General features: G+C 51.9%; 52 protein-coding genes and 1 pseudogene (1 of these 53 running past the window's edge). 20 read left to right on the forward strand and 33 right to left on the reverse strand.

Going from position 1 to position 57,671, the window contains the following annotated elements; translation table 11 throughout:
* Window positions 1-770: 770 nt before the first annotated feature.
* Together FPZ49_RS04210 and FPZ49_RS04215 are read right to left on the reverse strand one after the other, a co-directional pair.
* Window positions 771-1,505, reverse strand: a complete 735-nt coding sequence (locus FPZ49_RS04210; protein ID WP_222429864.1) for an SDR family NAD(P)-dependent oxidoreductase — start codon at window positions 1,503-1,505, stop codon at window positions 771-773.
* A 185-nt stretch (window positions 1,506-1,690) separates the two neighbouring features.
* Entirely contained in the window at window positions 1,691-2,521 is an 831-nt protein-coding gene (locus FPZ49_RS04215; RefSeq protein WP_186445605.1) for an aminoglycoside adenylyltransferase domain-containing protein, read from the reverse strand.
* A 180-nt stretch (window positions 2,522-2,701) separates the two neighbouring features.
* Between FPZ49_RS04215 and FPZ49_RS04220 the strand changes: the two genes are divergently transcribed.
* On the forward strand, window positions 2,702-4,513 hold the full coding sequence (locus FPZ49_RS04220; RefSeq protein ID WP_144843681.1) for a stalk domain-containing protein: 1,812 nt from the start codon (window positions 2,702-2,704) through the stop codon (window positions 4,511-4,513).
* Window positions 4,514-4,964: 451 nt separating this feature from the next.
* Here FPZ49_RS04220 and FPZ49_RS04225 read toward each other — a convergent pair whose 3' ends face one another.
* The gene (locus FPZ49_RS04225) at window positions 4,965-5,891 is read right to left on the reverse strand and encodes an alpha/beta hydrolase family protein (RefSeq protein ID WP_144843684.1); all 927 of its coding nucleotides are present in this window, start codon (window positions 5,889-5,891) and stop codon (window positions 4,965-4,967) included.
* A 139-nt stretch (window positions 5,892-6,030) separates the two neighbouring features.
* On the opposite strand from FPZ49_RS04225, the gene FPZ49_RS04230 reads away from it, so the two are divergent.
* Window positions 6,031-7,395 (forward strand): MFS transporter, encoded by a 1,365-nt coding sequence (locus FPZ49_RS04230; protein WP_144843687.1) that lies wholly within the window; start codon window positions 6,031-6,033, stop codon window positions 7,393-7,395.
* A gap of 122 nt (window positions 7,396-7,517) precedes the next feature.
* On the opposite strand, the gene FPZ49_RS04235 is transcribed toward FPZ49_RS04230, so the two are convergent.
* Window positions 7,518-7,943 (reverse strand): shikimate kinase, encoded by a 426-nt coding sequence (locus FPZ49_RS04235; RefSeq protein ID WP_186445625.1) that lies wholly within the window; start codon window positions 7,941-7,943, stop codon window positions 7,518-7,520.
* Between the two features lie 108 nt (window positions 7,944-8,051).
* Between FPZ49_RS04235 and FPZ49_RS36635 the strand changes: the two are divergent.
* Both FPZ49_RS36635 and FPZ49_RS04245 read left to right on the forward strand, forming a co-directional pair.
* Window positions 8,052-8,340, forward strand: a pseudogene (locus FPZ49_RS36635) (DUF3626 domain-containing protein); the annotation flags it as partial.
* Window positions 8,341-8,511: 171 nt separating this feature from the next.
* Entirely contained in the window at window positions 8,512-8,958 is a 447-nt protein-coding gene (locus FPZ49_RS04245; protein ID WP_144843690.1) for a GNAT family N-acetyltransferase, read from the forward strand.
* A gap of 62 nt (window positions 8,959-9,020) precedes the next feature.
* On the opposite strand, the gene FPZ49_RS04250 is transcribed toward FPZ49_RS04245, so the two are convergent.
* Window positions 9,021-9,503 carry a GNAT family N-acetyltransferase gene (locus FPZ49_RS04250; protein WP_144843693.1) on the reverse strand — a complete coding sequence of 161 codons (483 nt, stop codon included), beginning with the start codon at window positions 9,501-9,503 and terminating at the stop codon, window positions 9,021-9,023.
* Window positions 9,504-9,663: 160 nt separating this feature from the next.
* Window positions 9,664-10,425 (reverse strand): SDR family oxidoreductase, encoded by a 762-nt coding sequence (locus tag FPZ49_RS04255; protein ID WP_144843696.1) that lies wholly within the window; start codon window positions 10,423-10,425, stop codon window positions 9,664-9,666.
* Between the two features lie 333 nt (window positions 10,426-10,758).
* On the opposite strand from FPZ49_RS04255, the gene FPZ49_RS04260 reads away from it, so the two are divergent.
* From FPZ49_RS04260 to FPZ49_RS04280, 5 genes are all read left to right on the forward strand, one after another.
* Window positions 10,759-12,144, forward strand: a complete 1,386-nt coding sequence (locus FPZ49_RS04260) for an MATE family efflux transporter (protein WP_144843699.1) — start codon at window positions 10,759-10,761, stop codon at window positions 12,142-12,144.
* 233 nt (window positions 12,145-12,377) lie between these two features.
* Window positions 12,378-13,655 carry a PAS domain S-box protein gene (locus tag FPZ49_RS04265; protein WP_144843703.1) on the forward strand — a complete coding sequence of 426 codons (1,278 nt, stop codon included), beginning with the start codon at window positions 12,378-12,380 and terminating at the stop codon, window positions 13,653-13,655.
* Window positions 13,568-14,614 carry an ATP-binding protein gene (locus FPZ49_RS04270; RefSeq protein WP_186445606.1) on the forward strand — a complete coding sequence of 349 codons (1,047 nt, stop codon included), beginning with the start codon at window positions 13,568-13,570 and terminating at the stop codon, window positions 14,612-14,614. The genes FPZ49_RS04265 and FPZ49_RS04270 overlap by 88 nt, the downstream gene beginning before the upstream one ends.
* A gap of 388 nt (window positions 14,615-15,002) precedes the next feature.
* The gene (locus FPZ49_RS04275) at window positions 15,003-16,094 is read left to right on the forward strand and encodes a M24 family metallopeptidase (RefSeq protein WP_144843709.1); all 1,092 of its coding nucleotides are present in this window, start codon (window positions 15,003-15,005) and stop codon (window positions 16,092-16,094) included.
* Window positions 16,095-16,150: 56 nt separating this feature from the next.
* Window positions 16,151-16,840 carry a hypothetical protein gene (locus FPZ49_RS04280; protein WP_144843712.1) on the forward strand — a complete coding sequence of 230 codons (690 nt, stop codon included), beginning with the start codon at window positions 16,151-16,153 and terminating at the stop codon, window positions 16,838-16,840.
* Between the two features lie 185 nt (window positions 16,841-17,025).
* On the opposite strand, the gene FPZ49_RS04285 is transcribed toward FPZ49_RS04280, so the two are convergent.
* Both FPZ49_RS04285 and FPZ49_RS04290 read right to left on the reverse strand, forming a co-directional pair.
* A complete protein-coding gene (locus FPZ49_RS04285; protein WP_144843715.1) occupies window positions 17,026-18,012 on the reverse strand; it encodes a hypothetical protein in 987 nt (328 codons plus the stop codon).
* A gap of 66 nt (window positions 18,013-18,078) precedes the next feature.
* Window positions 18,079-19,539, reverse strand: coding sequence for an MATE family efflux transporter (locus tag FPZ49_RS04290; protein WP_144843718.1), 1,461 nt, complete (start codon window positions 19,537-19,539; stop codon window positions 18,079-18,081).
* A 134-nt stretch (window positions 19,540-19,673) separates the two neighbouring features.
* On the opposite strand from FPZ49_RS04290, the gene FPZ49_RS04295 reads away from it, so the two are divergent.
* Window positions 19,674-20,078: a CBS domain-containing protein gene (locus FPZ49_RS04295; RefSeq protein ID WP_144843721.1), complete on the forward strand. Its 405-nt coding sequence runs from the start codon at window positions 19,674-19,676 to the stop codon at window positions 20,076-20,078.
* Window positions 20,079-20,126: 48 nt separating this feature from the next.
* Here the strand turns inward: FPZ49_RS04295 and FPZ49_RS04300 are convergent, their stop codons facing one another.
* The gene (locus FPZ49_RS04300; protein ID WP_144843724.1) at window positions 20,127-20,834 is read right to left on the reverse strand and encodes a class I SAM-dependent methyltransferase; all 708 of its coding nucleotides are present in this window, start codon (window positions 20,832-20,834) and stop codon (window positions 20,127-20,129) included.
* 94 nt (window positions 20,835-20,928) lie between these two features.
* The gene (locus FPZ49_RS04305; RefSeq protein WP_144843727.1) at window positions 20,929-22,131 is read right to left on the reverse strand and encodes a macrolide family glycosyltransferase; all 1,203 of its coding nucleotides are present in this window, start codon (window positions 22,129-22,131) and stop codon (window positions 20,929-20,931) included.
* A gap of 78 nt (window positions 22,132-22,209) precedes the next feature.
* Here FPZ49_RS04305 and FPZ49_RS04310 point away from each other — a divergent pair, with 78 nt between their 5' ends.
* Window positions 22,210-23,595 (forward strand): hypothetical protein, encoded by a 1,386-nt coding sequence (locus FPZ49_RS04310; RefSeq protein ID WP_144843730.1) that lies wholly within the window; start codon window positions 22,210-22,212, stop codon window positions 23,593-23,595.
* Window positions 23,596-23,857: 262 nt separating this feature from the next.
* Entirely contained in the window at window positions 23,858-24,499 is a 642-nt protein-coding gene (gene trhA / locus FPZ49_RS04315; protein ID WP_144844118.1) for a PAQR family membrane homeostasis protein TrhA, read from the forward strand.
* A gap of 376 nt (window positions 24,500-24,875) precedes the next feature.
* Here the strand turns inward: trhA and FPZ49_RS04320 are convergent, their stop codons facing one another.
* Both FPZ49_RS04320 and FPZ49_RS04325 read right to left on the reverse strand, forming a co-directional pair.
* On the reverse strand, window positions 24,876-25,637 hold the full coding sequence (locus tag FPZ49_RS04320) for a DeoR/GlpR family DNA-binding transcription regulator (RefSeq protein WP_144843733.1): 762 nt from the start codon (window positions 25,635-25,637) through the stop codon (window positions 24,876-24,878).
* 73 nt (window positions 25,638-25,710) lie between these two features.
* Complete coding sequence (locus FPZ49_RS04325) at window positions 25,711-26,349, reverse strand: DUF817 domain-containing protein (RefSeq protein WP_186445607.1); 639 nt, start codon at window positions 26,347-26,349, stop codon at window positions 25,711-25,713.
* A gap of 229 nt (window positions 26,350-26,578) precedes the next feature.
* Here FPZ49_RS04325 and FPZ49_RS04330 point away from each other — a divergent pair, with 229 nt between their 5' ends.
* The 4 genes from FPZ49_RS04330 (at window position 26,579) to FPZ49_RS04340 (ending at window position 29,597) form a co-directional block, all read left to right on the forward strand.
* On the forward strand, window positions 26,579-27,082 hold the full coding sequence (locus FPZ49_RS04330; RefSeq protein WP_144843735.1) for a hypothetical protein: 504 nt from the start codon (window positions 26,579-26,581) through the stop codon (window positions 27,080-27,082).
* Window positions 27,083-27,248: 166 nt separating this feature from the next.
* Window positions 27,249-27,671: an AAA family ATPase gene (locus tag FPZ49_RS36640; protein ID WP_261381237.1), complete on the forward strand. Its 423-nt coding sequence runs from the start codon at window positions 27,249-27,251 to the stop codon at window positions 27,669-27,671.
* A 47-nt stretch (window positions 27,672-27,718) separates the two neighbouring features.
* The gene (locus FPZ49_RS36645; RefSeq protein ID WP_261381238.1) at window positions 27,719-28,324 is read left to right on the forward strand and encodes a hypothetical protein; all 606 of its coding nucleotides are present in this window, start codon (window positions 27,719-27,721) and stop codon (window positions 28,322-28,324) included.
* Window positions 28,325-28,460: 136 nt separating this feature from the next.
* Window positions 28,461-29,597: a DUF5667 domain-containing protein gene (locus FPZ49_RS04340; protein WP_144843738.1), complete on the forward strand. Its 1,137-nt coding sequence runs from the start codon at window positions 28,461-28,463 to the stop codon at window positions 29,595-29,597.
* Between the two features lie 54 nt (window positions 29,598-29,651).
* Here the strand turns inward: FPZ49_RS04340 and FPZ49_RS04345 are convergent, their stop codons facing one another.
* Window positions 29,652-30,563 (reverse strand): nucleoside hydrolase, encoded by a 912-nt coding sequence (locus tag FPZ49_RS04345; protein ID WP_261381239.1) that lies wholly within the window; start codon window positions 30,561-30,563, stop codon window positions 29,652-29,654.
* A 114-nt stretch (window positions 30,564-30,677) separates the two neighbouring features.
* On the opposite strand from FPZ49_RS04345, the gene FPZ49_RS37250 reads away from it, so the two are divergent.
* The gene (locus FPZ49_RS37250) at window positions 30,678-30,767 is read left to right on the forward strand and encodes a LacI family DNA-binding transcriptional regulator (RefSeq protein ID WP_315899159.1); all 90 of its coding nucleotides are present in this window, start codon (window positions 30,678-30,680) and stop codon (window positions 30,765-30,767) included.
* Window positions 30,768-30,777: 10 nt separating this feature from the next.
* Window positions 30,778-31,452, forward strand: coding sequence for a substrate-binding domain-containing protein (locus tag FPZ49_RS04350; RefSeq protein WP_315899160.1), 675 nt, complete (start codon window positions 30,778-30,780; stop codon window positions 31,450-31,452).
* Window positions 31,453-31,505: 53 nt separating this feature from the next.
* Here the strand turns inward: FPZ49_RS04350 and FPZ49_RS04355 are convergent, their stop codons facing one another.
* The 19 genes from FPZ49_RS04355 to FPZ49_RS04445 all read right to left on the reverse strand — a co-directional run bounded on the left by FPZ49_RS04355 (window position 31,506) and on the right by FPZ49_RS04445 (window position 55,241).
* On the reverse strand, window positions 31,506-31,952 hold the full coding sequence (locus FPZ49_RS04355; RefSeq protein WP_144843741.1) for a DUF1761 domain-containing protein: 447 nt from the start codon (window positions 31,950-31,952) through the stop codon (window positions 31,506-31,508).
* A 148-nt stretch (window positions 31,953-32,100) separates the two neighbouring features.
* Window positions 32,101-33,264: an iron-containing alcohol dehydrogenase gene (locus FPZ49_RS04360; RefSeq protein ID WP_144843744.1), complete on the reverse strand. Its 1,164-nt coding sequence runs from the start codon at window positions 33,262-33,264 to the stop codon at window positions 32,101-32,103.
* Window positions 33,251-33,622, reverse strand: coding sequence for a hypothetical protein (locus FPZ49_RS04365; protein WP_144843747.1), 372 nt, complete (start codon window positions 33,620-33,622; stop codon window positions 33,251-33,253). The genes FPZ49_RS04360 and FPZ49_RS04365 overlap by 14 nt, the downstream gene beginning before the upstream one ends.
* A gap of 228 nt (window positions 33,623-33,850) precedes the next feature.
* Window positions 33,851-34,537, reverse strand: a complete 687-nt coding sequence (locus FPZ49_RS04370) for a hypothetical protein (RefSeq protein WP_144843750.1) — start codon at window positions 34,535-34,537, stop codon at window positions 33,851-33,853.
* A gap of 37 nt (window positions 34,538-34,574) precedes the next feature.
* The gene (locus tag FPZ49_RS04375) at window positions 34,575-35,543 is read right to left on the reverse strand and encodes a phosphotransferase enzyme family protein (protein WP_186445608.1); all 969 of its coding nucleotides are present in this window, start codon (window positions 35,541-35,543) and stop codon (window positions 34,575-34,577) included.
* Window positions 35,544-35,577: 34 nt separating this feature from the next.
* Window positions 35,578-36,354, reverse strand: a complete 777-nt coding sequence (locus tag FPZ49_RS04380; protein WP_144843755.1) for an ABC transporter ATP-binding protein — start codon at window positions 36,352-36,354, stop codon at window positions 35,578-35,580.
* Between the two features lie 112 nt (window positions 36,355-36,466).
* The gene (locus FPZ49_RS04385; protein ID WP_144843759.1) at window positions 36,467-37,291 is read right to left on the reverse strand and encodes an alpha/beta hydrolase; all 825 of its coding nucleotides are present in this window, start codon (window positions 37,289-37,291) and stop codon (window positions 36,467-36,469) included.
* Between the two features lie 151 nt (window positions 37,292-37,442).
* The gene (locus FPZ49_RS04390; RefSeq protein ID WP_144843761.1) at window positions 37,443-38,933 is read right to left on the reverse strand and encodes a sulfatase-like hydrolase/transferase; all 1,491 of its coding nucleotides are present in this window, start codon (window positions 38,931-38,933) and stop codon (window positions 37,443-37,445) included.
* Window positions 38,934-38,954: 21 nt separating this feature from the next.
* Window positions 38,955-40,403 carry a sulfatase family protein gene (locus FPZ49_RS04395; RefSeq protein WP_144843764.1) on the reverse strand — a complete coding sequence of 483 codons (1,449 nt, stop codon included), beginning with the start codon at window positions 40,401-40,403 and terminating at the stop codon, window positions 38,955-38,957.
* On the reverse strand, window positions 40,400-42,406 hold the full coding sequence (locus FPZ49_RS04400; protein ID WP_144843766.1) for a glutaminase family protein: 2,007 nt from the start codon (window positions 42,404-42,406) through the stop codon (window positions 40,400-40,402). The genes FPZ49_RS04395 and FPZ49_RS04400 overlap by 4 nt, the downstream gene beginning before the upstream one ends.
* Window positions 42,403-43,908, reverse strand: a complete 1,506-nt coding sequence (locus tag FPZ49_RS04405) for a sulfatase family protein (RefSeq protein WP_144843768.1) — start codon at window positions 43,906-43,908, stop codon at window positions 42,403-42,405. The genes FPZ49_RS04400 and FPZ49_RS04405 overlap by 4 nt, the downstream gene beginning before the upstream one ends.
* 44 nt (window positions 43,909-43,952) lie before the next feature.
* A complete protein-coding gene (locus FPZ49_RS04410) occupies window positions 43,953-45,443 on the reverse strand; it encodes a sulfatase-like hydrolase/transferase (protein ID WP_144843770.1) in 1,491 nt (496 codons plus the stop codon).
* Between the two features lie 25 nt (window positions 45,444-45,468).
* On the reverse strand, window positions 45,469-47,052 hold the full coding sequence (locus FPZ49_RS04415; RefSeq protein ID WP_144843772.1) for an arylsulfatase: 1,584 nt from the start codon (window positions 47,050-47,052) through the stop codon (window positions 45,469-45,471).
* Between the two features lie 76 nt (window positions 47,053-47,128).
* Window positions 47,129-48,742: an extracellular solute-binding protein gene (locus tag FPZ49_RS04420; protein WP_186445610.1), complete on the reverse strand. Its 1,614-nt coding sequence runs from the start codon at window positions 48,740-48,742 to the stop codon at window positions 47,129-47,131.
* Between the two features lie 49 nt (window positions 48,743-48,791).
* Window positions 48,792-49,682, reverse strand: a complete 891-nt coding sequence (locus tag FPZ49_RS04425; protein ID WP_144843776.1) for a carbohydrate ABC transporter permease — start codon at window positions 49,680-49,682, stop codon at window positions 48,792-48,794.
* 12 nt (window positions 49,683-49,694) lie between these two features.
* Window positions 49,695-50,597: an ABC transporter permease gene (locus FPZ49_RS04430; RefSeq protein WP_144844127.1), complete on the reverse strand. Its 903-nt coding sequence runs from the start codon at window positions 50,595-50,597 to the stop codon at window positions 49,695-49,697.
* 229 nt (window positions 50,598-50,826) lie between these two features.
* Complete coding sequence (locus FPZ49_RS04435) at window positions 50,827-52,620, reverse strand: glycoside hydrolase family 2 protein (RefSeq protein ID WP_144843779.1); 1,794 nt, start codon at window positions 52,618-52,620, stop codon at window positions 50,827-50,829.
* A gap of 35 nt (window positions 52,621-52,655) precedes the next feature.
* Window positions 52,656-53,801: an enolase C-terminal domain-like protein gene (locus FPZ49_RS04440; protein WP_261381241.1), complete on the reverse strand. Its 1,146-nt coding sequence runs from the start codon at window positions 53,799-53,801 to the stop codon at window positions 52,656-52,658.
* Window positions 53,802-53,831: 30 nt separating this feature from the next.
* Window positions 53,832-55,241, reverse strand: coding sequence for a sulfatase family protein (locus FPZ49_RS04445; RefSeq protein ID WP_144843782.1), 1,410 nt, complete (start codon window positions 55,239-55,241; stop codon window positions 53,832-53,834).
* Window positions 55,242-55,410: 169 nt separating this feature from the next.
* Between FPZ49_RS04445 and FPZ49_RS04450 the strand changes: the two genes are divergently transcribed.
* Together FPZ49_RS04450 and FPZ49_RS04455 are read left to right on the forward strand one after the other, a co-directional pair.
* The gene (locus FPZ49_RS04450; protein WP_144843785.1) at window positions 55,411-56,229 is read left to right on the forward strand and encodes an AraC family transcriptional regulator; all 819 of its coding nucleotides are present in this window, start codon (window positions 55,411-55,413) and stop codon (window positions 56,227-56,229) included.
* A gap of 18 nt (window positions 56,230-56,247) precedes the next feature.
* A complete protein-coding gene (locus FPZ49_RS04455) occupies window positions 56,248-57,159 on the forward strand; it encodes an ArsR/SmtB family transcription factor (RefSeq protein ID WP_144843788.1) in 912 nt (303 codons plus the stop codon).
* A gap of 2 nt (window positions 57,160-57,161) precedes the next feature.
* On the opposite strand, the gene FPZ49_RS04460 is transcribed toward FPZ49_RS04455, so the two are convergent.
* On the reverse strand, window positions 57,162-57,671 hold the end of the coding sequence (locus tag FPZ49_RS04460; RefSeq protein WP_222429866.1) for an arylsulfatase. The gene runs 1,119 nt beyond the window's last position; only the last 510 of its 1,629 coding nucleotides appear in the window; its start codon lies beyond the right edge, outside the window; its stop codon occupies window positions 57,162-57,164.

The following is a 57,671-nucleotide window of genomic DNA, read 5'->3' on the forward strand; positions in this document are numbered from 1 at the left end:
ACTTACGAAAACTCACAGACTTTGACAAAGCACATTCCCTTTGCCTCTGTCTTCCCTCTTTTGAAGTGGAAGCAGGTTATGCGACTTGACTTTTACGAAACATATTTGCTTCATAAAAAAAAAATCCGCGCATACTCATCCGAGTTTTCTCCTCCGGTCTGTTACCAGCCTTCATTGGCTCGGATTTACTCACTACTACGGAATGATCCGCCATCTCACAGCCCATCGATTCGGCTTTCCCTCTTCAGGTTATACTTCCTCTACCTTGCCCGCGTTTGCGCCAAGGAGTCTATGAGACTTCCCTCGGTTATCTGCACATTCTTTTCCATCCATCCTGACCCTAATCACGTCGATGAGCTTTGCAAGTCGTATCCCTTTCGCGTTTCCTTGCAAGGTATGCCTATAGGCATAGGTTTCCCCGTTTATTGGGCGGGTCACCCAACATCGCCGCCACCTCTGGTTCACTGTATTCCGGGCTGGACTTTGCCTGCAGGCCCTTCGGATTCACCCTCACGGGAGACACCCTGCCAGTCCCTCTCCATATGAAGATTGGACCTCTACTTCGGCTACGGCACTTTAAAGGGTAAAGTTACCGAGTGGATTTGAACCACCTAGACTGTGCGACTGCGAGGCGCACCAACAAACCCAGCACCTTCGCGGCACTGGGCTGTTTTTTTGTATCAGAAACTATACGTTTTTATTGGGGACGATTCTTCATTGTAGGTAATCCAATAAGACACTCCCAGATGGAAGTGTCTTATTGGTTTGGCTTAAATAAACATCCCGCCGTCCACCCGAATCGTCTCTCCCGTCATGAAGGGCGAATGGGCTATGACGGAGTAGACCGTTTCGGCCACATCCTCTGGTGTGGCGACACGTCCGAGCGGCGTCCCTTCCGCCAGTCGCTTGGTATGCGCTTCTTGCCCGGCAACCCAGCGTGTGTCCACGATGCCCGGCGCCACGCTGTTTACCCGCACCTCGGGGGCAAACACGCGGGCGAGCGACTTTGTCACGCTGATGGCTGCCGCTTTGGATGCCGCGTACGCAATCGAACTGCCAAGGCCGGTCAAGCCTGCGACGGAGGTGATGTTGACGATGCATCCTCCCCACTTCTTCAGCTCCGTCTCCGCTGCTCTACAGCAGAAGAACGTTCCCTTCACGTTGACGTCCATGACACGGTCCCAGTACTCCTCCTTTAAGCCTTCCAGATCGGAGTGCGTTACGAAATCGGTGACGCCCGCATTGTTCACCAACACATCTAACCGCCCCAGTTTGGCCACCACTTCACCGATCATTTCTCTCACCCGGCTGTCGTCGGCCACGCTCCCCTGAAGCATAAGGCACCGCACGCCTAATGCTTCGATTTCCCTCTGAGTCTCGAGCGCTTCCTGCTCAGACCTCGTGTAATTGATCGCGATATCGGCTCCTTCCTGGGCTAGCCGGAGGGCGATCGCCCTGCCGATGCCTGTCGCCGAACCGGTAATGAATGCTGCTTTTCCCTTCATGATGGATTCTCCTTTGGCGGTTATGATTTTACATACTCCCGTTAGTGTAACAGCTTCTTTTGAAAAGTTATATCCTCTTTTTGGGCATTCAGTTTACTCCGCAACTTATTAATTAAGTCCAGATGTACTCGTTTCTTAATCTTATCTTCCAATTGATCAGCTTGTGCCTCAAGTTGATCTGGGAATTATATGAAGTCTTTTAACTGCACACGAGCATAATCCCTAAAGGCGAGAAGGGCAGCCTTATCCCATTCCTTCCCACCTGTTCTTCTTTGCTCCGCATGGACATTCTCTGAAGAACGATAAATATCCAACGCCCGCTGAATCAATGGATGAAACTCGTGCGGCAAATGTTCGAGCCCCCATTCCCCTCCCTCATCTTTGCTGTGAACCTGTTGATTGTTTTCCCTAACCAGTTGAAATACGCGGCAAATGTTCAAAACGCTATAAAAAGGCGTCTCTACAATATGCTCGTCCTGTACAATCCATTTTAAATCGTCCATAACGGATGCTAAAAAACACTCCCATTTTACATGGCCAAAAATATCTGCTATAGGCTCACCGTATAAACAAATGCCTCTCTGGGTCACGTAGGTTAAATGTGTGGGCAAGTCTGCATCGATTTTCTCTTGGCTATAGAATATCTCATCTTGTAGGATCTTCTCGTGCCATTCCGAGCTGTAATGTACTTCAAAAGGGGTTGGTGCGGGGACCGTCCTTGCTACCTCACCCGTGATCACACTTAGTTCAACGTTTCCCGTCGTAGGTCTATCAGCTGCCTGGTTAGCGATGGAGACTCCAACCGTTTTAGCTCGTTCGGCATCTAATTTGCCGGCAACCACCACGATCAGATCAATATCACTTTTGGGGCAATAGTAACTGCCCATCGCTAAGGAACCGTGGAGGTAGACACCTTTCAATTGATCTCCCAAAATCGTTTTTAACTGCTGTACGAGTTGTTCAACATATTGCTTTATATCTTCATCACAGGAAACCCAACCTTGTCCTTTTCCCATCGGCAACACTCCTTTGGCATATTCCCAATCCCTTCCTAAATTCATTCCTACATTTTTCCCGATGCAATTCCCGGCGATGTCTCATGTAAACGGAATATCCCCTATTGTAAGATTAATCCAGGAAATGAATTCATTTCATCCGATTGGACCCAACAAAAGGAGTAAAGGAGACTAAAATCAATGGTTAATTGGATTAAATCTAAGAAAAGTGCGGCGTTATCCCTCATCTTGGCTGGATGTCTTTCGCTTAGTGGTATAGCGGGCGCGTTTGGCGAGACAGCACCGGCAGGCGTGCAAATCAAGGAGTTCAGTTTGCTGGATACGGGGTCAGATGTCGTCGGTCCGGCGGATTTTACACCGGAGGGCAATAAAGATGGTCATTTCAAGCTGTACCTGAGCCTGGCTCAGAAGACGGTCATCAAGAGTGTTGTTCTGCGATCAACCGATGCCTACGGCAAGGATAACTACCAGGGGGTATGGAGAACGAACCGAGTGACCACCGGCTGGCTGCTTGGCATTGTTCAGGATAAAACGATCATCGTGAACCCGGGCTTCCAAAAAGATGTTAAAGCGCCGGTAGGTGAGTTCGAAGGTGAGGTTTCTTTTGACTTGTATGCCAGCGACAACGGCACGATCAAAGAGACGCAGTATTATGTCTTGGAAATCGAGACGCCACAAGGAACGCTAGTATCTAATCCCATTATGTATAAAAAACCCATGACCTCTGGGGGGACCTCGACAACACCAACGAGCCCGGTGCCTGCACCGACACCTGTACCTGTACCTACGCCTGTACCTGTACCTGCACCTATTCCTGCACCTATTCCTGCTCCTACACCAACTCCCGTACCTGCACCAACGCCTGCTCCGGCGGAGGGTCCTACGATCCACGTGTTTTTCAAAGGCCAAGAGCTAATCTTTAGCAATGCGAAACCGATCATCAAGGATGGTTCCACATTAGTTCCGTTCCGCAAGCTATTCGAAACTCTTGGTTTCACGGTCAAATGGGTCGATACAGGTGCGGCTCAACAAGCGATCGGGACGAAAGACGGACTTACTATTGAATTAACAATAAACAGCACCACGGCAAAAGTGAACGGAAATCCTGTCAACATGGATGTCCCTGCACAGATCATTAACGGAAATACCCTGGTTCCTTTGCGCTTTGTGGCGGAGAACACAGGCTACAAAGTCTCTTACTCCAGCGATGGAAGCATGGCAAAAATCCAAATTGACGATGCAGAGGTAGTCACAACCCCTACACCAACGCCGACTCCAACTCCAACCCCTGCGCCTACTCCAGCACCGACTCCTGCACCACCGGCAGAGGAAATTGAGCCATTCGTAGTCAAAGGCTATTTGCTTAACGAACAGGGCAGCCCCATACCTGGTGTTACGATCTATGCGGATAATCAATTGTTTTATGATAGCAGTATTGGCGGAGTGACCGATGAGAATGGACATTATCAGATAGAATTGTCTCAATTGCCAACAAGTTGGATTATGTCTACCACTTTCACCCGTAAATATAACGGCAAGGAGCTGAAATTTTATTTAAGGTCTGATGTCGATCAACCATTCGCCGGGAGCACTGGTGCTATTCGCAATTTTACATTGAAAAATATCGTTGGACATATTGAACTCCATCCCGATTTTTGGTCGTTTAGCGATAGTATGCCAGAGCTCCAAATGAACGATTTGGAAGTTACTCTAACACCTGTTGGACCATTATTTGACGGCAGCGCTGGAAATACGATAACAACACGTGCAGATGCGCTCTCAACAGGCGGTCACGGAGTGGATAATATCCCGCTTGGCCGATACAAAATATCCGTCTCATGGAAGCCGGTTGGTAGCCCTCCAATACCTATGCTGTTACAACTTAAAGGTACCAAAAAATTTGTTTCGTCAATCGATTTCGATTTCTATAACCCATTCGGAACATCTTCCATCTTTGTCAATGAGTTTGATATCAAGCCCGACAGTCAGTAATTAAACAATCTATAAACTGCAAAATCGTATCATTCACAAAAACCGGATTTTCTCTTACCATAAGAGGTCTGTGGCTGAACCCTGGAACGATAACGTACCGGGAACCAGAAATTGGGGGTACGTTCGCCAATCTTTTAGCTTCGTTTCTTCAAGTTAATAAATGCCTGGGAATGGCCTCTAGAGCGGACTTTCCGCTCTGCACCGGCTCCCCAGAGCTAGGCATGGCCTCTAGAGCGGAAAACCCGCTTTGCATCAGCCCCCCGGGCTTGAGGATGGCCCCTAGAGCGGCTTTTCCGCTTTACACTAGCCGCACGGACCTAGGAGCAGCCTCTAGAGCGGAAAACCCGCTTTGCATAAGCCCCCCGGGCCTGGGTTTGGCTTCTGCCATTTGCCCTTATGGATCAACTTAAAACGGCAACCGATCTTCCTATCGGCTGCCGTCTTGTTGTTTTTACACCGCCCGAATCCACTGGGCGATATCTTCTACAACCGTGCTGACCACGGTCTGCGGGATATTGTACTCTTCCCAAATGTCTTTCAGCGTACCATACACAGCCTTCATAAACAAATGGTTCAACCCGGGGTAGAGCTTGAATGTAGCATTCGGATGGTCTTTTAATTTCTCACGGTAGCGGTTAAAGTCTTTTTCGATGGAAACCTGCACATCTTTATCGCCCTGTATGACAAGGATCGGTTTAGTGGTTTGCACTAAATATTTTTCGACCGGGTGCTGCTTCATTTCTTTCAAATACCAAGCATAGACGTTGCCGATCAAAATAGTCTGCTGCGCGATCTCCTCCGTCATGCCGGCGATGGCATCAAACTTGTCTTGCAGCTCTTTTACCTGCGTTCTGGCGACCTCTTGTTGTGATGGTTCAAGCTGTTTGATGGCATCTTCATTTTGGTCCAAAATGACTTCTTCAAGCGTTCGAGGTGTACCGGCTAGTAACACTAGCCCTGCCAAGTCGCCGCCTTCCGCATCAATTCTAGGAGCCAGCGTCCCGCCTAGACTGTGTCCAAGCAAAAATACGCGGCCTGCGTCCACGCGCGGGTCTTTTTTTAGCATTTGGACCGCCAGCATCGCATCCTGAATGACTTCTTCTTCTACTGTAAGTCTTCCGCCAAACTCTTGAACGATCTGCTTACCATACGTAAACGTGCGTTTATCGTACCGCAGCGTTGCAATCCCCTCTTTGGCCAGTCCGTCCGCAAGGTCTCGGAACAGCTTCGTTGCACGGATGGTTTCGTCTTTATCCAGGGGTCCGGAGCCATGCACCAGGACAACGGCAGGGACTTTGTCTGCAAGGGAATCCGGCAGCGTCAAAATCCCCTCCAACGGATAGGCGGCATCGGCCACAACTGTAACTTGTTCTATCATGCGTTATCCTCCTGTCTACTGGTCACTATTTACTCTCCATTTTATGATTATAAAAAGCCCTTTAACAAATGGATTGAAAGGTTGTGTCCTCGAGCGCAGGATGATACATTGGAGGGAATAGCTGGAGGTGGAACTATCAATGCTCAATGCGTCCCAGATCAAAAGAAAAGAGCTGCTGTTGATTACGGCCGTAGCGCTTGGAACACTTCTAAACCCTTTGAATACCACGATGATCTCGGTTGCTCTAGCCAGACTTCAAGCCGACTTTCAGCTCTCCTTCGCCGACGTGTCATGGCTGATCTCCACGTATTACTTGGCCAGTGCGATTGGGCAGCCGGTCATGGGCAAATGGAGCGATTTATTCGGCCGCAAGTCGGTGTTTATGCTTGGCTTATTGCTGGTCACCTTATCGTCCGCGCTGGCGCCGATGTCGCCCAGCTTCGGCTGGCTGATCGGCTTCCGCATCATTCAGGCCTTGGGCAGCTCGGCCATGTTTCCGTCCGGCATGGCGATGATTCGCAGCCAAATTACCTCCAACCAAGCCAGGGCACTGGGGCTTTTGTCGATTTTTTCCAGCACCTCGGCAGCCTTTGGCCCCTCCTTAGGCGGAATGCTGCTGCATTACGGGGATTGGCCGCTGATTTTCCTTTGTAATTTCCCCTTTATTATCGCTTCGTTTGTGCTGGCTTGGAAGGTATTCCCGAGCGATCCGAAAAGGACCGGCTCAATATCCGATATGGATTGGAAGGGCGTGGCCCTTTTTTCCGTCACGATCTTCATGTGGCTGCTCTTCTTTCTATCTTTCTCGCAAGGCGTCAGCTTATGGAAGCTAGCGGTTAGCGCAGGCTTGTCCGTGTGGCTCTATCGGTACGAGATGGGACAAAGCAGGCCGTTCATCGATGTCCGTTTTTTACGAAACAATAAAAATGTCACGTTCATTTATGCTCAGTTTATTTTAACGAACATTGCCTTTTACTCGATCATGTTCGGCATACCGTCCTACCTTCAGCGCGTCCAGCAGATGGATCCGCAGAAGACCGGGCTGGTCATGCTGTCCATTGCGGGCTTCAGCGTGCTCGTGACACCGCTGGTTGGCCGTTGGATCGACCGAAGCGGCTCCAAGCCGTCACTTTTAGTAGGGACCTTCACCGTCTGCGCGGGCGCGCTTCTGATGCTGCTTATTCGTGACCAGTCCAGTGCGTTGACCATTTCGCTCGTGCTATGCATCCTGGGTATTGCGAACGGTTTTAATAATTTGGGCATGCAGACGTCGTTGTACGATTTTGTCAAGAAAGAAGAAACGGGGATTGCCTCCGGGTTGTTTATGACCTCCCGGTTTATCGGGACGATCCTGTCCTCCTCCCTGCTGGCGACACTGTTTGGCAAAAATATTACGACCCCCCAGCTGCACAGCATGGCATGGACGTGTGCGGTTATAGGTGCCGCAATGCTGTTGCTCACGTTACGATTGCCTGGGCAGAGCAAGCGTTTGGCCAAAGACTAACCATTACTGAAATAGCGGCAGCCTTGGACTAGAAAATAAAACCAGGATTGCCGCTGTTTTCATTTAGTAGGGCCGCGCACCTCCACAACCTTTAATCCAATAACTTCACCAGTTGATCCCCTTTATTGATCCTCTTGAATTCTAGCTATAAGCTCACTAACACAATGCTCGATATCCTTCCTGGTGCAATCAAGCGTGATATCACTATGCCTCATGTAAAGAGGAACTCGTTCCTCGTATACATCCCTGAGACTATGTCCGTTCTTTATTACAATACCTCTGGTTGTGATGTTGGTTAATCTCCGTTGAATTTCATCAAAAGCAACATGCAAATAAATCACCAGCCCATCCTGTTTAAGCATATTCATAGCTTTTTCTGAATAGACAACACTGCCGCCTGTAGAAATAATGCACTGTTTTAGCTGCAATTGAGAGACGATAATTTCTTCGACTTCCATAAACTTTTCGATCCCATCTTTATCCAGCAGTTCTTGTAGTGACCTGCCTTCACGCTGTTGTATAACTATATCTGTATCTATGAAATCCATGCTTAAGCTTTGGCCAGCAGCACACCTAAAGTACTTTTACCGGCCCCAGACATACCTATAAGTACGATATTCTTATTCTGTATCACTTCTGTATACCTCCGTATTTCCTCTGCCAAACGAATTATCGAAGTCTTAATTACTAGTTTCAAGAAATTAAGGGATGCCATAACAGGTCATACCTTAGAACATCTATGGCATAAACACTCTATTAATCTCTATTGGCACATGGGCTTTGTGCTTTCGGTAGATGAGGTTCCTGCGGATTTCAGAGGGCCAACCATGCCATCTCAAGCCCAAAGAATCGCGCACAATGGTTTGAATTCATGCCGATGCGATTGGATGTGCAGCGATGGATCTGAAACGCAATCCAAGCCGGTGGAGCGACAGAGGAACCTACTAAGAAGTTTTGCAGGAACTAAAGTTATTATGGCACGTTTTGGTTAGATATGGAAAGTCGGTTTAGATCATTGATTTACACCAAATAGAGCGTAAATTCCCCCAATATATTATTGTATTTTAATTCATATTATTGTATATTTATTCGATAAATCATTTGGAGGGCTGCACAATGTCCCTTGTTATAAGATATGCTGAACTTGATGATTTGAATGGTTTGACCGAGTTAATGTATGAATACATCGTTGGTTTTTATAAGAAGCCCCGACCAGACAGTGAAAAACTTCATCAGTTGATTCAAACCCTTTTAAAAAAACAAGAAGGTGTACAGTTTGTGGCCTTACTGGATGGGAAGCTCGTTGGTTTTGCGACGTTATACTTTACATACAGCACGATGAAAGCAGATCGATACACTGTCATGAACGACCTTTTTGTCATTGAGCAACTACGGGACACCGAAGTGGAGTCACAACTGTTTTTAAAATGTCACAAGTACACCAAGGAGCATCAATTTACTCACATGTCCTGGATAACGGCTGCTGATAATACGCGAGCTCAACGGTTTTTTGATCAGGTGGGAGGCATTCGAGGGGACTGGGTTAATTATTCCATTCTCTAAGCTAAGAGTTGCAAAAAGGAGTTGAGAAAAGGCAACCGGTCGCTAGACGGCTGCCTTCATGCTTATTCATTGAACTCACGGATGTACCAAGCGTCGCATGCAAAATGGTCCGAACCAGCAAGCGGTGCATCCAGCAGCTGAAAGCCATGTTTGACATAAAAGCGGTTTGCAGCTTGCATATTTTGCAGGGTTTCCAGATAGCAAGCTTTGTAATGCTGCTTGGCAAAAAGTAACGCGGTCTGCAGCAGCTCCGCAGCAGTTCCTGTTCCTCTTGCTTCCGTAATCAGATACATTTTCTGCAGCTCGCATATTTTATCTTCAGGGAAACCGAATTCAGCGATCCCGCAGCCACCCAGCATCTTCCCGCTTTCATCGAACGCAACCCAATATGCCCTACCCTCGTGATTATAATAATCGGACAGACGGCTTAAGCTTTCGTCTTCCCAAGCTAGTCCTGCGCGATTTCCGCCAAACTCGATCAAGCAATTCCGGATGATCGCTTCTATCGTGCTGTTATCTTCTGATCGAATTTTTCTAATGATCATTAGGCTGCCTCCATCATTAAGCTATAAGTTTACGACACTCTAAGTTTACCACATCCTAGTATACTAGGTCAGCGAAATGCATGCATTACAAAAAGCCCCCGCATGTTCAACCATCCATCGGTTGTCCAAGCGAAGGCTTTTGTTCGTTAGAGAAAGTCTGTCAACGCCCCAGCCATCCGCCGTCGACCGCTAGAACATGGCCGTTGACATAGTTGGAAGCCTCCGATGCCAAATAGACTACCGTGCCCTTAAAATCATCGGGAATCCCCCATCGTCCGGAAGGAATCCGTTCGAGAATTTGTCTACTGCGGGAAGGATCGTTGATAAGAGCGGTGTTCATCTCTGTGGAGATGTAGCCTGGAGCAATAGCATTCACATTGACGTTATGCCGGGCCCATTCATTGGATAACGCTTTGGTCAGCTGCGCTACTCCGCCTTTAGAAGCCGCATAGGCTGGAACCGTAAAGCCTCCTTGGAACGAAAGCAGCGACGCCACATTGATGATCTTGCCCTTTTGCCGCGGTACCATATACCTTCCGGCTTGCTGGCTGAGCAGCCATACCGCTTTCAAATTCACATTCAGCACATCATCCCAGTCTTCCTCCGAAAAATCCACTGAAGGTGAACGCCGCTGGATGCCGGCATTATTAACCAGGATATCCAGCCCTCCGAATCGCTCCACGACGGTTGGTACCGCCGCCTTCATTTGGTCCGGATTCTCCAGATCACAGGGAATGATCTCGCACTTTCTTCCCAGCCGTTCAATCTCTTCTTTCACCTCGAGTTGATTCACCTGGCGCTGCAGCAGCGCAATATCGGCTCCCGCCTCCGCCAGAGCGAAGGCCATGGCCCGGCCGATTCCTCGAGTAGCGCCAGTAATAGCCGCGGTTTTACCGGATAAATCAAACATGGACAAGGTCATAAGGTGGGTCTCCTTTATCAGATAAGGATAGCTTGATAATCCCATTGTACAACACTTGCGGCCGATTGCTAATGTTAATCAAACTGCTTGGAATACAGGTGTGCATAGGTTCCTTCAAATGCAAGTATGGTCAACGCTTCCATGGACTCCTTGATGATACTTTCACTATCCGAATTCACACAAGCCTTGATTCATAAAATAAAAAGGAATTAGTTCTCCCATTCCCATCCTTACTAAAAATAAAAAAAGCACTTTAATTGCACAGGCAGGATTGACTGGAATCGCTCTCATATACTAAAATTTCAACATTTGAATACGGGGAGCGATACCATTGTGAGTACAGAAGAATCCGTATTGCCATTATGGAAAAAGCTTAGTCTGATCGCGGTCACCTGGCCGATTTTTATCGATATCGTGCTGCGCATGCTGCTTGGCACAGCCGACGTCTTTATGCTCAGCCGCATCTCGGACCAAGTGACGGGAGCCGTCGGGCTCGCCAACGAGATTATCGCCTTTTGCATTATGATGTTTGGCTTTGTCGGCCTCGGCACCAGTGTCGTCGTCACCCAATATCTGGGTGCGGGGCGGGCGCAGGAAGCGAGCCGCATCTCCGCTTTGGCGGTCACGATCAATGGCATGTTAGGGCTTGTCATGAGCCTTATCTTGTATGTCTTCGGCGAACCGATTATGCGCCTGTTGAATCTTCCTTCGGAGCAGGTCGTCATTGCCACGAAGTATTTGAGTTTGATCGGCGCCTTCATCTGGGTTGAAGCGCTGTCCAACGCCATCTCGTCCGTTATCCGCTCAAACGGGTACACCCGGGATGTTATGTATGTTACGCTCGGTGTCAACCTCATTCATGTCGTCGGCAATTTCCTGCTGATCTTTGGCCATTTGGGATTTCCCGAGCTAGGCGTAACGGGTGCTGCGATCTCCACCATCGTCAGCCGGCTGCTGGGACTGGCGGTGCTGTTCGTATTCCTGAACCGGCGCATTTCAGTTCCGATTCAATGGAGGGACTACGTTTCTCTCGACGGCCAGTCAGTCAAGCAAATCCTTAACATCGGGCTTCCGTCTGCGGGAGAGCACCTCTCCTGGCAGTCCCATCACATGATGATCGTAAGCTTCATCAACCTGCTCGGGCAGGCTGCATTAAGCACCCACATCTATGTCATGAACATCTCCAATTACTTCATGGCGCTTGGCGTGGCGATCGGTGCCGGGACGGAAATCATCATCGGCCATATGGTCGGCGCCGGGGAGCATAAGATTGCTTACCGAAAGCTGCTGAAGAGCCTCCGCTTCTGCTTTCTGTTGACCTTCGGGGTTGTCGGGATCGCTTCGCTCTTCCGCAAAGATTTGCTCGGACTGTTCACGTCCAATCCGGAGATCATCGGCATCGGCTCCTCCATCCTGCTGCTCTCCATCATCCTCGAGCCGGGCCGCACGTTCAATCTGGTCGTCATCAACTCACTGCGAGCTGCGGGAGATGCCAAATTCCCTGTGCTTATGGGTGTCTGGTCGATGTGGGGCGTTGCCGTGCCGTTAGCCTATTGGTTAGGCATTCGGATGGACATGGGGCTGCTTGGCGTATGGATCGCGTTTACGGCCGACGAATGGATTCGGGGGCTGTTGATGCTGTTTCGATGGAAGAGCCGTGCATGGGAGCGCAAATCGCTGGTGAAGCCGCACGCAGCTACGGCGGTCGACGCAAGCTGAACGCGTGCTCTGATCCCTGATGCTTTAGATCCACCTACTAGCGGCAGTCTAGGCTTGATAATAAAATCTGGCCGGCTGCGGCTTGTCTTTATTTCGCTATCGTACCCAGCATCTAGAACTGAAAGTTGTCATCTCCGTTGGTATTGCAAAAAAAGTCCCTCCAAAAAAAGGAATTCACGCCTTCTACGCATAAATCCTTAATATGGTAAATCACGAACAGATTAGGAGACCATATGCCAACGACATTACAGTTATCACAGCAAAAACTGTTCTCCCATGCTTTTCATCATGCTCCTATTGGTATGGCCATATTATCAACGGAAGGCGAGTGGCTGGAGGTCAATTCCGCTCTATGCCAGATGATCGGGTATTCGGAATCCGATTTGCTTCACATGACCTTTCGAGATATAACGCATCCCGATGATTTAGCCACGTCAATTGAGCTCGGAAACCAAATTGTAGACGGTAAGCTGGATTGCAGCCAAATGGAGAAACGCTATATTCACAAAGACGGTTTTGTGGTATGGATTTTAATATACCTTTCGATCCTGAGGGACGAACGCAGGCAGCCCTTGGGTTTGATCGCTCAAATCAAAGACATTACGGAGAGCAAGCTAGCTGAACAGGATCTGAAAGCGAAAACCACGCAGCTCGAGTCTTTTATCCAACATAATGCGGATGCCATCTGGATGATTAATGAAACGGATATCATATTAGAAGTGAACCCGGCGTTTGAAACCTTATTCGGCTGGTCCGCTGCTGAAATTAAAGGCAAAACCTTGCCCATGATCCCTGATTTCCTTCAAGCTTCCATGGAGCAAGTCCATCGTCGGATTAAGGCTGGAGAAACGGTTGTAGGCCTTGAAACCATCCGCCAGCGCAAAGAAGGTCAGTTATTGGATGTGGAGGCCACGCTTTCCCCCCTCCGTGACCATAACGGAGACATCATCGGGATCACAGGCATTTGCCGTGACGTTACCGCCAGGAAACGCGCGGAGCAGGAGCTTAAGGCGAAAACGACGCAATTGGAGTCTTTTATCGAAAATAATGCAGATGCCATTTGGATGATCAATCAGGAGGATCGCATTCTAGCGGTGAATCCGGCGTTTGAAAAGCTGTTTGGCTGGTCCGCGGATGAAATTCACGATCAACGATTGCCTCTGATTCCGGATTTCCTCCAAGAGGCCATGGAGCAAGTCCATCGTCGCATTAAGGCAGGAGAAACGGTCGTCGGCTTAGAAACCATTCGTCAGCGTAAAGACGGCCAGCTATTGGATGTAGAGGCAACGCTCTCCCCCCTTCGTGATCACAGTGGAACCATCATCGGGATCACAGTGGAACCATCATCGGGATCACAGGCATTTGCCGTGATGTTACAGCCAGGAAGCATGCGGAGGAGGAGCTTAAAGCCAGAACCACACAATTGGAGTCTTTTATCGAGAACCATGGGGATAGCATTCTCATCTTCAACAATGACTGTCTGGTTCAGAGAGTTAACGAAGCCTTTGTAAACGTGTTTGGCTGGTCTAAGGAAGAGATCCAGGGTATGAACCTGTACAGCCTCCCCTTCATTCCTGCTGAGTATTTTAATGAAATGACTACCAGTTATGAGATGATGAGAAAAGGACAGTCGGTCAATGGTTCCGAAGTGATCCGCCAGCGCAAAAATGGAGAACGGATGAACATGATCTTAACCGCTTCTCCTATTTATGATGGTAGAGGAAATCCAAACGGCTGGTCGGCTATCTTTAAGGATATTACCGAGTGGAAGCTGGCCCAAGAGCATATGAAAAATTCCGAGAAGCTGTCGGTAGCCGGACAATTGGCCGCCGGAATCGCCCATGAGATCCGAAACCCCATTACGTCCATTAAGGGCTTTGTTCAATTGATGAAAGCCGGACTTGGAGACAGACAACAATACTTCGACATCATGATCTCCGAGATCGAACGGATTGAGTTGATTCTGAGCGAGCTGTTAATCCTTGCCAAACCGCAAACGATTAAGTATGAGCGAAAAGATATTCGTGTGTTATTAAGTCAAGTGATGACGCTACTGGACTCCCAGGCCATCCTTAACAATGTGCAATTTATTACTCAATTTATGCCTGGGGCCACCCACCTTTACTGCGATGAAAATCAACTGAAGCAAGTGTTTATTAATTTTATCAAAAATTCCATTGAGTCCATGACGGCAGGCGGCAAGCTAACGGTTCAAGTAGACAGTGGACATGTTCAAGAGATGAGGATTCGGATCATAGACGAGGGCTGCGGGATTCCGAAGGAGGTTATGGCCAAAATCGGACAGCCTTTTTATACCACGAAAGCCAATGGAACCGGTTTAGGCTTTATGGTGAGTAAAAAAATCATCGAGAATCACTCGGGTAACATCAAAATTGAAAGTGAAGTCAACAAAGGAACGTTGATTGAAATGACACTGCCGATTTCTTTTAACCCTGCCCTAGAAAGCTAGACAAAAAACGAAAGGCACCCTCTGAGGTGCCATTCGTTTTTTGTGCTTTACCTGAAAAGAGAAATTAACCATATTGCAGGCGATACTCATTCAACATTTCATTCCATTAAGGACACCATTTTAATTACGAAATTATCCGGGAAATAGGTATTCATCTTTTTCATTGTTTTTTGCACTAAATATTAGGATGTCCCAAAAATAGAAAGATATACATTAGAAAAATAAAATTTTTATTCTCCAGACTTGCCCGTCATACAGCCAGATGTCTTTACCTAATCTCCAATGCACCAATCCACTTATAATCACCTTGTCTGCTTGGTTCACTTGAAAAATGCTGTTATACTTTTTTAAGCACCTTGCCAATGACGAAAGGACGGAATTTAAAGCTATGAAAACTCGTATTGAACAACTGACTAATTATATGGATCAACGGGCGATCGATGCCGTACTCATTACAATGCCGAAGCATGTGTATTATTTGACCGATTATGCGAGCGACCCACATGAGCGCTTTCTCGGTCTGCTGATGGTGCGCGGGGCCGAGCCTCAGCTCATCGTACCGGCTCTAGACTTTGAAGCGGCTCAAGCCGCATCGTCCGTGAAATCGATCCATACCCATACGGACACCGAAAACCCATACGAAGTTCTCAGCAAGCTGATGCCGACTGGCATACGGACGCTGGGGCTGGAGAAGGAGTATATGACGGTTAGCCGGTTCGAAGCCATTAGCCAAGCCGTAGGTGCAGCCGTTTATACAGAGATCGACGAGCCGCTGCGCGAGATGCGGGTCATTAAGACGCCCGACGAAGTGGTGCGTATGAAGCATGCGGTGCGGATCATCGAGGATGTGCTGCGGGCCGGCATCGCGCAGGTGAAGCCGGGTGTCACAGAGATTGAGCTGGTAGCGGAGCTGGAGTATCAGATGAAGAAGCTCGGTGCGAGCGGGCCTTCCTTTTCGACCATGGTGCTGGCTGGTGAGAAATCCGCGCTTCCGCACGGCGTTCCGGGCTCGCGAGCTATTCGCGAAGGAGAGCTGCTTTTGTTCGACCTCGGGGTCTATGCAGACGGATATGCATCGGATATTACTCGCACATTCGCGGTTGGCGATATTTCGGTGGAGCAAGCGAAGATCTATCAGACGGTGCTGCAGGCGAACCAGCTGGCGATTGAAGCGACCAGCCCTAACGCTACGCTGGCCAGCCTAGACCAGGCGGCCCGGGAGCACATTACAGCTGCCGGCTACGGGCCGTACTTCATGCACCGGCTGGGACACGGCCTTGGCATGGATGTGCACGAATATCCGTCTGTGCATAGCCAGAACCAGGACCTGCTGCGCAGCGGCATGGTCTTCACGATTGAGCCGGGCATTTATGTCCCAAGCGTTGGCGGCGTCCGGATCGAGGACGATGTGCTCGTCACGGACCACGGCGTTGAGGTGCTTACGTCGTTCCCGAAGGAGCTTACCGTCATTGGGTTCTAAGAAAAACCTGAGACTAGGTGGACTGTAACCACCTAGTCTCAGGTTTAAATGTAGGGATGGTCGTGCAGCCCCGAGCGCCTCGTGCAAAGCAGAGCGGAATTCCCGCTTTGCACGGGACGCTCAGGCACGAGGACGGGCTCCTAAGCGGATTTTCCGCTTTGCACGAGGCGTACAGGACCGAGGACGGGCTCCTAAGCGGATTTTCCGCTTTGCACGGGACGCTCAGGCACGAGGACGGACTCCTAGGCGGATTTCCCCGCTTTGCACGGTGCGCCCAGGCACGAGGGCGAGCTCTTAAGCGGATTTTCCGCTTTGCACGGGACGCCCAGGCACGTGGGCGAGCTCTTAAGCGGATTTTCCGCTTTGCACGGGACGCTCAGGCACGAGGACGGGCTCCTAAGCGGATTTTCCGCTTTGCACGAGCGTACAAGACCGAGGGCGAGCTCCTAAGCGGATTTTCCGCTTTGCACGGGACGCCCTCGCACGAGGGCGAGCTCCTAAGCGGATTTTCCGCTTTGCACGGGACGCCCTCGCACGAGGGCGAGCTCCTAAGCTTCCGCTTTGCACGGGACGCCCAGGCACGAGGGCGGACTCCTAAGCGGATTTCCCGCTTTGCACGGGACGCTCAGGCACGAGGACGGACTCCTAGGCGGATTTTCCGCTTTGCACGGGACGCCCAGGCACGAGGGCGAGCTCCTGAGCGGATTTTCCGCTTTGCACGGGACGCCCTGAAGGCTGGCTTCTGACCTTGAATTACAAGTCTTACTGAGCTTGGCTCAAAACTTATAAAGTCTAGCGTTAGAACAAAAAGACAAGGCCAGCAATTGTTGGCCTTGGTCTCTTTTTACAATTGCATTTCATCGTCGAATCTGTCCAAAACCTGTCGGTGAAGAATCTCATCCGCTTCTGCTTATAAATTCGTCTTATCCTCTCATTGATTCGGCAAAATCCACAGATCGCCATTCCAGCTGTGAATCCGGTACCAACGCTGTCCGTCAGGAGCGTCCCACTGCTTGAATGCCTTCACCTTTTGCGGAGTGAGCGTCCCGAAGAAGGGGTAGAATGTGGTCGGAACCAGATGAACCAGCGTTTCTTTGCTTAACTCAATCGTTTCGTCAATCTCCTTGGCCTGAGGCGGCTGGGCGTAAGCGGGGTTAATCCAGAAAGTACTGCCATCTTCGGCACGGACATGGTATTGGTTGTTGACGGTCTTCTCCAAGGCGAATACGGTTTGCGGTGGAATAAAATGAGCTTCAGAAGGTCTCTGCAAGCGCTGCGCCGTATCATAGTCCTCCATCCGCAGCGTTTCCGTCGGCAGGGTCATTTCACGGTTCAAAATTTCCATATCAAGTAGAATATTGTTAGGTCTAACCAGCCACTGATCTCCTAGCCAGGACGTTTCGATCCGGTAAGCGACATCGCCGCTAGGCGTAACAAAAAATGCGTTACAGTGAACGGTCTGCGGAGAGAGCACGACGTCCGTTAACGCATCCTTCACCGGCTCGGAATACAAAGCGGCGGACCAGATCAGCGCGATATTCGTATCGGCTGCCTTCAGCATTCCAATACGATCGTAATTCAGGTGGATCCACATGTCTCCGAGCCATGTCGTTTTAATCTTAATCCACCGCTTGCCTGCATCATCGCTCTGAGGTGCTATATACCAGTCCTTTTCCGCTTCTACGGTCTCCACCGTCTGAGGGGAAATCGAAGCCCACGGATCGACGGATTCATCCGGCTCCGGATATAGCGGTGTATTTTCGAATAAAGTGATGAGGGGTGGAAGGGCCGGCGGCTCGAACTTGTGATAAAATGCGGACGACGGAGCGGCTGTTGCGGTCAAGCAGGCAGTAAGGCTGATGAGCAAGCAAAGAAACACACCAGCGGCCACGTGCAAGCTGCGGTAACCGATTTTCATGCGGAGAAGCCTCCTTCTGGAAAAATAGGTTCACCCATTTGACGCATCGACCGCTGGGAAAGTTTCCTATACAACCGCCTTTTTCCAGCTTCCACTCTTGTATCGGTAAAAAATAATGGCTGTGCGCACGATTTGGTCGATGGCAATCGATAAATAAGCGCCGATGATCCCCCACTTGAAAACGATTACAAAAAGCATGCCTAGCAAGCTTCGGAACACACAGACGCCGACAAACGTCGAAATAAGCGGGATTTTGGTATCCCCCGCGCCGCGCAGTGCCCCAGCCAGAATAAATTGCGTCGCCTGGAACGTTTGAATAAACCCGATAATTCTTAACGCACTACTTCCTGCTTGGATGACGGTCTGATCCGTTGTATACAGCATCATAATGTAAGGTGCCAGGATAATGAATAAGACGCCAGTAATCCCTCCGAAGATCCGGCCGAAGCGCTGCGTCTCCCAGCCGAATTTTTCAGCCAAATCCGGCCTACCAGCACCCAGGCCTTGCCCGACAAGTGTGCTCGCGGCCAGCGCGAACGCCATCCCTGGCATAAAGGAAAACCCCATAATATTAAAGCAGATCGTGTGCGCGGCAAACACCGCCGTTCCGAGCCCGCTCACCACGATCGTAAAAACAAGCTGGCCCAAGCGCATGGCAAATTGCTCCCCCATGGACGGCAGCCCGATCTTAACCAGCCGGCGTATCGTAGGATAGTCGAAGGTCCATAGCTTACTCCATGTTAATTTGATGTACGAGCCTTTGGGGCTGAACAATACCGTTAGCACCCAGAACGCCGCAAACGCTTTGGCTAACGCCGTAGCAATCGCAGCTCCTGCTACACCAAGACCGGGGATCGGGCCAATGCCATAAATCAGCGGATACCCGAGCACCACAACAATAATATTCGATAGCACGTTGATTTTCATCGGCGTGCGCGTATCCCCGGCTCCTCGAAGCACAGCAGACAAGCCCATCGACAAAACCGTAAACCCGAGCGACAGAAACATGATCTGGGCGTAACCGACTCCTTCTTGCAGCACCTCCGGCGAGGCCCCCATAAAGATCATGATGTCTTTCGCGAATACGTAACTCAGTATAATGACGCCGACCGAAAGCAGCAGGCTGAGGATAAACGTTTGCTGCGCCGCCAGATTCGCTTCCTCTACATTCCCCGCGCCCATCGCTCTGGCAATGATCGCCGTTGTTCCGATATTGAGCGCCATAAAAATCGCCAAGGCGAAAAAAATAGGCTGATTGGTAAGGCCTACCGCCGTTACCGCCGCCGCGCCAACGTGCCCGACCATGATCATGACGATCATCTGCAGCACATTCAGCAAAATATTCTCGACAAGCGACGGACCGACCAGCTGGCGGATGACCTTACGGATTTCTTTCGTTCCGCCTGATTCCAGTTTCAATAATTGCTGCGGGTCGAGAAGCCTTTTCGGACTTTTCGGTTTGGCCAGACGTTCATCTACCTCTTCATCGGACTGCGGGCTCGGGCTCGTTGCACTCATGGTACTCATGGCGTTCTCCCTTCGTCAAACGGTTTTGTTAAATCTATATTAACACTAATTGCTTTGTACGTTCACCCAAATTTTGGAACGACATGCACTCCTCGGCGAAATATGTTTTAATATACCAAAGGAGTGTGATTTCAATGGACATCAAATCGTTTCTGTACCCCAAGAATGAGGTTTCCTACCTTGTGACATCATCGAATATGAAGGATGCTATGGATAAATTAGAGGCAAGCCACTATACCGCCATTCCGATCCTGGACGAAAAGGGCTTATATTTCGGGACGATATCCGAGGGAGATTTGTTATGGAAAATGAAAGCCACCCCCGGCCTCTGCTTCGATAATATGCACGAAATTCCGGTCGTCTCCATCAAAAAACGGCTGAAGGTCGAATGCGTGGAGATCGGCGCCGATTTGGACGATATGCTGGCGCTAGCGGCTGATCAGAACTTCGTTCCGGTCGTAGACGCCGATCGCGTTTTCCTCGGCATTATTCGCCGCAAAGATATCATCGCATACTATACCCGGAATATTCGGGACTAGTTACAAAGACAGCAAAGTCCGCCGGTTCTTGACCGTCGGACTTTGCTGTTATTTTTGTAAAATGAAGCTGCCCTCTTCATGAAAGACAACCTGAAAACCGGCATACTGCAATTCTTCCCGTAGAGCCTCCGCTGTTCGATGTCTTCGATGTGGAAGCCACCATTCTCCATTGATCATGACCGCTGCGGCACCGTAGGCTTCGGGGTCTTGTATCTTTTCATATACGATCCCTGTGTCGGAATCATAATAGCTGTTTTCGTAAGTCCGAATTCCATTGAATATGGCAGAGGAAACGATATAGTACCCTGAAGCCTTTAACCCAGACGATACAATCGAAAAAAGCTTCGCTCGATCCTCGTCCGTAACAATACTTTGTAAGCAATAGTTATCTAGGATGAGATCATATTTTTTATCGAGCCCCGTTAGCTCTAGTAAATCTTGAACTCGGAAGTTTATCCCCGGATTCCTGCCAGCGGCCATTTGTATGGCGGTCGGAGAAATATCTACCGCATCCACCGTGAAGCCCCTGTTCGCTAAATAACAAGCCCCCGCACCGGTCCCGCAGCCATACTCGAAAGCCTGTAGTCCAGACTTACTAAGATCAATCATTGTGAACGCTCTGTCTAAAAAGGGGCGCATCATAAACTGATCAAAGCTGTAGCTCTTAGGATCGTGAAATTCGTCCCAAGCGGAAATGTTTTCCGACTTCATTAGTTGATATGTATCTTCATGCTCATCGAAATAGTATTTTTTCATTGGTTTGTATACCCCCCCTCGTTCCCTTAGTGTTGTTCTCTAATAATAAGCCCCCGGTCCATTCACACGGCAGCTTGATCGTACTATTCCATTTTCAAATCCCACACTGACGTTTAAATTCAAAAATCTCATCCACTGCTTGACGATACCCGCCTGAGTTTTGCAAGGATTCCCTAATGTGAGCGACCGCTTCGTTGTAAGAGGAGCTGCTCAACACTTGATCCACAGCGTCACGCAGCTGAGTGGCAGTCAAGCTTTGCATCTGTAAGCGAATGCCTGCTCCGATCTTGGCGACCTGCCCGGCGATGATCGGCTGATCCGCGCTTTGTGGGATAACAATGAGCGGAACCCCGTAATAGAGTCCTTCATGGGTACTATTCATACCGCCATGGGTAATAAATAGTTTACTATGCTGCAGAACATCCATTTGCGGAACATAATTTTTCACGATGAAGTTACTCGGCACATCCCCTAAATCAGTGACCTGAGTTCTACTCCCAATCGACAGGACAACCTTATGCTCCGTGTCCCCCAAGGCCTCAAAACAAAGCTTATAGAAATCAACGGCTTGGTTAAAAACGGTGCCCAGTGAAATGTAAATGGGGTGTTTCCCCTGGATGGCCGTCAAGTCGAAGCTTTCTGCTGCGAATCGCGGTGAAATAGAGGGGCCTACAAATTTATACGTGAGGTCGAACGCTTCTCCATTCGGTTGAAACTCCCTGGTTGTATACACGAGGGTAAGCATCGCAGGATTACAGAACACTTCGTAGGGAGAATGGATCTCCACATCATATTTTTCCTTCACCGATGCCGTCAGGCGTTGAAATTGATCGTAGATCGGCTGCACCATTTCTGCAGGGACGTTCAGGAAAAGGTCTTCCAGCATGGCATCGAATGAAGCTTGGCTCTGTGCAAAAGAAGTACAGGAGCTGATCGCCGGAAGCTTAAGCATCTGGGCTAGAATCCGTCCACAGCCAAACATGGAATCATGGATGATGTAGTCAAAATGCTCCCCCTGGATCTGTTCCAGCACGCTTGGGATGACGATATCCGCCGTAAGCAGCAGGCCGTTGATTCGTTCGAGCACATAATTTCTTCCACCTGAGATAAACGCTTGGATAAACTTTTGACCGTCCAGCGTTCGAACAACAGCACCAGTCTGCTCAATCCGCTCCCGAAAAGCTTCCATACAAAAGTACACAACCTCTTCCCCACGCGCGATTAGCTCTTGTACGACTCCAATCGTGGGGTTGATATGCCCCTCAGATCCAGCATTAATAAATAACACACGCGCCATTCCTTCTATCCCTCCTTACGTTAATCATAGTATAATACTTGAAAAACTCAAACACCTTGAAAAGTCAGGAGATTCGCTATGTGGAGCCGCTGGTCACAGCACGTCAGACCTTATTTGTTTACTCTATTATTACTTTCCTTCATCGCAACTGTAGCATCCGGAGAGACCGCTTGGATCAAGTATATAGAAGGGATACTAGCTCTCCTAAGCTTCGTCCTGTCCTTCCACGCCGCTAGACGCATGTTTCAGATTGTAGGCAGCATTTTTATCACAGCGGGGATTGCCTGTCTGCTCTGGGCGCACGTTCCACTGCAAAAGCTTCCGCTTCTGCTGACCTCCAACGTCATGCTGATCTCCCTTCTGTATATGCTGCCGTTTGTTAACCACGCCATTCGGGTGGGGGGATATGACCGGCACCTTAGCCGATGGCTTCAAGTGAAGGGCGGCCGGCTCGATACGCTCTTCGTACGCTCACTCATCGTCAGCTACTGCTTGAGCCTATTCCTGTTCTTCGCTGCGCTTCCTTTGATGAAGCGGGTGCTGGGCAAATACTTGGCTGACGTGGAGGAGTCGACGGCCAAGCGCTTCATGGCCTCCTCCATTCTTCCCGGCTTCGGTATTGTGGCGGTATGGAGCCCGGTAGAGCCGCTCGTCGCAACGGCCGTCCTGCTGACCGGCGTCTCCTATGCGAAGCTTTTTCCCTGGATGTTCGCCTTCTCGCTCGTCCTTCTCGCATTGGGAAGCTTGCGGGGCTTAGCCTATCGCCAAAAAGGAGCCCTGGAGACTGCAGCAGCCTTGGGCAGCAGCTATGAGACACGACCAACCCATGCTCCGTCTTGGAGTCATACGTTCCAGTTTTTTATCGCACTGGCCATCTTGATAGGATCAGCCTTTCTGGCGCACTCCATCGTTTCGGTCTCCTTTTTCACGGCGATGACGCTCATTCTGCTGCCCTTCTCGATCCTCTGGGCGGTAATGAAACGTCGGTTCAACCGCTTTGTAAAGATCAGCCGAAAAAAATGGCAGGAAAACACCGATGGACTCCGGCATCTGCTGGTCCTGTTCTTATCGTTCGGATTTTTTAACGCAGCAATTGCCCAAACCCCGCTATTCACCTGGTTGAGTGGTCCCGTGCAAGCCATTTCGGCCTGGCCGGTGTTGTTATACATTTGTATTGCGGTTCTCTTCTTGGTGCTGCCCGTGCTCGGTCTTCACCCGCTGGTGGTGATGAGCGTGATTGGGTTATTTCTCCCGCCTGTGCTGGAGGTGATCTCCCCGCTCAGCATCGCCGTGGTGATGATCATCTGCAGTCTGGCCTCCGCCTTTATGGGCACATTCAATTCAACGGTTACGATTATGAGCGGGCTGCTTCAGGTAAACCCATACCGGATTACGTTATGGAATTTGGTCTTTGGAGTCGTCTTTGCTGTCGTCGGGGTCATTGCAGGGCTTCTGTTGTTGTAATATGCGTTATAAAAAAGCAAGCGACCCTTACCAGCAGTGGATGCGAGGAGTGCCGCTTGCCTTTTTTCATCTTGTCGGTAATCCAGTCTTTCTTTTCTGGAGGGATCGGGCGATGGCAAGATTACCGAGATCGAGATGATTGCCGATCAGGCACGCCTAGGCCAGCTCGATTTAGCTGTTTTGAACGAGGGATGGGTGATTGGTTATTTTTTCCGATGCAGGCCAAACTAACTTCATCACCAACACGACTGGAGTGGAAGTTATGACCGCCTCATCTTGGAAAGAAGAACGCGCAAATGCCATCAGCCACGGGATCGGTGCTCTGCTTAGCGTTGCCGCCTTCGTCTTTTTACTCAAGCACTCTTTGAAAGACGGGGGAATATGGCACATTGTCAGTTTTTCAATCTTCGGATTGTCCTTGATTTTACTTTACGCTTGCTCTACGCTCCTGCACAGCGCGCGGGAAGAACGATGGATTGATTTGTTTGAGCTGATGGACCATGCAGCCATCTTCATCTTGATTGCCGGTACCTACACTCCTTTTTTGCTGGTTACCCTTCGGGGACCGTTTGGTTGGAGCATGCTAGGGATCGTGTGGGGTTTAGCGCTCGTAGGGGTGATCTATAAGCTCTTTTATGTTAAGTCGCATCAGCTAATGTCCACCTTATTTTACATTCTCATGGGTTGGCTGATCCTGGTGGCCTTGGGACCGTTGAAGCAGCAGCTGCCTGCACCCGGGATGTTCTGGCTCCTGCTGGGGGGCGTGTTGTATACGTTCGGAACGATCTTTTATTTGTGGCGGCGGATTCCATATAGTCATGCGATCTGGCATACGTTTGTGCTCTGCGGAAGTGTCTGCCACTTTACGGCGGTGTATTTTTATGTCCTGCCTTGGCGGGGGTAGAGCCATCGAATGAAAAATTTTCAAATGCACAAAATAACCAAGCAATGAATAATTCATTCGAAGGGAAGTGTATCGTTGTGGCAAAGCGAAGAGCTCGTAACATTGCGTCGATTCTCGGTTTAGCGATCGGATTGCCGGCTGCAATTGGAACCGTAGGTTACAAGATCATGAAGTACCGAAAAAGTGTCATGTCCAAGAACATCAAACGGCGTATACACTTTCAAGGGTTCTAGTAACGGCCAACTTGACCACATGAAATCCCCTACCTAAAGAGTGAACGAAGCATTGTACAGCACCAAACGCATGAAAAAAAGGGTATCCCTTAAACCATGAACATGGCTTGAGAGATACCCTTTTGCAATTAGGGCCGTGAAATTTATACCGTAATCACCTCGAGCCCTCCATCGCGAAACAGCTTAATGGTTTCTTCAGGCGCTTCACTACCGGTAATTAAGGTATCCACAGCACTATTCGGGGCCACCGTATGGAGGGAGAGCTTCCCGAGCTTGCCGTCGTCTGCCACGACGATGATTTTTTCAGCGGCTTCAATCATCCATTGCTTCGTCGGAACCAACTGCGCCTCCGGATGCATCAGCCCATGCTTGGGATGAATGACAGGGATGCCTAGAAACGCTTTTTGAACATGCACCGATCGTAGTACGTGATCTGTGAACATCCCATTAAACATATAGCTGGAAGGATATAGCTCCCCGCCCGCCAAAATCACCTTAATCCCGGGAGCATCCCGAAGCTCCATGACAATATTCATGTCGTTAGTCACCACGGTAATATTGCTGCGATGAACTAAATTTCGGGCGATATGAAGCGTCGTTGTCCCCGAGTCGATGATGATATGCTCTCCGTCTTGAACCAGACTTGCAGCGGCCTTGCCGATTCGCATTTTTTGATCCAATTGATGGGAGGCTCGTTCATTAAATGCAGGCTCATCATTGGTCCACTGATCAATGGTTACCCCTCCATGCGTCCGCTTCGCCAGCCCTTTTTGTTCAATCTCCTCCAGGTCGCGCCGAATCGTAGCTTCGTGCACGTCAAATTGCTGGGCAAGCTCGGCAATCGTTGCGACACGGTGTTGCTTGACGTACTCCACAATGCGAATTTTTCGTTCAGCCGCTAGCATTTCTTGATCCCCTTATATGCTCAATTTATTAATCATTTATGCTCATTTAAGTGTTTTAGCTTTAATTTTAAACCTAGCATATTCCATGCATTGAATCAAGCCATTCGGTTAGCCAGATAAAAAAGCCAACAATGAAAAAAGCCAGCGTCAACGGCATCCGATACGTGACGCTCCGTACCCGGTAGATGATCCATGTTTTCCAAAAGACAATCAGTACCAGCGCCGTCAGCCACCAGCGAAAATCAGGTATATAATGATGGGTGAAAAAGTTCAGATAGATGGCTCCACCTAATACTCCCGCAGAAGCCAGCCCCGGCCAACCGATCATGTCCATCCGCAGTCTGCGCCAAATCTGGCACATAAAGCTCGCTACACTGGCATACATGAATCCGCTATAGAGCGGTACGCCGAGCAGCTTCGTATACCCGGGCTCGGGGTACGACCATGATCCCATCCTGACCTTATACATTTCCAGCAGCAGCCCGATCAAATGAAATACGCAGATCACTTTAATCTCATCCAGGGTCTCTAGCCCACTTCGATACATGAGGCACTGCACTGCAATCAGGATGACGAGGATGGCATCATAACGGTAAATGAACGGCATCTCCAAAGCGCTGGAAAGCGCCAACGTCCCAAAGATCGCCACAGGAAACAAACAGCTCATTGCTTGATGATAGCCAAAATGCAGCAGTTGGATGATAGGCCTCAATCGCGTGCCTCCTCTCCATACGTACTTCTATAGGATTGGTATATGTCACGGTCAAACCTGATTATTACGATCCATCCCATTTCGTTGTACAAAGCCATGAAAGGGGCTTTTCATCTTCATTTAAGGAAAGATTTAACTGGCCTTCAGCTTAGCTTAAAAGTTTCTTCACATCCTCGTCGTAAGCTACAGGTGTAGAGAAAATTCCACAAAAAAAGGATGGAGAGAAATCATGAAAAAACTAAACCGCCCTGTACTTACCGCTGCGATCGCTACCGCAATCACCTTTGGAGGAAGCTTCGCCGGCTTGCTGCCGAACGCTTATGCCGACGAGGCCCCAGCTGCCGCCGCAAGCTCAAGTTCAAGCTCAGAAACAAGCACCCCGGCCACGGTGACCGACCCGCAAGCGTTGGCGAACAGCCTTCAAATCAACCTGTATCTGGATCGCCTTGCCACATTCACCGACATCGCCGCCAATATCGACAGCGATTCAGGACAAAGCACCGCGCTCGACGCCGTAGCCTCTGGGCAAACGCTGGAGCAATTCGCCATGAGCACCGGCGCGTTCACGGGCGTCAGCGATTATTTAAATAAGCTTGAGGCGCTGACCAACGAGAACGTGGATTTCGAGCTTAACACCGGGAATCTTACAGCAGATCAAGCGAACGCAATCAAATCCTACACCGACGGCGTGATCGCTAAAGCTGTAGTGTCCACGACTTACGTGGAGCAATAAAATACGATAAACTCAAACAGCTGCAGGCTAGGACTGGAAGATTCACAGTCTTAGTCAGCCGCTGTTTTTTGCTTTATTTGTAATTTCAACTTAACACCACCGTGTCATGTATTGAATATGCTGAAGGTAGGCATTTATCCCATGTACGCATAAGGAGTGTTTTAAGATGAATGCAAAAGAAAGCCATTTTTTTGCGCGCGGCAATACGGCACATGGAGCCCATTTCTTGTATTTTTCCGCCTTTCAGGGACTAGAAAAGCTCATCGTTCTGACTGGTCCGAGCGGTACGGGTAAATCTACTGTTCTTCGCAGCATAGCAGATACCTTGCGGGGTAATGGTCAGCATGTACAATGCTTCCACTCCCCGCTTCGTCCCAACGAGCTGGATGGCATCATTGCAACCGAATTGAACATCGGAATTCTCGACGGCGATGTATGCGAAGGAATTCCAAGCGCTGGTGAAAGCCTTTCCATCCATTTCGCGGAAGCGATCGACTACCAGCGTATTTCCTCGGAGGTCTTGAAACAATCTCAGAGCTTAATCAAAAGCTCACTGCGGCTTATTCCAAAGCTTACGAGTCGTTCTTAACCGCTCTGCGGATTCATGATGAGTGGGAGAAATTCTATATCGAGAGCATGGATTTTGAAAAAGCAGACCAGGTTACGCAGGAATTGATTCAGGATTTATTCGCTGATCATGGCTGTGATAAACAGACAACAGGACGTCACCTGTTCTTCGGAGCGGCTACGCCAAGAGGCGCGTTTGATTTTATTCAAAGCTTGACCGTAGAGCTGGATCGGCGGATTTTCATCAAAGGAAGACCCGGCTCGGGCAAATCGACGTTGCTTAAAAAGCTCGCTGCAGCGGCAGAAAACAAAGGAATTGAAGTTCAAGTGTATCACTGCGGCTTCGATCCCAACAGCCTGGATATGCTGATTTTCCCGCAGCTTAGCACCGCCATCTTCGACAGCACCGCACCGCACGAATACTTCCCGGATCGCTCCGGAGATGAAATTCTGGATATGTATGAACGCGCCATGACACCCGGTACCGACGAAGCCTATGCCAATGAATTAGCCGGCATTAAAGAGCGATATTCAGCCAAAATGAAGGAGGCCACCTCCCATTTGGCCGTCGCCGAGGCCATCGATTCTCAGATTAAAGCGTTCTATACGGCAGCCACGAATTTTTCCGTGGTGGAACAATTGCAATCGAAGCTGGAGCAGCTGCTCGGCTTGTAATAGAAACAACCAAAGGGGCGCCGAACTCATGTTCAGCTCCCCTTTAATTTTGGTCACACCCTAAAAAAACAATCCTCTCTCGTATATCTTAGTATCAGTTGCAACCGAAATTTAAACTAACAAGGTGGTCTTCTATTTGAATCATGAGCATGAATTAAAAAAGCTACATATTCTCACAAAAAGCATTCTGACTGGTGTGCTTGTACTCAGTGTAGGAACGGGGAGCGCGTTTGCTTCAGATGACGCATCGATGACTTCGCCCACAGCTGTCTCGGCGAACCAGGCAGCAATAACGAATTCATCTTCTGTAGTCAATACGCAGACAGGGACGGCAGCCGATGCGAAAGTAAAAACGCCGGAGCTTCTGCCGGGTGATTTCTTTTATTTTATAAAATCCGCTTATGAAACCATTCAAATGGCTGTCGCGGTTGGGGACGTAAAGGAAGCCAGGCTGCTGGCCGTCTTTGCACAGGAGCGACTTGCAGAAGCACAAGCGTTGCTTGCGGATGGTAAAACCGAAATTGCCAATCAAACGCTACAAAAGGCTCTCGTATCCCAGCAGCAATCGCTCGACAAGTTAAATAAAAGCACGAGCTCTGGCAGTACATCGGGGACGGGGCAGACCGCGTCATCGGGTGCAGAATCAACGCCTGCTTCGACTCCGGCTCAGAACATGACGGCTTCACCGGCAGCTAGCCCTATTGCTCCCGCATCGGATGATGATGAGGGAGACAGTCCGGTGGCTGAAGTAAAGGATCCGAAGCAGGTTCTTAAGGTTAAAACGGATCTGCAGCATAACATTGTCGCACTGACCGCTGCTTTGGAAAAGGTGAAAAATCCGAGGGCACAAATGGCGCTTCTGAAAAATATTGAAAAGTCATTTGGGCATTTGGAGAAGAAGCTGTCGAAGATCGAAGGCAAAGCAGGATCCGTTTCTCCTACTGCTGCAGCTGTGACAACCAGCGTACAGATGATCCAAACGGAGTCCCAAGCCTTGGTTGAAGAGAAAGCCGATTCAGCTGTGAAGTATTCAACCGAGGATAAGGAAAAGTATAAGGGGCAGGCTGCAATCCAGGCTGACTCCGTAACTACAAGTGCCGATCAAGTCGAACTGAAGGAGCATAAAGAGAAGCTCGACAAAGATGAAAAAACACACGAGACGAAAATGCAAGAAAAGGAGAAGCAAGAGCGCAGACACCAACCCGATAAAAACAATGAAAAGCACGGAAATAACGAAAAAGGCAATGCGAACGGCAAAGGAAACAACCATTAGTTACATAAGCCAAGAAGCCCGCAGAAACGCGGGCTTCTTGCTTTTCTCAGCTTATTACTCGCTGCACGCGTGGAACAGGGCGATTTTGGCAAACATGTCCTCGAGGGTAAACCTCGAATCGACATAATTGTACACTCGAATCATTCGCTCGTTCTGGTAATGCACATAATACATATCCTTCGTAAACCGCGGTGCCGGTTTCAGTTCGAAGTGGTACGCATGATCGTCCAGCAGCAGGTGGATCGCCGGGGAATCGCCGAGCGCCCACATCTCCCCCTTGGGAAAACGCGGATTGCTTGCGCCCGCCTCGTTGACCTCCAGCATTTGCTGGAACAAGTAGTGCCCGATCTCGCCGTAAGGACGCACCTTCAAGGCCAGCTCCGCCAAGCTGGTGCGGATCGTCGAGTACACGTCGCGTGGCACCTGCCACAAGTCGATCGGCGAGGCCATGACGACATTGGCGGCATCGATGTCATTGAGCAGGTTGAACTCGCGCTCACCCTTCGGCCATTGGCCGCCGCCAATCCAGAGAGCCGTGAAGCGGCCGGCAATCGCAGGCTCGGCCAGATAGGCGCTAGCCAAATCTGTCAATGGGCCGAGAAACACCACATACAATGGCGTCGGATCGTCCGCCAACGCTTCGCGGATGATGAGCTCCGCTCCCTCCGAGTGCACAGGGGTGGCCTCATCCGGCATAGCACGTTCTGCCCCCTTGTACAGCGCCACCTTACTTGCCATTTTCATCAGCGACAAGACGTGCTCACACTCGCGATAGCTTTCCAGCATCGATTCGTTCGTGCGATGGGTGCCAAAATGAGCAGCGATGATGCCACGGATCTTAAAGCGGGGTGTCAGCAGCGCATGAACGATCGCAAACTGGTCGTCCGCTTCATTTTTTGCGTCGGTGTTGATGATGAGTCGAATCTTCTTTTGCTCCGGAACATCGTAGGGCATGTAGTAGTGCATGCAGCAACCGCCTTTCTTCATCAAGGGAATGTGAATGGCAAAATCCATCTATTCATAGTACACTGAACATAATTTAAAGCGGTTTCGGCTACTCAAAAGGGGAGTTTTTCAACCATGAAAATGGAAGACATTGCGAGACTCGCAGGCGTCTCCAAATCGGCGGTTTCCATCGCGCTTAGCGGCAAACCCGGAGGAGAGCCATGAGGCCAGCGGCTTGATCCTGCTTGGAACGAACCTGACCGCAGCGCAAATCCAGCGGGTCGCCAGCAGGCAGCCTTATCTAGTGGTACTGGATACGTGCTACGAAACGCTCCCGCTTCATTTCATCGTAATGAACAACATTATGGGCGCCTACCAGGCGGCTCGCCATCTGCTCGAGCTCGGACACCGCCGCATTGGATATGTGCAGCCCCACTCCCGCATGTACAACTTCGATACCCTGAAAAAAGGGTTCATGACCGCCCTGGAAGAGGAGGGCATGAGCCTTGACGCAGAGCTTCTGTTTGGCGCTTCGCCCACGGTCATAACCGTGCAGCAGGAGCTGAAGGAGCGCTTTGCCGCTCTGGGTGCTCGAATGCCATCGGCCCTGTTTTGCGAGTTTGATTATATCGCGATTAGCGTCATCAAGACGCTGGCCGAGCTGGGCCTCCGCGTACCGGACGAGGTATCGGTCGTCGGCTTCGACAATATCCATGAAGCGACCATCGTTACTCCCGAGCTGACTACGGTTCACGTGGAGAAGGCGAACATCGCCGAGCTGGCCGTTTCCCAGCTGCTCTCGATGATTAGCGGCCCTGGTACGATCAAGACCAAATCGTTCATCGATACGCAGCTAGTGGTGCGAAATTCAAGCCGAGCACTTCATGCAGCTTCAGGAGCCTTAGCATGACAAATAGAAAGACGACCTTCATGCCCGGATTTGGGGCCAAAGGTCGTCTTTTTTTACTTCCAGAACCAAAACATCAACAGCAGCATCGTAAATCGCACGATCTCGTACGAGGTGTCGACGGCTACAACCAGCCAGCTTTTGAACTGCCACACTTTCTTGCCGACCGTAAAAGGAAGCGTATAGCCTGCCGTAAGCAGCATCGTAAACCCGAACGCACCCGTCAAGCTGTTCCCATCATACCCAAAGGCTTGTCCTCCGGCCTTCCAAAGCTCTAAGCATACCGCGAAGGCGATCGAGGTCACGAATGAGACCATAATATAAATGACAAACGATTGAATCTTGGTGGATTTGGAGACGGTATCCTCCGACAGGCTGGTCTTGCCATACATATCCCTCTGATACGGCTTAGCCCAAATAACGGCCATCCATAAAAAGCCTAATACCAAGGACAAAATCCCCGAAACGAAAACCGCTCCATAATTGATCGAACTAAGCAACATCTACTATTCCCTCTCTTCTGCTATGCGTATAAACGAAACCCTTAGGTTTCGCATTTAGATTATATACAACCATTTGGTTTCATGTCAACAAGTAAAAAACCGACCCCATATGGCTCAGGATCGGTTGGTTTGGTTCTAATTGCGTAGTCTAAACATCATCATAAGCCTGCTCAATAATTTGCAAGTAATCGTCGCTGCTGATCGGCCTGACATTGCTTGGCGTGGAGTTGTTAGTCAATGCCATTTCGGCGATTCGCGCAAAATCCTCTCGGCGGACGCCAGGCAGCTCCCTAAGCTTCGGGATTTCCAGCTGACGTGTGAAGTCACGCACTCCAGCGATTAATTTCTGAGTGGCCTGTTCATCCGAATCCAGGTTTGTGGCAAAGCCCATATGACGGGCCATCTCGGCATGAATCGCTTGCTCAGCTTGTGCGTTGAATTGCAGCACATAGGGCAAAAATACTGAGTTCGCCACCCCGTGCGGGGTATCGTACAATCCTCCCAGCGCCTCGGCCAAACAGTGAACAGCGGCGACATCGCTGGAGCCGAAGCATAGGCCGGCCAGCATACTGCTCTCCAGCATGGCGAATCGAGCCTTTTCGTTGTCTCCATCGCGGAAAGCTGTAGGCAGAGCAGAAACGATCGTTCTCATTGACCTTGCGCCGAGCGCCTGCGAGATCGGATTGGTCACCTTACACGAATAGCCTTCGATGGCGTGCACCAACGCATCCACACCTGTAGCGGCCGTAATCGCCTTTGGCACGGTAAACGTCAGCTTAGGATCGAGCACGGCCAGCAGGGGACGCAATGCGGCATGCTTGAGCGTCAGCTTCCGATGCGTGGTCGACTCGGTAATCACCGAGGATCGGGTCACCTCCGAGCCAGTCCCTGCCGTAGTCGGTACGCAAACGATGGGAGCGATGTTGACATACTTTCGTATCCCCTCGACATACTCCAGCGGTGTCCCCCCATTAGGGCCAAGTAAGGCGATCGCCTTTCCGGTGTCCATGGCGCTTCCGCCGCCGATCGCAACGACAGCCTCCAGCCGCTGCTCGACAAAGAGCTTCGCTCCAGCCAGACATTCGGTGTCCCGTGGATTGGGAGAGAGCGCATCGAATAGCACGGTGCGATACCCCGTCGCCTGGAGCCGCTCCAGAATCGGCTGAACGATCCCAGCCCTGACCACACCCGGATCACTGACCACTAGAATGGAAGGTCCGATTTCCAGTGACTTTAATAAATCAGGCAGCTCCTCCGCTTTGCCTAGTCCCATTTCAATCTTGGTATTGCAAAAGTAACTAAAGTTGTCCAATGTCCTCATGGCTCCTCTCTTCGGGCTCTAGCGCGGGTTTTCCGCTTTGCACCCCTCCCGCAGCCCCTGCCCCGCGCTGCAGCGCTGCTTTTCCGCTTTGCACCCCGCGCGCAGCCTCTGCCTCGGGCTCTAGCGCAGGTTTTCCGCTTTGCACGCCTCGCGCAGCCTCTGCCTCGGGCTCTAGCGCGGCTTTTCCGCTTTGCACACCTCGCGCAGCCTCTTCCTCGGGCTCTAACGCGGCTTTTCCGCTTTGCACGCCTCGCGCCCCCCTGCCCCCGCGCTGCAGCGCTGCTTCTCCGCTTTGCACGCCTCGCGCAGCCTCTGCCTCGGGCTCTAGCGCGGGTTTTCCGCTTTGCACGCCTCGCGCAGCCTCTGCCGGGCTCTAGCGCGGGTTTTCCGCTTTGCACGCCTCGCGCAGCCTCTGCCTCGGGCTCTAGCGCGGGTTTTCCGCTTTGCACGCCTCGCGCAGCCTCTGCCTCGGGCTCTAACGCGGCTTTTCCGCTTTGCATCCCTCCCGCAGCCTCTGCCTCGGGCTCTAGCGCGGCTTTTCCGCTTTGCACACCTCGCGCAGCCTCTTCCTCGGGCTCTAACGCGGCTTTTCCGCTTTGCACGCCTCGCGCCCCCCTGCCCCGCGCTGCAGCGCTGCTTCTCCGCTTTGCACGCCTCGCGCACCCTCTGCCTCGGGCTCTAGCGCGGATTTTCCGCTTTGCACCCTTCGCGCAGCCTCTGCCCCGGGCTCTAGCGCGGCTTTTCCGCTTTGCACGCCTCGCGCAGCCTCTGCCCCGGGCTCTAGCGCGGCTTTTCCGCTTTGCACCCCTCCCGCAGCCTCTACCCCGCGCTGCAGCACGGCTTTTCCGCTTTGCACACCTCGCGCAGCCCCTGCCCCGAGCTGCAGCGCGGCTTCTCCGCTTTGCACCCCTCCCGCAGCCTCTGCCCCGGGCTGCAGCGCGGCTTTTCCGCTTTGCCCCCCTCGCGCAGCCCCTGCCTCGGGCTCTAGCGCGGCTTTTCCGCTTTGCACGCCTCGCGCAGCCCCTGCCTCGGGCTCCAGCGCCGCTTTTCCGCTTTGCACGCCTCGCGCAGCCTCTGCCCCGCGCTGCAGCACTGCTTTTCCGCTTTGCACACCTCGCGCAGCCTCTACCCCGCGCTGCAGCACGGCTTTTCCGCTTTGCACCCCTCGCGCAGCCTCTGCCTCGGGCTCTAGCGCGGCTTTTCCGCTTTGCACGCCTCGCGCAGCCCCAGCCCCGGGCTCTAGCGCGGCTTTTCCGCTTTGCACCCCTCGCGCAGCCTCTGCCTTGGGCTCTAGCGCGGCTTTATAGTACCTTCGTTAAAGGCTCATCCGCTTCAATCTCCGCTTTCATTCGCAGCCATGTCGTCTTCAGCTCGCCTTCCACCGTGTTCCAATCATACCGTTGGTGTAAAAAATGAAAATCCGACAACCGTCGTAAGCTAAGAAATTTCGGTATCGCTTGTAGCCACCAAGGGTCGATGGGAAGCATTTCTTGATAGCCTTTCAGAAACGAGTCGAGGAACCAGGCCACTTGGTCATCGCGGGCTCCACTGGCTTGAGCTTGAGCCTGCCGATTAAATCTTAAGATCGCCAAGTAAAGGATGATGGCGATGTCATAAGCGAACCAATGGTAGAGACAGTCATCAAAATCAAACGCCGTAACGGTGCCATCTTCGGTTACGAAAATGTTTTTGGAATGAAGGTCACTATGGATCAGTCCATAGTTCTTAGAATCGGTTGGAAGCGTATGCAGCCAACTCAGCAGCTCAGCTGCTTTTTGCCGAGCTATGGTTTCTTCTGTGGGCAAGCGCATCAGATCCATCCAGGGGTCCTCTGACCATGGCTTCCGCTTAATCTCCTTTAGAGGCAGATAGGATTGAGTAAGCAGGTGCATCTGCCCAAGAATACGTCCCCATTGGATAAAGAGCTTCGGGTTCCAGTCTTCGTCCGTGGGAATCCGACCAGGTGCTTGGGAGAAGACGGAGGCATGGTGGCCTTCGGTTACATTTTCGACCCATTGACCCGCTTTGGACGGAAAGATCTTGGGAACCGAAACACCATTTTCAAACAGATAGTTCATAAAATGCAGCTCTGCCACTGCCTCTAGCTCGCTGCGGAACTGCTGATTGGACAACCGTAAAACTCTTGCAGGGTACCCGTTTTGGGCAGGGTGCTGGTATATCTCATTCACATTGCCGCCAACATAAGCTAGTAGATTGGAATCCAGTCCAAACGCATTGGCCGCCGCTTGTACTATGAGCTCCTTCTGCATCCCGCTCCTCCTCAGCATGTCCGATTTTACAACCTTACTTATATATCCAAGCCCTCTGATTATGCCAATTCACCCGGATCGGTGTCTCAAAAAAAGAGGACAGCGTCTCATTGGTGAGAACGTCTGAACTCGCACCCTGCTCAAATACTTCCCCTCTACGAATCATTAGGGTCCGATTAAAGACGGGAATAATTTCTTCGATATGGTGCGTCACGTAGAGGATCGTAGGTGAATCCGGTTGACTAGCCAGCTGCTGAATGCTTGCCAAAAGCGCTTCCCGAGACAAAAAATCCAGCCCATTGGTCGCTTCATCCAAAATAAGCAGCTTAGGCGACGCCATTAACGCACGCGCAATTAGCAGCTTTTGCTTTTCCCCTTGGGAGCAGGTCTGGTAAGGACGATCAAACAAATGGCTGCAGCCCAATTGCTCCATCAAGATTTTTGCTTTTTCTACATCCTGCTCGGTCGTCCGTTCATATAAGCCAATGGATGCATGCTTGCCGCTGATTACGATATTTTGCGTTTTGTCGTTGCTGTAGAGCTTCTCTTGCAGCGAAGAGCTTACCCAGCCGATCTGTTTACGCATTTCTCTTAAATCGACGGTCCCGTACAATTCCCCAAGGACAGTCACCTTCCCCAGCGTCGGCCAAATATATCCGGTTATGATATTCAAAATGGTCGTTTTACCTGAACCGTTCAATCCCAACAGCGCCCAGTGATCACCTTTACGTACGGTCCAATGGATGTTTTTTAAAATCTCTTCCTTCTCTCGACGGTAAAACACTTGCTCAAGATGGACTACTTGTTCCATAGCTTATCCCTCTCTCCCTGAAAAGAAAGCCCCCATAAGAGCGTATCGTCTCAGTGGAGGCATCATGTTTTCTTGACCATTTCTTAATGCTACTACTACTATCCAAGATTAGTCAATCTCTTCCCGCCTCGTATAGCTTTTGGGCTACCAGGGCAGGTCTGGTGCGTGAGTCCGTAAAATGGTCCCCGTCACCAACAATCAGGCGGAACAGGCCGAGCCGTATGGACATATGCGGATGCCACCCGTAGCCCTCTCCCTGTGGCAATACGTTGTCCTGGTAGAAGTAGAGATAACTTTTGGGTGTAGGCAGGCTGTAGAACTTTTTCAGATCCAGCTTCTCAAAAAGCGGCTTAGCCGGCTCCGGTGCGACGCTGGTATAAAACTGTTGAGCTTGCTCCAAGCTGGCCGTATTGACGAACAGCTCTCGAAATAGTGGAAACGGCAGCATAATCGTATCGTCCCTTGAGCTGGCTCGAAGCTGTTCGAAGCCTTGCCTCGTTGGGGGAGGCAGCTCGTCGGCCAGCGACTCGCCGTCTTTGAGCACGAACGCGTCCCAGAAGACGAGGCGCTTGATGCGGTTCGGCACCTGTTCGGCCACCTTCTGGATGACGGTCCCGCCGAAGCTGTGCCCGACAAGAATTATGTCGTGCAGGTTATGCCTCGCTATATAGTCGACGACGGACTTTGTGATCATCGCATGGGTGACGTTTTTATTCGGATCGTGGCCGTGCCCAGCATATTCCGGAGTATGGACAATATGTCCAGCCTTGCGCAGCGCCGCTGCAATGCCGTCCCAGAAGTGAGCATCTGCCCACGAGCCATGCACAAGCACGAAGGTAAGCCGCTGCTGCGCCGGCAGCCGGTCATACCCGCCGTAGGGTATAGCCCGATAATCGGAATAGGGGAACCGATATATTTCGTGGATAAAAGGGAACATTGTACTGACATCCTCTCACATGGTCATGTATCAGCGTATGCCCAATGGGATTGAGGGGTGACCGGGGGCTACTGGTTGGACAACCAATGCAACAACCAAAAGAGCACTCCCCAGTAACAGGAAAGTGCTCTTCAAGCTCTGCTCTTACCACCTACGCCCTCTTCGCCAACCGACCCTCAACCAAATCCGCCATAAACGCATCGTTACCCCGGAGCTCCTGGATCAGCTTACTCCGAGCCGAGGACAGTAACTCCAAATACTTCGCTTCCCCAGCGACATTGTTCAACTCGTAAGGATCTGCGACCTTATCGTACAGCTCATCCGCGCCCTGATAATGGAACGTATATCGATACTCCCGCGTCCGAATCGACAGATGCACGTCGCTGTCCGACTCCTGGAACCGCCCTGGCGGCTTGTATTCGCCGAACCCGTTCATGTCGCCCGCCAGCTTGAACGTCTCGGACAGCACACAATCCCTCGCTGATGGCGCATCAGCATCATTCAGCTGACGGGCGAACGATACAGCGTCCGTAGGCTCATGCATCGCTACCCCGCTGGACTCCGCCAGTGTCGGCAAAAGATCATGCAGCATAACGAAGGCCTCGCTCAGCTTTCCTGCCTCGACTCCTGCATTCGCCACAATCATAGGCACGCGCAGCGCTTCGTCGTAGTGCAAATATTGCCCCTTCTCGATCAGCTTATGGGCTCCCATCATATCGCCATGATCGGAAGTAAAGACAACGATCGTATCGTCGTACACGCCCTTTTCCTTCAAGTAAGCGGTAATCCGGCCGAGCTGATCATCCATCATGGCGCAGAAGCCGAGATAATGGGCGATGAATCGGCGCCATTCGGAATCCGGCAGCCCTTCCATCTTCTTGAGATAGTGTAAGTCCTTGAGCTCCGCAGGCTTGCCGTCCATCGTGCCATGGTAATTCGGAGGCAGCTGGACCTGCTCCGGATCGACGATCGTATCGTACGGATGCGGAACAATCAGCGGAAAATGCGGCGCATTATAGGAAACAACGGCAAAGAACGGTTGATCGTCCGGGCAGCGCTCCAGCGCTTCCAGGAACTTGCCGGTCTGCCACACTTCCAGATAATGCTCCGATGGAAGCTCCGAACGGCCGCAGGGGGCCTTGCCCGGCTGGTTCAAGAGAGCAATGTCTGCATCCGTCAAATTTTCCATATGCTTCTCATTCAGCTTATAGCCCTGTCCTGCGGCATAGTCCCGATACTCCAAAATAAACCGCCCGCGGTCCTGCCCTTTGATCACCGCCGGAATGGCTGACGCATCGTCCACGCCGAAGCGCTCCGGTGTTGTCCCGGGCACATGCCATTTGCCGCAATAGACGGTATGATACCCGCCGTCGCGGAATGGCTTGATCAAACCGGCATCCTGCAAGTCCGGCCGCAGGTGCAGCCAGTTGCCGGTCACATGATGATTGTGCGGCCAAAGCCCGGTCCACAGGCTGGAACGAGCCGGGCAGCACAAGGGATACGCCGTAAAGCAGTGGTCCAACGCGACCCCGTCACGGGCAAGCGCATCCGCATGGGGCGTGGCCAGCGTGGTGTTGCCGAACACACGAAGCGTATTCCACGATTGTTCATCGGTCATGACGATCACAATATTTTTCTTCATACCCTCCGCTACCCTCTCTCGTTAAGCCAACAGCTTCGGCATAAAATGATTAATAATCGCTTTCCGCAGCCGCGCCAGGTCCGGCGCATACTCGGATCGCTCGATCACGTTCTCATACTCGTGAGGGTCCTTCTCCAGGTCGAACATCTCCGCGTACTCCGCTCCGCCCTTCAGCGTCTGCACATACTTGAGCGTCCCGTCGCTGACGGCGATGAAGCCTTCCCCCTCGGCAAAAACATACGGATGCCCGCCGTCCTGCATGGACTGCAGGAAGTCTCTGCCGTCGGTCGGTACCTCAGGCAGCCCGGCTGCAGCCAGACATGTCGCCATAATATCGGTGAGCATGACCTTGGCCTCCGTCACCACGCCCTGCATCGCTCCAGCCGTGGAGCTGCGTGGATAACGGACCAGGAGCGGCACATTCCATACGTCCTCGTACATGCAATCGTTTTTGCCCCAGATACTGTGATTCCCGAGCATTTCGCCATGATCCGCAGTAAAAATAATCATCACATTGTCCCCGAACTTCCGCTCGGCTGCTTCTACGATCAGGCCCACATAATCGTCGATTTGCGCCATGTTGGCGTAATAGTTCCGCCTGAGCTCGTGCCAGTACTCATCGGTATAGTTTTTGCACGCCTTGCCGGGAGCGGGACCTGCGCCATCAATGTTGCCCGGCCCATGGAAGCTCCGGTAATGGATACGCTTCGGATCGTCATACTCATCGTCTCGTATACGGCGCGGTTCGTCCTTCGTCATATCCACCCGCTCGTAGTATTCTTTGGGCGCATCGAATGGATAATGAGGCCCGCTGAACGACACCCACGCAAAAAGAGGCTCTTCCCCGTCCGCATCATAATTTTCGATATAGTTCAGTGCCTTGCGCCCGACCCAGCTGTCCGGATGCCATTCCGCCGGTCCCGGGAACTCAAACACCTTGCGCTTCCCTTGGACATCCCAGGTATCCCTGCGGTAAGGATCCAGATAGCCGGCGGCGTCCAGCTCCTTCGCATAATCATCGTAGAACCAGACCGACACCTGCTTGTCATCCTGCAGATCCAAGTGCTTCATGCCGAGCGACAAATAATAGTCCCGGAACGTCTCGTACGGTAACGTAACATCCGCTCTCGTTTCACTATATGGCACAGGAGTAAAATGGCACTTGCCGAACAGCGCAGTCTGGTATCCGTGCCCGTTGAACGCCTGAAACATATTGGGAACGTCCGCCGACAGCTCGCACTTGCGGAAATTGCTGTAGGCCCCGCTATTATGCGGAAATTGCCCTGTCAGCATAGCGCAGCGGGAGGGCAGGCACCAGGGACTCGCCGTATAAGCGTTGTCGAACTGGATGCCCTGAGCACCGATCGCATCGATGTTCGGAGTTCGGATCGTTTGTCCGCCATAGCCAGATAGCGTCTGCTTTCGCAGCTCGTCGGTCGTAATGAATAAAATATGAGGCCGCTGGCTCATTTGGATACCCCCTGATCCTTCAGCAGCTTAATAAACAATCCACCGACCACAGAACGGTTAATGAAACCGGTCAGGCGGCCATCGATGGTATAGTACCAGTCCGTAAACGGTACACGACTGGACGATTCGTTAAGGAAATCCCACAAAGGTGAGACCAGCGCCTCGAAATCCGCTTGATGATCGGCTAGTGTGGCAACCCATAAGAGCCAATCCGCTTTTGTATAGGTTTTTCGGTTATCGAGCGGGGTGCCATACTGGTTCATTTTCTGTAAATAGGTTGCGACCTCTTTCTTCCGCACGTCCGGCGAGAACAGGTGCAGATCAAACAGCGTATCCCATACGAGATTATATTTCATGCTCCACGTGCCGGGGGCATCGAATGCGAGTAAATAATGATCTCCTTCCGCCGCCATCTGCTCCCATTGCTGAGCCATCTCGCGCGCCTTTTGAAGATGCTGCTCCTTCTCCTCGTTTTTCCCGAGCATGCCGCACATCAGACCATAGCCAGCAATCCCCATGATCGCCTTGATGGACAGGTTCGTGTTATGAGCCAAATGTCCGCCAAAATCATCGGTACACAGCTGATTGCCCGGGTCCATGCCATACTCCAGCAAATAATGGACCCAGCCGGTAAGCAGCTCCCAGTGCGCAGCAGCGAAATCCGCATGGCCCTCCGCCAGACTGACGGCAGCCGCCATAATCAACATGTTGCCGCACTCTTCGATCGGCATTTGCCGCTCCATCTTCATCCCGTACGCCTGTCCGTTGGCCAGCGGATACCGACCCACATCATGCGGCGCAAAGTCGAACGGCCAAGCCTCCGACGCCGAGTAGCGGTAGACGGGGCGCATCATGCCTTTGACCAGCTCCACGTTGTAGAGAAGGAAGAGAGGGATCGACGGATAGCTGACATCGACCGTCGCCATGCAGCCGTTACTGAAGTTTTCCTTGGAGAAAAAGAGCGCTTCCCCGTTCTCGTCAGCCACCAGCTTGTGAGCGGCAATGGCTTGACGGTAGGATAAAGCAAGAATATCTGCGTAGCGAGTTCCACCTGACTGAGCCGCGTCCTGAATCAAGCGCTCGTCAAATGCAGCGCATCGGCCCATCAGCACGGCGTAATCCTGCACAGCTGCCGCCAGCATTTGCGGGAAGGTCCGGCCGTTTCGGCTCCAGTAGCCAGGCAGCTTCTGGTGGAAATATTCGACGGACATGACATCATCATAAGCCAGCACCAAGTAATGGCTTACCTCCGTGCTTCCTACCTGTCCGTAATCAATGACGCAGGCCAGAACAGGCATGTCATCGTGAACCGGCCTTGGAAAGCGGTTATCGTCTTGTTCAGGGAAAGCACCCTCCGATGCGAAGCGAGAACGGGCGTCCACGCCGGCAACCGCCGTACGGGCTGGAACCGCCGATGGGACCAGCAGGGTAGCATAGCCCCAATCGATCCGCAGATCGTCCCCGCTTCTCCACAGCACCTGCTGCTTCTCCGTCCCCAGCTGCAGCCCCTGACTCCCATCCTCCAAGTCAAACCGCTTGGAGACGACTTCTTGAATCGGAGCATCAACGCAAAGCTCTGCCGATAGGTCATAATAAATTTCCACCTGATGTGGCTTGCCGTCTGATGAAACGGCACCGATCGTCACATACGATGCGGGTCTGGATAACACATCCAGATCGTCCAAGAGCAGCGGAGTCGTAAACTCCACCTTTAACTTAACACCCCCCGCTTCAAAGGTATACACGGTGGTCAGGGGCTTGACGATTAAATCCGTTTGCTCCATCGCCTCAGCAGGCAGCGTGATGAAATCGCTCCGGTGGTCACGGCCGCCCATAAATCTCCACACCTGGCCGTCGATTCGGGCCATACCTACCATGCTGTGGTTTTTTCCTGTCCAGTGCTTCGTTTCGTTCTCATGCAGTTGGTTAGCCGAGGACCAAATATTGAAATAAGGATCTACAGTTACTAGTGGTACGGAAGGCGGGCGTAATCGGGTTGTCATAGGATACCTCTCCTTTGGGTTTCATTGTTCATTTCCATGCTCTCGATTTGCTTAGCTTTCTCGCTCAGACGGCGCTCATTATCTTCCCCGCTGAGGAGCAGCGTATGGGGAGCGATCCGCCGGGCTACGGGACCTCCGCCACCCGTCGATTCCGTTAAATATTGGAGGTCCGACAGGTTAGAGCGCCAGGACAGCAAGGCTTCCAGCAGCTCATGCTTGATCACTTCATGGCTACGAATGCTGAACAGATCCTCGCGCTCAGAGGGGTCGTTCAAGCGGTCGTACAAACGCCCCTCCCTCTCCTCAAAATAATATTCCAGCTTCCACCGTTTCGTAGCGATGGCCGCAGACCGATACAAGGTGCCGACGGCGCAGCTGCGGGGCGACGGCTCTCCGGCTTTCACGGGATGGAACAAATCGTGGCCATGGACATACCGGCTGTGAATGCCCGCTGCGCCCAGGATGGTGGCTGTAATATCCGTCCAGACGGCAAAATCCCGGGTTTCTCCCATCGGCAGCGTCCCCGGCATACTCATGATGAAAGGCACACGCCAAGTCGCGTCATAATAGTTATGCTTATCGCTGAACCCGTGATCGTACATCTGCTCCCCGTGATCGGAGGTGAACAGGACCAGCGTGGATTCGCGCAGCCCGCTGGCATCGAGATAGGCGAGCAGCCTGCCGATCTGAGCATCCGTATAGGCGGCCAGCCCGTAGTACAAGCGCCGCTCTTCATCCATCTCCTGCTGAGCCTCCGGCGTTTCAAGCCAAGCCTCATGCTCCGCCTCACGATCCAGATAGCCTAGCAGACGCTTCGTCTGAACGGGCAAGGCCTGAATATCGCCAGGACGATAATCAACGGGCGGCAGCTCCTTATCGCGGAAAAGATGGGCCCAATCCCCCGGAGGATCTAACGGGGAATGAGGACTTAATAGCGAGCAGAAGGCAAAGAACGGCCCCTCGTTTTTCTCCCTGAGGGCTTCCAGCTCTTCAATGGTTTGATTAATGAGGAACGCTTCCATATGTAAATGCTCCGGTCTCGACTGCGGCCCTTCGCTTTTTCTCGGCACGCCGTGCGGCTTCAAAAACTGAGCGTAGCTGTCCGAGCTGGAATTTGCGCTTTTCTCTCCATCAATCCCATGGACAATATCAAAGGATGCAGGGATGTTGCCAAAATGGGTTTTTCCAATCATCAGGTTCGTATAGCCTTCTTGCTTCAGCAAATCCGGCAGCGTCTGGAACGTTTCCCGTCGCTGGATCCCATTCTCGATACAGCCGTGCACGGGGGTGTGCAGACCGGTGATCAGGCTGCTGCGCGCAGGAGAGCATACCGGTGACGCGGTGTAGGCTTCCTTGAACAACACACCCTCCGCCGCCAGTTGGTCTAGATGCGGGGAAACTGCGTAGCTGCTCCCCATACACCCGAGCGTATCGCAGCGCTGGGTATCCGTCGTTATTAGAATAATGTTAGGCTTTGCCGCCATTAAAAGATGTTGATCCATCGAATTTACCTCCTGCCTCCTTGAGCTGAGTTGAGCGCCGAGATCTACGGCATGCTCTTCTGCTGAATGAGCCTCAACGAATCCGCCGATACATCGCCAGCTTGATCCATGTTCCGATGCAGCCGGGCTTTCATCTCCTTCAGAACGTCGGTCATCGCCGGCTCATCGATCAAATTGTGGAGCTCAAACGGATCTGCGTTCAGATCGTAGAGCTCATCGCTGTCGTCCAGATGGGCCGTATATTTATAAGGTCCATAATAGAGGACCCGTTGGATGTCATCGTGATTGATGTGACCAAAGTGCATCGCCATCAAATCCTCCCTCCATGGGGAGGAGGTATCGCTCAGCAGCGGGACGATGCTTTTCCCGTCCATATGGGAAGGCACCTGCGCTCCCGCCAGCTCCAGCACCGTCGGAACGATATCCATGTTTGACACGAGGGCGTCCAATGCGGCTCCGTTCTTCGGTGCTCCCGGCCAGCGGATCGCAAGCGGGATGGACATCGTTTCCTCCGTCAGCATGGAATCCTTGTCGAATAGCCCTCCATTCGAGCCGAGGATATCGCCGTGGTCCGCGGTGTAAATCACGATGGTGTTATCCAATAAGCCGGTCCGCTCCAGCGTATCCAGCACCTTGCCCAACGCCGCATCCGTTTGGGAGAAATTCTCGTACGCCCGCGCCATAATCGGCTGCCATTCCTCCCAGGTCGTATACCCTGTCCGCTGTCTCCAGCTATCTCGATCCTTCTTGTGGTAATTCGGCCGGTCCTCGAACGAATTACGGAAATTCGGATACTCCGGAATTTGCTTCGGATCGATCGTATCCTTGAACGGCTCGGCCACAAGATACGGCTGATGGGGACCCCATACATCCACCCGCATCACGAAGGGCTCCCCGTCCAGCGCTCGTTCCTCGACCCAATCACAGGCCAGCTGAGCGATAAAGTAGGCCTCTGTCGTTTCCACCGGTGTTTTCACCACAGCCGTGGATGTTCCTTTGAAGCCGCTGGGATCCCCTCCGGCAAAGCGGGTGATCTTCGTTAAATCGAAGTTTTGGAGCTTATCCCCTAAGGCCCATTCCACGTCAATGACGGGATGCGGCAGCTCGAACCGCTCCAAGTACTCGGCAAACCGCGCCGACCCGTAAGGATTGCCGTAGCCAGGCAAAGAAAAGCCTTCGAACCCCAGCTCATGAATGCTCTGCGCACCGGCGTGCCATTTTCCGAAGTAACCGGTCCGATAGCCCTCTTGCTGTACGTATTGGTTAAACGAGGGAATTCCCGGTAAAAATTGCTTGCTTAAGCTTTTATCATCATTTCTCGTAATTCCGTGCTTATGTGCATAAACGCCGGTCGCCATACTGGCACGGGCCGGGGAGCACAATGGGGTTACCGTGTAAGCGCGGTTGAAGGCGATTCCCCCGGACGCGATCCGGTTGTAGGTGTTCAATGTCGGCTTCGGCCCGGCCGTATCCCTATAATGCTTCCAGGTTACATGATCTTGGACCAGCCATACGATATTCGGTTTGGTTGACACGGATGCATTACCCTCCTAGCAGCACTTACAAGTCGTAAGTAAGCTCTTGTGTTCTTAATAAGTACGCCGTCTTGGTCACTTTCATATAATCCATCCAAGGAATAGCTCCTACGTGTTTGACCCACTGGTCGTGCTGCTTCGCCATCTCCTGCACCCTCTCAGGGTACTGCTCGGCGAGATCATGCAGCTCGACTCGGTCTTCCTCGATATTGTACAGCTCCCACTTTTCTTCGTGCGGTGTTCGATCGCCCCGGAAGCCCCAAGCCTCCGTAAACTGCCAATCCATTCGGCAGCGCGAAATCAGCTTCCATGGGCCTTGCCGTACAGCCCGGTTGCCTTCATGCTCCCAGAAAATATAGTCGTGTCCTTCGCGTTCATTTCCTTCGAGGATCGGCAGCAAGCTTTTTCCTTCCATCGGAGTAATGGCATTGCCGTCATAGGTTTCGGGATAGGCAATGCCTGCCACATCCAGACACGTCGCCATAATATCCATCAAATGTCCGAATTGGTGTGTGACGGTCCCCTGCTGCTTGATGGTCTCAGGCCATCTGGCGATAAAAGGAGTCGAAATGCCGCCCTCGTTCACAAAATGCTTATACATGCGGAACGGAGTCGTGCTGACATTGGCCCAAGGGAGATGATAAGCGATGAACGAATCGGCCGTACCAGGAGCTTTGTCGCTGCGAAGACCGATGCCTTCCGCGCAGGCGCCATTATCGGATAAGAACATCACGAGCGTGTTATCCTCAATCTGCAGCTCCTTCAGCTTATCCAGCACCTTGCCGACCCCTTGATCCATTCGATCGACCATGGCCGCGTAGACTGCCATTTTCAGATCCCATGCCTCTTGGTCTTCCACTGTGTCCCAAGCAGGAGCCCCGCTGTCGCGTTCCGTTAACGGACTGCTCTTCTCATCAAGAATGCCCTCGGCCAGCAAGCGCTGATATCTCTCCTTCCGGAGCTCATCCCAGCCCTTCATATACGTCCCTACGTAGCGGTCAATGTCCGCCTGCGGAGCTTGCAGCGGCCAATGCGGCGCCGTATACGCCAAATAGAGGAAGAAAGGCTTCTCCTGCTTCCCGTATTCCTCCACATATTCAGCTGCGCTCTCACTGAACCAATCCGTCGTATAAAAGTCGTCATCCGGCGGCTGAAACAGCTCATTACGCTTGATTAATACCTTCTCAGGCTCCGGCTTGAAATAGTTGCTGGCCCCGTCGAGCAGTCCCGTATAGCTGTCAAAGCCCCGGTTATACGGCCTTTGGTGCTCTTTTTTGCCGAGATGCCACTTGCCTACCATGAGCGAGTTATACTCGTCGCCGAGCGCTTCGGCGATCGTTACGCACTGCTTATGAATCGTACCCGAGTAAGCCGGATGTCCGATGTCCTCTTCCATGAACCCTAAGCCCGCCTGATGAGGATACAGCCCGGTCATGATCGAAGCCCGCGTCGGACAGCACCTTGGGGTATTATAAAATTGGGAAAACCGCACGCCTTCCTTGGCCAAGCGGTCTAAATTCGGCGTATGAATCTCCGAGCCGTAGCATCCGAGATCGGAGAATCCCATATCATCCACCATAATTAATATGATATTGGGCTGCTTTGCCATTCTGATCACCTTTAGTCTGATGGATTGGATAGCATGGGATTGGGGGACATGAGAGCCCCCCTCCTGAAACAACGATTTATTTCTTGCTCAAATACCGCTCATAAGCGGTTTGTGTGATTTTAACCGCCTCATCAATGCCCAGCTTTTTCAATTGGCTGACATATTGGTCAAAATTGCTGAGCGGCTCCGAGCCCAGAATAAACTTCAGCACCATCTCATCGCTGTACGTGTTGACCTCCGTCATAATTTTGGAGCGCTTATCGTTCTCTTCCGGGGTCATGCGGATCGGAGGCAGCACCAACGCGCTGTCTACATTCGGATCGTCAGCATACTTTTGACGAATGGCCGCTGATTCCGGGCTCTTCGCCAGGTTCGGATTGCACGCGATGTCTTTACACTGCAGCTTCGGAGCAAAATGTACCCGCAAAATGTAGTTGGTGTTTTCGGTTCCATACTTAGGATGGTTCAAGATATAGTCCGTAAACTTCGGCTTCCCGTCGACCATGTTGTAAGTTTTTCCTTCAATACCATAGTTGTACAGCATGGAGCCTTCCTTGGTATAAGCGTAATTCAACCAGCGCACGGCTTCGACCTTATATTTGGAGGAGCTCGTGATTACCGTCTCCTGCCCTTGGCCCGCCTGAGGCCAATCCGCCGGCTGGTAATGAATCTTGTCGTCCGCCTTGAGCCGCGGATAAGGAGCCGATACGTGCGGTGACTTAATCTGCTGCCCCCGATTGTAGCTCGCGACGACCGCCTCTACGAGCATGGCGGCTTTTCCGCTGTCCAGCAGGGCCTGCTGCTGCGCCGGCTTCAGCCCTGCAAAATCCTTGTTAATGTAGCCTTCCTTGTACCATTTGTTCATCAAGGTCAAGTAATCCTTGAACTGAGGCTGGGTTTGCCCGAAGGAGACCGTCTTCGCATCCTTCAGGTAGAAGCCCGGAATAATGCCGTAAGGACCCATGAATTGCTCCTCAAGTCCCGTCGGAAGCAGAATATACGGCGCCAAGCCCTTGCTGTCCTTGATCGCTTTAAACGTCTTATCGTAATCGTCAATCGTTTTAGGGATCTGCAGGTTGAGCGATTTCAGCATGTCTTCGGCGAACATAATTCTTCGAGACGGAGCGTCCTGCGATTGCTTAATCATATAGAAGGCAGGGAATTTGCCGTCATCGGTCGTGACTTCGCGTTTCGTCTCCGCATCGGAGGTGACAATCGAATAGTAATCCGGTGCATACTTCTGCAAGTAAGGAGTCAAGTCCTCGAACACACCGTCGCGGACACCCTTCTCTTCGCCGCCGATATATCGGCTAGCTCCAGTGATGATGTCAGGCAATTCGCCCGAGGCGATCATCAGGTTGAACGCTTCCTTCTCTTGGCCTTGAGCCGGATGAATGAACTGGATATGAATGCCTGTACGCTTTTCTAATTCCTGATACACTTCGTTCTGGCCGTAATCCGTAATGAATTGGGAGGCATTCGGATTCATCGGTGCCCATACCTTTAACGTGATCGGCGACTTCACAATCGGCAGACTGCTCTCATTCATGTTAGCCGGTGCGGAAGGCGTTGGCTTATCCTTGCTGCTTCCGGATGATTGGTCCTGGCTGCACCCGGCTAATGCCGTCGATGCAAGCAGAAGCGCTGTCGCTCCCCATGCAAATGATTTACGATAAAACGAATTTCCCATTGTCATCCCCCGCTTATTCGTATTTGTACAATCCAAACCACGTTGACGATTACCCTTTGATCGAGCCAAGCATGACCCCCTTCATGAAATACTTTTGGCAGAACGGATAGATCGTGAGGATCGGTACCGTGGCCACGATAATGGTACAGTACTTGATGACCAGGTATACCAGCGCTTTATCGTCCTCGGACACCGTGGCGCTCTCGAGCAAGTTCCCCCCTGCGGAGTTGGCGATCAAAATTTCCCTCAGCAGCAGCTGCAGCGGGAATAAGTGACGGTCGCGCAAGTAGACCATCGCGCCAAACCAAGCGTTCCAGTGGCCCACGGCATAGAACAGCACCATGACCGCAATCGTGGCCTTCGTGACCGGAAGAATGATCCGGAATAAAATGGTGAAATCATTGGCTCCGTCGATCCGGGCCGATTCCTCCAAGCTGTCGGGGACGGCGCTGAAGGCGGTTTTCATGACGATTAAGTTCCAGGTGGCGATAATACCGGGAATAATCAGGGCAAGCCGGGTGTCGTACATCCCCAGATTTTTGACTAGCAGGAAGTTGGGAATAAGCCCGCCGCCGAAATACATCGTGAACACGATCATGATCATCATGGGCTTTTTCAGCAGTAAGGTTTTTCGAGAGAGCACGTAAGCCCCGACGGCAGTCAGCAGGACGTTCAAGGTCGTCCCTACGACCACGTAGATAATCGTGTTCATATACCCAATCGCGATATTCGGATTATTGAATACGATTTCATAACCGACAAACGAGAAGCCCAGGGGCTTGAACAAGACGCCGGTATGCTTGGCAATCTGCGCCGGATCGCTGAAGGAAGCAAACAAGACGTACAGCAGCGGGTACAAGCACACCAAGCCAAAGACAATAAGAATGATCGAATTAAGCGAATCGAAGATGATTTCTCCAAATGACTTTTTTGCGAGCAAAGCGTTCACCCCCTACCATAAGCTCTCTTTGACAACCTTGCGGCTCGTATAGTTTGCGATCAGCAGAATGACGAAGTTGATGCAGGAATTAAACAACCCAACGGCTGCGCCAAAGCTGTAATTCGCCTCCTGCAGCCCTCGTCGGTACACATAAGATGAGATGACGTCGGCGGTATCGTAGGTGAGTGGATTGTACAGCAAAATGATTTTCTCGAAGCCCTCGCTCATAATATGGCCTAGCCGCATAATGAGCAGGATCGTGATCGTCGGCACGAGAGCCGGGAGCGTGATATGCATGACCTTGCGCAGCCGGCCTGCTCCATCCATCTCCGCAGCCTCATATAGACTCGGGTCCACGGATGATAACGTCGCCAAATAAATGATGCTGCCCCAGCCGACCTCCTGCCAAATGCCGCTGGAGACGAAAATCGTCCGGAACCATTCCTTCTGCATGAGCAGATTGGTCCGTTCGCCTCCAAGGGCATGGACAAGATCGTTAATGACGCCGCTGCTGGCGGTAAAATCAACCAGCATCCCGCAGATAACCACCAGGGAAATAAAATGCGGCATATAGCTGATCGTTTGAATGGTACGCTTGAATACGTGGCTGCGGATCTCGTTGAGGAGTAAGGCGAGCAAGATGGGGGCTGGAAAACCGAATACGATTTGGTAGACATTGATCAGGAAGGTGTTCTTAATGACACGAAAGGCGTAGGGACTCGTAATAAAATCGTTGATATGCTTGAGTCCGACCCAGTTGCTCCCCATGATTCCTTTAAACGCATTGAAATCCTGGAAAGCGATTACAAGTCCTGCCATTGGTACATAGTGAAACAGGAGATAGAACACGATGATCGGACAAGCCATAATATACACGTACTTGTTCATGATTAAATCTCGGCGAAACCGGCTCATGAACGTCTGGCTGTGCACCTTCCGGGCTTCGGCAGCTACTTCCACGTTATATTCCCCTTCCATTGTTTAGTCGGTGGATCACCATGATTGTATGCCGGGAGACGATTGTGCTTCAATTGGCTATTTTTGCTCGCATAGAAAACGCTTACATTCGTGCTGTCATCGATCCCCGCACATCCTGTGTGTGCGGGGATTGTACTGATAGGGCTGCTAAACTTGCTTCAATGTGCTAAACCGTCTTGGGACCGATTTTGCCATCGATGATCTTGCGGATTTGCTCCAGCGGCACCTTCGGCGTCCGGTCGTAGGTAACCAGTCCGTTGATCTCCTGCTCCACGTCGGTCAGCTGGGTATAGCAGAAGCCTTGAACGACCGGCGACGTTAGCATCGGATCGACCACGGCCTTCAGCTTAGCCAGGAAATCCTCATCGTTTTCCGCACCGGAATATCCCCAGCCTTCCCATTCGCTCTTCTTGAACGAAATGCCGCCGAATTCGCTGACCAGGATCGGCTGGCCTTCGTATTGCGTGTCGCCTGCAAAGCAGCGCTTGCTGTGCGACCTAATCGACTCGATCGAGCTCTCAGCCGAATGGTACCGCTCCTCCAGCACTCCCTGCGACGGCTCATAATCATGAATCGTCAGCAGATCGGTGCGCATATGCTCCCAGCCGTCATTGGAGACGACGAGTCGGGACTTATCGAGCGAGCGGGTCAGATGGTACATGGTGAGGGCATGCTGCTGCTGATACTCGTTCGTTTTAATATCCCAGACGCCCCAGCTCTCGTTCAACGGAACCCAAGCGACTATCGACGGATGGTTGTAGTCGCGGTCGATCGATTCCTGCCATTCCTTTGTGAAGCGGCGAACATACTCGAACGAATATTGATAAGCGTTAGCCGCTTCACTCCATACCAAGAGGCCCAGCTGGTCGCACCAGTAATGGTAGCGCGGATCCTCCAGCTTCTGATGCTTGCGGGCTCCGTTGAAGCCCATCTCCTTCATCAGCTCGACGTCCTTCTTGATCGCTTCATCCGATGGAGGCGTGAGGTTCCCATCCGGGAAATACCCTTGATCCAGCACCAGCCGCATATAATAAAACCGGTTGTTCAGCATGAGTCGGCCGTTTTCGATGGAAATTTTCCGCATGCCGAAATAGCTCGTCACTTCATCGACCGGCTGTTCGTTCTTCAGCAGGGTGAACTTGATGTCGTACAGCTCGGGATTTTCCGGCGACCACAGATGGCATCGGCGAAAGCCGTTATAATGCTGCAGCACGACGGTGCGAACTTCTTCTTGTTCTGTAAGCCCATATACATCCTGGGTTACCGGAGTTCCTTTGAAGGATACCTCCACCTTGAGCGCGAGGCTGTCGTCTTTACTGAATCCATTCACATAAGCGCGAAGCTCCAGCTCGCCTTTGTCGATATCCGGGGTCATTCTCACCTTGGCCAGGTGCGTTTCGTCGACGGCCTCCATCCAGACAGACTGCCAAATGCCCGTTGTTCGGGTATAGAAGATGCCTTTGGATTTCGGCTGCCAATACTGCTTGCCTCTCGGCAGAGACAGGTTCAAGCTGAAATCCTCCGCCTTCACGACCAGCACGTTGTCACCCGACTGGAGCGCATCCGTAATATCAGCCGAGAAGGGCGTATGCCCTCCCTCATGCGTCGCTACCAGCTCGCCGTTCACCCATACACTGGCCAAATAATCGACGGCGCCAAAATGAAGCTGCACACGCTTGTCATTCCACTCCGCTGGAACGCTGAACGATCTGCGGTACCACACGGTATCGTGGAAGCCCGGCTCGCCGATGCCGCTCAGCTTGCTCTCGAATGTGAAAGGCACTTGAATGCGGTTCGATAAGGCGGTGCCGCCACGGTGCCATTTTTCCTTCCGGCCGATACGGTTGTCGTCAAAGGTGAATTCCCACTCCCCGTTCAGGCTGATCCAGCTGTCCCTTACATATTGCGGTCTTGGATAATCGTTTCTTGGCACGTTGGAGTTCGAGTTTAAGTTCGTCATGAGTTCATGTCCTTTCGTCGCTCAAATAAGTAGTTTTATTCTGCAATCCAGCCGTTTGCGCTAACCTGCTTTTCGTAAAACGCTTCGTCAATCTGTAATCCGAAACCAGGAGTCCCAGGCACGGTAACCTTACCGTCTGCAATGCGGTAGCCTGAAGTATCGATCCCCGGAATTTGGGCCTCATCCCATTCCACGAACATAAAGCCTTCGATCGCCGGATACACCTGAGCGGAAGCGAAGTTGCCGTAGAAGCCGCCGTAATTATGCGGTGCCGCTTTGACCCCGGACTTGGCCAATCGCTTGCTAAGCTTCAGCCAATTCACAATGCCGTAGTCCTTCAAATCGTATTGGATCGCATCGATCAAGCCCTGCTCCGCCCATTCCACAATCGGCTTTGCAGCGAGCCCCTCACCGTCGGTAATCAGCACGTTCAGGTTCTCCTTGGCCATCCAGTCCTTCAAGTTGCGATACAGCCGGTCATCCTCGTGAAAAGCTTCCTCAAGCCACAAAAGCTTGGAGTGGGCCGTTTCCTTCAGCACATGCTTCGCCAGGTTCAAGTTGTATCCATTGTTCGCATCGATGGACAGATTGCATTCCGGGCCGACGGCTTCTCGGATTCCGTTAACAATCGCTATATCTCTGCGGGTGCCTTCCATTAAATCCATGTGCATGGCGCCACGGCCGACTTTGATTTTGAAGCCCCGGAAGCCTTCATTGTAGCCTTGCATCGCTTCTTCCTGCAGCAGAGCGACCGCATCCGCTTCGTAGTCCAAGTGCAAATCGTCAAAATAAAGCGAGGTATCATAGCAAGGAACCTGCAGGGGCGTCGTCCACTTTTTGCCGGTCAACAGCTCATACACTGGAATCTCTCCGACCTTGGCCAGCCAATCAAACAGCGGGAACTGAATGCTTTGGAAACGGTCCTTAATCCACTGCTCCTCGCAAAAGATTTCGCTAACGGAGGCCCCGATCATCGCTTGGGCATCCTCACGGGAGACGCGGGACCAGCTGTAGCCCGTAATCCCTCCCATGGTAATTCGGACCAGCGGAAATCGGACTTCCTTGCCATGTACCCCCAGCCTTGCATTGCACCCGGCTAGTCTTCGGCGTTCCCCCTGCATTACCACTTGCTCGATTTTCTCAATACGCCAAGTTTGTTCTAGGTTTGCAAAGTTAATCATGATTTTCTGGCTCCTCTCAGCGAATTGAAATCATGGGTTTAGCGTAGCCGTCCTTAAAATGATCCGATCCTCGGTCCAATGATCCCGGTACCAGCTGCAGCTTTCGAACGTATCTCCGAGCTCGCTCATCTTCTTCTCAAGCATCGCCCTGAATTCGCGCTTCACCGGTTCAAACTCCGGCTCCTCCGCCAGGTTGTTCATCTGGTACGGATCCGCCACATGATCGAACAGCAGCTCCTTCCGGTCGGCACGGTAGACGGCATAAGTGTACTGCTTGCTTCGCATCGCCCTCCACTCATGTCCATCTGACCAAGCGGCCGTGGCTCCTGTACCTTGCAGGAAGGCCGCCTCCGGCTCCTCGCCCTGCTCCCCGAAGGCGAACGGACTCAAGTCCATCCCCTCCACCTCAGCCGGGACCGGAAGCTCCAGCATGGAGAGCAGCGTCGGCATAATGTCGCAGGTGTTCAGGCAGACGTCCGATTCGGCGCCCTTCGGAACGCGGTCAGGCCAGCGAAGCAGGAACGGCACACGGATGGCTTCCTCGTAAAAAATGTTTTTGCCCTTCCGGCCATGCGCTCCGAACAGCTCGCCATGATCCGAGGTAAAGATGAAGATGGTGTTGTCCCTCAGCCCCAACTCATCGACAGCCTGCATTAGGCGGCCGATATTCCAATCCAAATTCGCCGTCATGGCGTAATACACCTTAAGCCAGTTCGTAATTTGCTCACGCTCTCCCGGACGGAACTTCGCCCAGTTGTCTGCATACGGCTCATCATTGTGCTCCCCGTAATTCGGCGGCAGCGAGAACTCGACATCCTTGAACTTCTCGTAATATTCCGGCGGCACATTGCTGATATCCCATGGGTCATGCGGAGTTCCGAGGGAGAGAAACATCGCGAACGGCTTGTTCGCTGCGGCCTTTTCCTTCAGCCGCTCGATGGCCATGCTGGTCTGGCCGTCCGGCTCATAGCCTTCCATCGGGATTTTTTCTTCCGTGTCGGTGTGATAGTACATGTTGTAATATTCATGGTGGAAGTTATACGCCGCCCAGAAGCCGTCAAAGCCCAGCCGATGCTCGCCCGGAGGGGTAAAGGAATTGCGCGCTTCGTAATGATGGCCAAGCTCGTTGGCCCACAGATGCCATTTGCCGATGTAGGCGGTGTCATAGCCTTCGTCATGAAGAACATGAGCAAAGGCGCGATGGTTTGGATTCAGGCGGATTTCATTGATCACCATGCCCGTGCTCGTCGTATATTTCCCCGTAAACAGCGAAGCTCTATAGGGAGCGCACACCGGATGCCCGGAAATCGCGTTGGAAAAGCTCAGGCTCTCCGTGGCCAGTCTATCAATATTAGGTGTAATAGCCTTGCTGTCACCGGCGAAGCCGCAGGAAGATAGCCGCAGTTGATCGGCGAATACATAAACCAAGTTCGGTTTCAAATCAATCACTCCTCGGGAATAGATGGCGTCTCTATCCTCATCTTAAATCGCCCTGCGCCCTGAAAGAATATAAGATATGGATAACTTGGTGTGTAAAAGGGACATCCTTTCATGTGCGCTACCGGATACGGCTGTGATACAATGAAACAAAAATGACAAGGGGGCTCCTATGAAGCACGGCGATCTGCACGTCGTTCCCTTCGTTCATAAGCTGCCGATTTACGTCGGCATGTTCGGCATAAATTACTGTCATTCCAATTACCTCAATGTGCGCCATAACTCCCCGCTCACCGTGCTTGCCTACGTGCTGAAGGGACAGGGCAATGTAACCGTCGATTCCTTATCGTTTCGGCCGCAAGCCGGTGACATCTTTATTCTGCCGATGGGTCGTAATCACCAAGTGACCGCCGATCCCGATCAAGAGGAGTATTGGACCTACCTATGGTTTAATCTCCGAGGCAATGTTCCGCAGCTGTTTGAAGCGTTTCATCTTCAATCGGCCTATCATATTCCGGAGGCTCCGTTTGAAGCCATGTTTCGTAAAGGCTTTCAGCTCGTAGAGCAATACGGCCAGAACGATGAACGACTGCAAATGGAGCTGCTCGTGACATGCACGGAAATTATCACCCAGCTATCCGGACTGGTGAAGCAGCGCCAAACGACGGTGTCCGCTGAAGTACAGCAAATGCAGCACTATTTGAACCGGCTGGAGGCCGAACCGTTCCAATCCAACGCCATGAGCCGTCATTTTGCCCTGTCCTTCAAGCAAATCAACCGGCTGTTTAAAAAAGAGACCGGCACCACCGTCTACAACTACCTGCTCGGCAAAAAACTGGACACCGCCAAAATGCTGCTGCAGGATACGTCGATGGCCGTCAGTGAAATTGCATACCGAATCGGCTATGCCGACCCGCATTATTTTTCCAATGTGTTCAAGAAAAAAACAGGCAGTACGCCTACCGAATATAGGGAACAAAATAGTCCATAGTTTAGGAGCATGAATACCATGAATGAGAACCTTATCAATAAACGGGTGCCTGCCCCGCTCCTGCTCGATACGGCCAAGGCGCTGTCCAACGAGCTTCGCTTACGCATCTTGGAGGCGCTCAGCGAGAAGCCGATGAGTGTCGGAGAGCTGACGAAAGTGCTGGGGGTGGCCCAGCCGACCGTGTCCATCAATGTCCAGATGCTGGAGGAAGTCGGTCTGATCGATACGGCACAGAAGCTCGGACGCGGTAAAATTTGCTCCCGGGTCTGTGATACGTTGATTCTGGATTTGCCGGTTGTGCCGAGCGAGTCCCTGAAGATGAAAGAGATTCATATGCCGGTAGGTATGTATACTTCTTTTCAGGTGAAGAGCCCCTGCGGGTTAGTGAATAACGAAGGCATCATCGGCAATGTGGATGATTCGTCCTCCTTTTATATGCCCGAGCGTGCCGAAGCGCTGCTCATCTGGTTCAGCAGCGACGGTTATGTCGAATATTCATTTCCGTATGCCGTCTCGGCCGACCAGCCGATTCGGGAGCTCAAGGTGAGCGCAGAAATCTGCTCGGAGGCGTTCGGCTTCGTCGAAGATTGGCCTTCCGACATCACGCTGTCGATCAACGGCCACGAGCTCGGCACCTTCACCAGTCCCGGCGATTTCGGCGAAACGAAGGGTCGGCTGACTCCGGTTTGGTGGAAGGGCGGCACCCAATACGGGCTGCTGACCGAATGGTCGATCGATGAGCAAGCGTCGTATCTGAACGGCAAGCCAAGCACCGGTGTGACGATCAGCGAGCTGGGATTACACCCGGAGAAGCCGATCCTCGTCCGGTTCGAGGTGAAGCCGGACGCGCAGCATCGGGGCGGGTTGAATTTGTTCGGCAAGCACTTCGGCAATATCCCTCAGGACATTAAGCTCATTTTTTCAAAATAGCGTTAGATCATCCACCCAAAGTAAGGCGACTGCCTCAGCACGCGGCCCGGGATGTTCAGAATCTGCTCCCGGGGAATCACCCTGCAGCGAGCGGCCCACTTCTCGTATTCGCTGCTCAGCGCGGCGACCGTTTCCGGGTAACGCTCGGCAAGATTGCAGGATTCAGTTCGGTCCTTCTGCAGATCATACAGCTCCCATTCGCCCGGATAGTCGCGGACCAGCTTGAGATGGCCGGAGCGAACCGCCGCATTCCCTTGATGCTCCCAGAACAAATGCCGCGGCAAATCAAGGTCATCAAGATCATCAAGATCAAGATCATTGGTGAAAACAGGCATCAGGCTGCGCCCTTCGAGGGGAAGCACCTCCACTCCCTCATACCGGCTCGGGTACGCCGCACCGGCCGCCTCCAGCACCGTCGGCATAAGATCCGTCAGCTGGCCGGGGGTGTGACGGATGGAACCGGGCCGGCCAAGCCGCCCAGGCCAATGGGCAATGAGCGGCGTGGCAATCCC

This window comes from Paenibacillus cremeus (genome assembly GCF_007786445.1).
Classification (GTDB): Bacteria; Bacillota; Bacilli; order Paenibacillales; family NBRC-103111; genus Paenibacillus_G; species Paenibacillus_G cremeus.

Excerpts from the sequence above, each read along its gene's own strand:
- FPZ49_RS04280 (WP_144843712.1), top strand. The coding sequence starts at position 16,151 with ATGGTCGTGCAGCCCCGAGCGCCTCGTGCAAAGCAGAGCGGAATTCCC.
- FPZ49_RS04250 (WP_144843693.1), bottom strand. The coding sequence starts at position 9,503 with ATGATCATTAGAAAAATTCGATCAGAAGATAACAGCACGATAGAAGCG.
- FPZ49_RS04390 (WP_144843761.1), bottom strand. The coding sequence starts at position 38,933 with ATGAAGAAAAATATTGTGATCGTCATGACCGATGAACAATCGTGGAAT.
- FPZ49_RS04290 (WP_144843718.1), bottom strand. The coding sequence starts at position 19,539 with ATGAGTACCATGAGTGCAACGAGCCCGAGCCCGCAGTCCGATGAAGAG.
- FPZ49_RS04395 (WP_144843764.1), bottom strand. The coding sequence starts at position 40,403 with ATGAGCCAGCGGCCTCATATTTTATTCATTACGACCGACGAGCTGCGA.
- FPZ49_RS04455 (WP_144843788.1), top strand. The coding sequence starts at position 56,248 with ATGAATGAGAACCTTATCAATAAACGGGTGCCTGCCCCGCTCCTGCTC.
- FPZ49_RS04400 (WP_144843766.1), bottom strand. The coding sequence starts at position 42,406 with ATGACAACCCGATTACGCCCGCCTTCCGTACCACTAGTAACTGTAGAT.
- FPZ49_RS04225 (WP_144843684.1), bottom strand. The coding sequence starts at position 5,891 with ATGATAGAACAAGTTACAGTTGTGGCCGATGCCGCCTATCCGTTGGAG.
- FPZ49_RS36645 (WP_261381238.1), top strand. The coding sequence starts at position 27,719 with ATGGATTTTGAAAAAGCAGACCAGGTTACGCAGGAATTGATTCAGGAT.
- FPZ49_RS04255 (WP_144843696.1), bottom strand. The coding sequence starts at position 10,425 with ATGACCTTGTCCATGTTTGATTTATCCGGTAAAACCGCGGCTATTACT.
- FPZ49_RS04320 (WP_144843733.1), bottom strand. The coding sequence starts at position 25,637 with ATGCTAGCGGCTGAACGAAAAATTCGCATTGTGGAGTACGTCAAGCAA.
- FPZ49_RS04295 (WP_144843721.1), top strand. The coding sequence starts at position 19,674 with ATGGACATCAAATCGTTTCTGTACCCCAAGAATGAGGTTTCCTACCTT.
- FPZ49_RS04275 (WP_144843709.1), top strand. The coding sequence starts at position 15,003 with ATGAAAACTCGTATTGAACAACTGACTAATTATATGGATCAACGGGCG.
- FPZ49_RS04305 (WP_144843727.1), bottom strand. The coding sequence starts at position 22,131 with ATGGCGCGTGTGTTATTTATTAATGCTGGATCTGAGGGGCATATCAAC.
- FPZ49_RS04265 (WP_144843703.1), top strand. The coding sequence starts at position 12,378 with ATGCCAACGACATTACAGTTATCACAGCAAAAACTGTTCTCCCATGCT.
- FPZ49_RS04235 (WP_186445625.1), bottom strand. The coding sequence starts at position 7,943 with ATGGATTTCATAGATACAGATATAGTTATACAACAGCGTGAAGGCAGG.
- FPZ49_RS04210 (WP_222429864.1), bottom strand. The coding sequence starts at position 1,505 with ATGAAGGGAAAAGCAGCATTCATTACCGGTTCGGCGACAGGCATCGGC.
- trhA (WP_144844118.1), top strand. The coding sequence starts at position 23,858 with ATGACCGCCTCATCTTGGAAAGAAGAACGCGCAAATGCCATCAGCCAC.
- FPZ49_RS04355 (WP_144843741.1), bottom strand. The coding sequence starts at position 31,952 with ATGTTGCTTAGTTCGATCAATTATGGAGCGGTTTTCGTTTCGGGGATT.
- FPZ49_RS04345 (WP_261381239.1), bottom strand. The coding sequence starts at position 30,563 with ATGCACTACTACATGCCCTACGATGTTCCGGAGCAAAAGAAGATTCGA.
- FPZ49_RS04420 (WP_186445610.1), bottom strand. The coding sequence starts at position 48,742 with ATGGGAAATTCGTTTTATCGTAAATCATTTGCATGGGGAGCGACAGCG.
- FPZ49_RS04300 (WP_144843724.1), bottom strand. The coding sequence starts at position 20,834 with ATGAAAAAATACTATTTCGATGAGCATGAAGATACATATCAACTAATG.
- FPZ49_RS37250 (WP_315899159.1), top strand. The coding sequence starts at position 30,678 with ATGAAAATGGAAGACATTGCGAGACTCGCAGGCGTCTCCAAATCGGCG.
- FPZ49_RS04435 (WP_144843779.1), bottom strand. The coding sequence starts at position 52,620 with ATGACGAACTTAAACTCGAACTCCAACGTGCCAAGAAACGATTATCCA.
- FPZ49_RS04405 (WP_144843768.1), bottom strand. The coding sequence starts at position 43,908 with ATGGATCAACATCTTTTAATGGCGGCAAAGCCTAACATTATTCTAATA.
- FPZ49_RS04310 (WP_144843730.1), top strand. The coding sequence starts at position 22,210 with ATGTGGAGCCGCTGGTCACAGCACGTCAGACCTTATTTGTTTACTCTA.
- FPZ49_RS04330 (WP_144843735.1), top strand. The coding sequence starts at position 26,579 with ATGAAAAAACTAAACCGCCCTGTACTTACCGCTGCGATCGCTACCGCA.
- FPZ49_RS04215 (WP_186445605.1), bottom strand. The coding sequence starts at position 2,521 with ATGGGAAAAGGACAAGGTTGGGTTTCCTGTGATGAAGATATAAAGCAA.
- FPZ49_RS04385 (WP_144843759.1), bottom strand. The coding sequence starts at position 37,291 with ATGTTCCCTTTTATCCACGAAATATATCGGTTCCCCTATTCCGATTAT.
- FPZ49_RS04440 (WP_261381241.1), bottom strand. The coding sequence starts at position 53,801 with ATGATTAACTTTGCAAACCTAGAACAAACTTGGCGTATTGAGAAAATC.
- FPZ49_RS04230 (WP_144843687.1), top strand. The coding sequence starts at position 6,031 with ATGCTCAATGCGTCCCAGATCAAAAGAAAAGAGCTGCTGTTGATTACG.
- FPZ49_RS04450 (WP_144843785.1), top strand. The coding sequence starts at position 55,411 with ATGAAGCACGGCGATCTGCACGTCGTTCCCTTCGTTCATAAGCTGCCG.
- FPZ49_RS36640 (WP_261381237.1), top strand. The coding sequence starts at position 27,249 with ATGAATGCAAAAGAAAGCCATTTTTTTGCGCGCGGCAATACGGCACAT.
- FPZ49_RS04430 (WP_144844127.1), bottom strand. The coding sequence starts at position 50,597 with ATGAGCCGGTTTCGCCGAGATTTAATCATGAACAAGTACGTGTATATT.
- FPZ49_RS04375 (WP_186445608.1), bottom strand. The coding sequence starts at position 35,543 with ATGCAGAAGGAGCTCATAGTACAAGCGGCGGCCAATGCGTTTGGACTG.
- FPZ49_RS04415 (WP_144843772.1), bottom strand. The coding sequence starts at position 47,052 with ATGGCAAAGCAGCCCAATATCATATTAATTATGGTGGATGATATGGGA.
- FPZ49_RS04285 (WP_144843715.1), bottom strand. The coding sequence starts at position 18,012 with ATGAAAATCGGTTACCGCAGCTTGCACGTGGCCGCTGGTGTGTTTCTT.
- FPZ49_RS04245 (WP_144843690.1), top strand. The coding sequence starts at position 8,512 with ATGTCCCTTGTTATAAGATATGCTGAACTTGATGATTTGAATGGTTTG.
- FPZ49_RS04220 (WP_144843681.1), top strand. The coding sequence starts at position 2,702 with ATGGTTAATTGGATTAAATCTAAGAAAAGTGCGGCGTTATCCCTCATC.
- FPZ49_RS04380 (WP_144843755.1), bottom strand. The coding sequence starts at position 36,354 with ATGGAACAAGTAGTCCATCTTGAGCAAGTGTTTTACCGTCGAGAGAAG.